The sequence below is a fragment of the Vagococcus martis genome (assembly GCF_002026305.1).
Taxonomy (GTDB): domain Bacteria; phylum Bacillota; class Bacilli; order Lactobacillales; family Vagococcaceae; genus Vagococcus; species Vagococcus martis.
On record NZ_MVAB01000001.1, the window covers coordinates 865,071 to 922,741 of the forward strand.

A 57,671-nucleotide genomic window follows, 5' to 3' on the forward strand; every position below is an offset into this window, starting at 1 on the left:
ATTTTGTCAGTATTTGTCTGCTCAGTTTTAGCAGTTGAGCATGCTGCAAGTAACCCTCCCATCATTATCAAAGACATACCTAATATTATTTTTTTCTTCATCCAAAAACCCCTACCTAACTCTTTGTTTTTTGAAATCGTAATTATTACGCTTTATGTTTTTGAATAATAACAGAGTATTTTAGGCTTGTCAACAATAAAAAAATAACTACTCATTTGATTAGTTAATCTATCAAACAAGTAGTTAGTCATTTATTTCAATTAATTTTCCATTTTGAAGAACCAATACAGTATCATATAAACTTTTTAAGTCTTTTCATTTGTCAAATTAAGCTAGACAAAATATCGTTGTCTACATAACTCAAAAATACTTCCAATGGTGTTTTATAGTTTAATGATTTTCTAGGAATATTATTTCTTTTAGAAGCGATAGATTGGATAAAAGATTCCTCAACTTTGTTGAAATCCATTTGTTTAGGTAATCCATCTTTACGTAATAACCCATTAGAGTTTTCATTTAAGCCACGTTGTGATGGTGTTCCTGGATCGGCAAAATAAATATCAATATCATTTAGATTGCTGATTGATTTCCAATTAGAAAATTCTTTACCACAATCGAATGTGATTGATTTAAATAGATGGCATGGAAACTTTTTAAACCAATTATTTAAACTATTTTCGATATCTATTGCTCGTCTGCCTATTGGTTTTAACGTAATAATCACTTTCGATAGTCTTTCAACGAGTGTGATAACAGCACTTTTATGATCTTTTCCAACAATTGTGTCACCTTCAAGGTGACCAAATTCATTATTAAAGAGTTGATAGTCCTTATTACGTTGATGGATGGTTCTTTTAAAGGCTTGTTTACCTCTTTTTTCTTTATAACCATTCGCTTTCCTTTTACCTTTCATAGGTAATGCGGTCAAATCAAACAGTCCTTGCTTAAATAATCTATAAAGAGTACTGATAGAACATGAGATAGGAAACTCAGCACGACCAATAATGACATCTGGAGTCCATCCTTGAACAACCTTCTTTTGAATGTATTCTGTTTCATTATCAGATAAAGAAATAGGACGCCTGCCACAATTCTTTTTATTATTTTTGTATCTTTTATAGTAATCTAGTGCAGATAATCCCTCATCAAAAGCTTTGTAAACATTATAGATAGTCTGTTTTGCTCGTTTCAATTGTTTCGCAACGTATGTTCCTTTTTTATTTTGATGGTAATAAGCTTCTATCAAAACTAGCTCGTCTGTAGTAAGATGTGTATAGGTCATTTGTGATCACTCTCCTTGTTTTCTTTGGTTGGAAATACAATTTGAGTGTATCACAAATGATTTTTTAGTTGTCTAGCTTAATTTTACAATCGGCGTCTTCTGTTAATCTGTGAGATACAGCAATTAACGTTCCTTCATAATGTGTTAATATATTTTTTTCCACAAATTGGTAATTGATTTCGTCTAAACTTGACGTAGCTTCATCGAGTATCAAACAATCAGGTTGACTTTGTAAGGCTTGTACCAAACTTATTTTTTGTACCTCACCACCTTCACAAAAAATTATACCATTAATGGACAAAAAAAAGACACAGATTTAAATCCGTGTCGGTAAATAATATTTAGTCAAATTTCGCTGCAAATTCGCTAAATTGTTTTCCAGCATTTGCTAAAAATTCTTTTGTATCATCATTTGTTGGTTCTAAGTTTTCATCAAACAACTGATCTGAATGACCAATGTACAATTCAGGTTGTTGCATAGTTGGCATATCTAAAAATACTAATGACTGTCTTAACACATGATGAGCTAAGACACCTGAAATACCTGAAATAGATTGTGAAGCAACAAGTGCTGGTTTTTTAGCCCATACATTTTGTCCCCATGGTCTTGAAGCGACATCTAATGCATTTTTTAAAGCAGCTGGTATACTTCTGTTGTGCTCTGGTGTGACAAAAATAATTGCATCTTGTGCTGCGACTTCTTCTCTAAAACGTGTGTATTCAGCAGGTGAGTCGGCATCTAAATCTTGGTTGTATAAAGGTAAATCACTAATGTTTATGAATGTTACCTCTGCATCATTTGGTAACCCTTTTACTATTGCCTTTGCTACCGCTTCTGAATAAGAATTTTTTCTTGTTGAACCTACAATAACGCCATATTTTCTCATAATTATTATCTCCTTATTTTCACTTACATTTTGTAAGCTTTGTTTATATTATTATATTAACACCGTCTTTTTATTAGTGCAATTTATTTGTCTCGGACTATTTTAAAAATTTATTGTGTTAAGTCCTAGATAAAATGATTAACTATTATAATATTAATGCTATGATGTTCCTCTCCAAGCCATGCTTTTATTTATTTCTATGTTACTTTTGAAAAGATAATGAACCTAATTAATAACTATAACTCACCAAATTCATCATTTTTTAAACGTGCATTTATTTAGTCTTTTTCTTATTAATAGTGTACTCTTAAATAAATCGTGATTTTCAACATCATTAAAGGAGAGATAATATGACTTATTGGTTAACAAACGTGCGTATAGAAACTGGATTTCTCAGAGAAAATGACTGGATTAAAGCAACTGAGACACAATTAGTGGCGATCCATATCCACAATGGAAAGATTGCAACGATTATTCCTACAGAAGATTTTTCTGCTACTGATAAAAAATTTATAGATTGTAATGAACAGTTACTACTACCAGGTATCGTAGAAAAACACTGCCACTTAGACAAAAGTAAATTAGGAACACCCTATACTCCTATCACTCCTGCTAAAAATTTAGTGGAACGTTTCGAAACAGAAATTCCTATATTAGATAGTCTAGATGAACCGATTGAGGTGCGTGCTAAAGCACTGTATGACTTAGAAGTTTCTCATGGCGTCACTTCGTTTAGGTCTCATATAGATATTGAACCAGCAACGGGCCTTAGATACCTAAACGCCATTACATCATTGCGAAAAGATGTGTGCACACCTATCGAACTAGTTGCTTTTCCACAACATGGATTATTACGTTCAAAAAGCAGCCAATTAATGGAAAAAGCTTTGCAAAATGGTGCTAATTTTGTTGGCGGTGTGGATCCTTACTCGCTAGATGGCGACTATAAAGCATCTCTTCATGAAACATTTCGACTAGCGACAACTTATAATGTGGGGATTGATATCCATGTTCATGATAGGAAAGAAGCTGGAACAACAACCATAAAAGAAATCATTCGTTTAACTAAAAAACATGGATGGCAAGATAAAGTGTTTATCAGTCATGCATTTGGCTTAAATGATTTTGTTGGTGACGAAAGAAAACAAGTGTTTTCCGATTTAGCTAAGCAGGGTATCCATATTGTAACGAGTGTTCCTATTACACCAAATACGATCCCTCCGATTATGGAGCTTATCGATTACGGTGTATCTGTTCATCTAGGTTGTGATAATATTTACGACTGTTGGTCTCCTTATGGTGATGGCTCACTTCAAGAAAAATTGGTGCGTTTAGGTGAATTATTTAATGTAAAAGACCAAAGTGATTTGACTCAGCTTTTAGGATTAATGACTGATGGCGTGACTACTTTAGATAAAAACGGAAACCATATATGGCCTAGTGTTGGTGATGAAGCTACTTATTTACTTACTCCGGCAATGTCATCAGCTGAATTTGTTGCTAGAAAATCGCCTATTACATCAAGCTATTATCAAGGAAAACAAGTAAAATAAATAAGCTGACTAGAAAGTCTTAAAATAGATGTATTGGCCACGTCCCAAAACAGGTCATGATTTCCGCGACTTCTAGCCAAATAACTCATGTGTTTTCTCGCATCATTTATAGTCATCTCTTAATCTTTGTCGATATCTATCAACATCACGCCAGAATTATAATAATCGCGATCTGTATTAAGTCTTATATTATTAATATCTGAACTAATTTTGTAATACCTTTATGAGTCGAGGCCGCTAATAAACTTCCTTGTAAATTAATTCACCATAATTCTTCTAACGAATTTAGTACTAAGATATCTGGATCAAGGTAAAGTACACGTTTTATTGTTTTAGGTAGAATATCCCCACAAAGTAAACGATAATACATCTCTTTAGGGGATTTACTGACAACTTTAAGTCGATTCTAAGTTTACTCATTTTTATTAGCAGTATTTTTCGCAAACAAACTGCATAAGATAAAAAATCCACATGTCATCACTTTTAGACATGTGGATTTTAGTTAAATTGTAAATAAATAGAGTATAGAAATCACTGTGATAAAATGCATTACATTTGGAATTTCTTTTAATCGTCCGGCAAAAATCATGCATAACTCATAAGATAAAAATCCTAATACAAGTCCTAAAGCAATTGAACCGGTTAATGGCATCATGACAATCGTTAGAAAAGCTGGAATAACTTCTTCAAATCCACCATCCCAATCAATCCCTGTGATGTTTTGCATCATAAAAATACCAATTACCACCATCGCTGGCGTGGTCACAGCTGTTGTGACAAGAGATAACACTGGATAAAAGAAGGCTGATAATAAAAACAATCCCGCCACAATGACACTCATCAAACCAGTTCTAGCACCAGCAATAATTCCTGATACAGATTCAATATAAGTTGATAAACTTGATGTTCCTAAGATTGAACCAAAGAATGTTCCCAACGCATCGGCACTGTAAATACGTTTGTTGTCTTCAAAGTTTTCTTGTTTAATATCAGATACTTGTGTAGCTGCCGCAGACAATGTCGTCGCTGTTCCAAAGAAATCTAAAAATAAAAAGGTCAAAATAATAACAATAGAATCTAACGATAACATCTTATCTAAATTTTTCACCGCAACCATAAATGTATCGTTCATCATGGCATTCATTGGCTCAGTCGGAATGACAACTGGTGAGCCTTTTGGTAATTGCGGTAATGTCGCGATGACATCTGCACTCAGGTTAAACCAATTCATTGATGCACCGAATCGAATAAACAACCCACATACGGCAGCACCAATCATTCCTAAAAACACAGCATATTGATTTTTTCTCACTAAGAAAAATGCAGCTGTGATGATACCAAAGAATGCGATAATCACATTAGGGTTAGAAAAACCGCCAAATGTAATAAACATTCCCTCATCTGGCACGATGATTCCTGAATTTTTAAAACTAACAAAAGCGATAAAAATCCCCAAACCTACTGTTCCTGCTTGTTTCACATTAGCTGGTATAGCTTTAATTATTTTAGAGCGAGCACCTGAAAAAGCAAGCATTAAAAACAACACTGAGGCAACTAAAACTGATGCCAATGCTTCTTGCCAAGATTTCCCCATTTGCAAAACAACTGAATAAGCAAAAAAGGCATTCATTGACATACACGGCGCAAGGCCTAGTGGAAATTTTGCCCATAACCCCATAATGAGCATGGCGATGGCTGAAGACAAGATAGTCGACATAAAAACGGCATCTTGTGGCATCCCTGCTTGCCCTAAAATAATCGGATTAACAAAAATAACATAGGACATCGCAAAAAATGCCGTTAACCCTCCTGTAAATTCTCGTTTAAAAGTAGAACCTGATGCTGTGATACCAAAATACTGATCAATCTTTTCCTTCATTACTATTCCTCCTATTGGTTTAAAAAACACATCATGGCAGAATAATAAGATTCATTTGCCAAAGTAAGTTACTTTACGGGTAACTTGTAGAAACTTCTAGACCGTATTACTAGAATTATATGGTTTTTTATTACCTCGATATCATAACAACTTTCTTTTACTTTTTCAACAGTAAAACGAACAAATATAATTGATTTTATAATAATAGTTAATTTTTATCGCTATTTTTTGACTATCTATTTTAACTTAATCACGATTAATCATATAAAAAAGACAGACGTTTTTTCAAACGACTGTCTTTAATTAATTATTCTGATTCTTTTGGTAAGACTATACTACCATATATCACAACAGTTATCACATAATAAATAGCATATAAGAAAATAAATAGTGAGAATGGAATCCAAATACCGTGATAAGGATCACTCATTAATTCTTTGAACATTTGTAACCCGAACAATACATGAATGATACCTAAAATACCTGGTAATAAAAATAGCACGCCGATTTCTTTTCTAATAGCTCCTTTAAGTAATGATGGTCGTGTACCAATTTTTCGTAGCATTTGGAATCTTGCCTTATCTGTGTTGGCTGATGATAAGATTTTAAACATCAAACAACTTGCTAGCATAGTCAGAAATGCTAATCCTAAAAAGAATCCCATAAATTGGAAACCAGAATAGAGAGAATTGGATATTTGATACATCACATATTTTTGTGCGGTTTGATTAAATCCATCACCTGTAGCTAAGCTTGGATTATTTGTTGTGTTTTCTTCTACCAACTTTTTAATTTGAGGCAGACTCTCTTTGAAATTAGAGACACTGATTAATTCCATATTAGTTGTTGGCAACGCTAATTGGTTAAACTCTTCTGTGGACACAAATTTTATTTCTTTGTTTTGTTGTTCTGGTGTACCATACCATCTTAGCTTTTCAGCTAGTTGTTGGTTTTCCAGCATATCTTTTCCACTATAATTTATCACTTTTTGTGATTGAAAATCTTTATCTTGGAAAGGCTGTTCGTTAAATTCATCTGCATTATAATAAAGTGTTGTCTCATCTTCTTTTTGGCTATAGGTATCATTTACAGTTGGATTTAAAGCACTCACTTTACTTGTATCGACTTTTTGTGAGTTATTTAAAATTAAATCATAAGTGGCTGATTTATTAGTTGATTCTAGTGTTTGAGTTCTAAAACCTAATCCAACAGTAATGGCACCCATTGCCATGGCAAACAAAATCGCAACCATTGTCAAAATTTGAGTGTATTCACGAATACGGAATGTTAATTGAGATAATGTAAAATTATTAAGTTTCCTCATAGAAATAGCATCGATACGTTTCAAAATACTTAACACAAAAATCGCGATCGCATGGAACAATAAATAGCTTCCTAATACAATTGTCACAAGTGCTATGGCAATACCAAACAACTGATATTGATTAATGTGAGCCAGCATATAGTATCCAATGCCCAAACTTATCACACCAACAATCGTTTCTAAAACTAATAAAACAGGATGAATTTTTAATGCTTTTGGCATGGCTTGTTCTTTCAATAATTGTAGAATGGGCTTTTTCATAATAGAACCTGCATTAATAAAAGCTGTCACTATAAATAAAATACCAAAGAAAACAAACGTCCAAATCATCGCTGATAAATTAAATGGTGAAAAGTTTTTTACGGTAATCTCAAGTTGATTAACCAACAAATAGTTGACGACCGAAGTTAACCCAATACCTACTAAATTACCAATAATAGTTGCTGCAAATCCAATGATAAATGTTTCTAAAAAGATGATTTGCGCAATTTTACTTGTTTTAGCACCCAACATCATGAGCATTGCATATGTTTTTTGCCGCAACATCATTAAAAATGAATTAGCATATAAAATATAAACAACTGTAATAATACCTAACAATACTGTCCCAAATTGAAAAATGACCGCCGCCATTTTGACTGTATTACTACTTTCTAGAAAGGCTTTGTTTGTTGCAATACTTTGGAACATATAAAAAATAGCAGATGCTATTGCTAAACCTGAAAAGAGAATCATATAATCTCGTAAACGACTTTTTATACCTGTCATGGATAACTTCCAAATCATTGATGTATTCTCCTTTCTATTGTTCTAAATTACCTAAAGAAACAAGGATTTCTCGGTAGAATTCATCACGAGATTTACCGTCACGTTTTAACTCTTGATGGATAACTCCATCTTTGATAAATAAAATACGTCTACAATAACTAGCAGAAAATGGATCGTGCGTTACCATTAATACAGATACATTGTCCTCATAATTCAACTCATCCATCATATCTAGTAAATCTTTAGCACTTTTTGAATCAAGTGCTCCTGTCGGCTCGTCTGCTAATAAAATACTAGGTTCAGTAACGAGTGCTCTAGCAGCTGCCACACGTTGTTTTTGTCCACCTGATAAAGCAGTTGGGTAATTATCTAAAATTTCTGTGATTCCTAAGCGATTGGCTACATGTTTCGTTTTCTTCTTAATCGTTTTAGGTTTCGCACTTTGTAATGACAAGGGAATCGCGATATTTTCTGATGCTGTCATTGTTTCTAGTAAATTAAAATCTTGGAAAATAAACCCAATTTTTTTTGCACGAAAATCAGCTAGCTTATTTCCTTTTAGAGTAGTAATATCTTCTCCTGCAATACTGACTGAACCATTTGTTGGTTTATCTAATGTTGACAAAATATTTAAAAGTGTTGATTTACCTGATCCAGAAGCTCCCATAATCCCAATAAATTCACCTTCTTTAACCTCAAATGTCACACCATTGAGTGCAGTTGTTTGCTTTTCATTTGGTTTACCATATACCTTTTTTAAATCTGTTACACTTACCACAGATACCATATAAATCCTCCTTAAAATACCTTTATTCATGTTCTTCATCATCGATACCAATAGATTAAACCAAAAATCTGATGATAACTATTGAACTAGAGAGCGATTTTCACCCCGACCTTAGACCGATTAAAAAACATTCACTAATAGACTTATTATATCATATTGTGTTTTTGTATAAATATAAAATAAAAAGCAACCCTTGGCTGCTTATAAAATACAAAAATATTTATTTGACATACATCACATGATAATGACCATATTTTTCTAGCATCGCTTTATTTAATGTCACACCTAAACCATTTTCCTTAGGTACACTTAGCCTTCCATTTTCTAGTTCAAACGTTTCATTAATGATATCTTCTTTAAAATATCGAGTTGAAGCGGAAATATCACCGGGAAAATTAAACCCTTCTTGAGAAGCAAAAGCCAAGTTAAGTGCTCGTCCAACACCTGACTCAAACATGCCACCACACCATAGTCCTAAGCCATTATTTTTACAATACTCAACAATTTTTTGTGCTTGTGTCACACCACCTACACGCGAAATTTTTAGATTAACAGCTCCCAAACTACCTAAACGATGACCTAACATCACATCTTCTACACTACGAATATTTTCATCTAGACAAATCGGTGTTTCAATATTCTTTTGAAGTTCAGCATGTTCTAAAAAATCTGAATAGCCAAAAGGTTGCTCAATCATCGATAGTTGATACGTGTCTAGTTCCTTGAAAATAGCTAGACTGTCTAAATCATAAGCAGAATTTGCATCCACCATTAAAAGCATCTCTGGAAAATGACTTCTTACAGCTTTCACAAAACTCACATCCTGATTGGGTGCTATTTTTAATTTTATCCGAGTATATCCTTCAGCCACATAACGTGATACCACTTCAATCAAATCCTGTACGCTTTTTTGAATGCCAATACTCACCCCAACAGATAATTTGTCAGTCTGACTACTAAATAGTTCTGCCAAACTTTTTTTATGCCTTTTTGCATACAAATCCCAAATTGCTGTTTCTAAAGAAGATTTAGCCATCCAGTTTCCACGTATGACGGAAAATAATCGTGTGACATCATCGGGATGAGTAATCTGTGACTGAACTAACAACGGAATTAAATGATTAGCTAGAATCAATCGAGCTGTTTCTAATGTTTCTTCTGTATAATCAGGTTGTTCAAACGCTACTAATTCCCCGTATCCTTGGTTACCAAGTTCATCTGTCACAACAAGAATATCCATTGCTTTATGCGATAAAAAGCCATAACTTGTTTTAAATGGTGCCACTAGAGGTAGTTTCACATGATAACTCTCTATTTTTGTTATATTCATAACCTATCCCTCACTCTAAAAGTTGTGTCACTGTTGCTAAAAACTCTGCTGGTTTTTCAACATGAATGCAATGACCACTATCTTCAAACTCAATCATCGTTGATTCTGTCATAAGCTGATTCATTTGCTTAGCCAGGGATACAAACTTAAAGTCTTTCTGTCCAACCAAAAAATAAGGATGAAAAGGATACTCTTTTTCTAATTTCCCCCACAGTGATGGTTGAGTTCCTGTACCAAAATAGTGCAAGCTCATAGCAAGTCCTACTTCTTGTTGCGACAGTCGTTCCTGTCTGATAGTCTCACGAACTGTTTGTGGCAAAGTCTTTTGTGTATCAAACAAAGGGATAGTCTCCCAGTAATCAACAAATTTTTCAATCCCCTTATCTAGCAATAAACAAGCTAAACGATTATCTGATTGGCGACGATTCCACCTTGAATCAGCATCAGCTAACCCTGGGGAAGAACTTTCCAAAATCAGTGAATTGACTCGTGTCGGATATTCAAATGCGTAAGCCAATGCAAGACGTCCTCCCATTGAGTAACCTAACAGATCTATTTTATCTAGATTAAAAAACTCACGTATCTCTTCCAAATCTTTTACCTGTTGTTCACTTGTATAGCGATAAGGATGAACAAAGACACTTGTCTTTCCATGCCCTATCAGATCAATCGCGATAACATTATGGGTTTTGATATCATGTAAAAAACGAAACGTTTGTGATGTTCCAGTAAACCCATGCAAACACACTAATGTTGGCTTCATACAGTCGAACTCGGTTACATAATTGATATAATAGTCTAAATCTCTGACGCTTATTAGCATGTCATATCACGTTCTATTGTCTGACGTACTTGTTGTTGAAACACTCTTCTTAACTCTGCGTTTTCTTCTCGATTAGTACGAACTTCAATCAATTTTGGATAATTCGGACGGTCGTTAAGTAAGCTTTCTAACTCATTTAAGGATTCAGCAGATGAATAATCTAGCGATACCATGTTAGCCATAGCTTCAAAATTAACATTAATTGAGGTAGCAAATAAGTCATCAAACAAAGATGTCGGTAAGTCCTTTTGAGATAACATTGAAAATATCCCCCCACCATCGTTGTTGATTACAATAATTGTAATAGGTAATTGATATTTTGTCACCATCGCCAAGCCTGTCGTGTCATGAAAACAAGATAAATCCCCTATCAATAGTCGTGTATGACGCGTTGTATCATTTGCTGCCACACCTAAAGCAGTTGAGGTTACCCCGTCTATTCCGTTTACGCCACGATTACCATAAATAGTCACTCTTTTTTTCGTCACAGGAAGATATGTATCTAAATCTCTAATAGGCATACTATTTGAGACAAACAACTGATCATTTTCTTGCATCGTGCGATAAACGACTTGGGTGATATTACCGTCACTAAACAATGTTGTATCTTGGCTTTTTATGCTGTTTACAACGATTTGGTCTAATTTATTAAATAATTCTAGCCAACTTTCATCAGCCCTTTGTAACTGGGTTTCTAATATGTTGGATAAAAAGTCGACTTCATCTGACACGATTAATGTTGTCATCATTTTTGATGCATCTAACCATTCTGTTGCAGATTCTACTAGATAATAATCACCTGTAAATGTCGCGAGCCACTGATTTAACGGTTTTGACACAGGTAGTTTTCCAAATCGCACAATGATATCAGGTGTCATATTTTCTTTGACATAACGTAAATACGTATCATAGTATGGTGAAATTGTTGGACTATCTATGCCAAAAGTTCGAATATTCGCTAACGGATCAGCTAGAATAACCCAACCTAATTGTTCTGCCAAGTCAACTAATTGTCTCACTGCTTCCTCATCAAATGATGGCCCTACAACAAAAATGCCTTTTTTCCCCGACCAGTTTTGGCTTATCGTTTCAATCTCAGCTTTTGATAGACACCTTTTTCCAGTCATTGTATGAACTGACTTAACGTTTGGAACAGCTAAGTCTAAATCAGGTAATAGTGGCTCTCTTAACGGTAAATTCAGATGAACAGGTCCTTGTGGCAATGAATAAGATAGATTTGATAATTTTGCTCCTTGAACGTAAGCATATTGATACATCTCTTCTGTTCCTTCAGGTAACGCCATTTCAACAAACTGTTTAACTTGTGAACCATACATATTAAGTTGATTCATCGTTTGTGGTGCACCGTTATCTCTTAATTCATGTGGGCGATCTGTTGTCACCACAACAAGCGGTACATTCGATTGCTTCGCCTCAGACACGGCAGGTAAATAATTTGCCGCCGCTGTTCCTGATGTACACACTAAAGCCACTGGTTTTTGACTTGCTTTACTCAACCCCAAAGCAAAAAATCCAGCTGAACGTTCATCGACATCAATATAGGTTTTTATTTCTGAACGTTGGTGCAATAAAATGGACACGGGCGTAGACCTAGACCCTGGACTAATCACTGCTTGAGTTACTCCACCATCAATCAACCCTTGGATGAATGAATTGATATAGTTTGTCATACTACTTTGATGTGACATTTTCTTCTCCTCCTATCGCACGTAACATTGGCTGAAATTTCACACGTGTTTCTTTTAATTCTTCTTGAGGAATAGAGTCTGCTACAACCCCACAGCCTGCATATAGCGTTGCTGATTTTCCTGATAAAAGTGCCGAACGAATGCCTACCGCAAATTCACCTTCCTCAAGTATCACCGAACTCCAACCAATTGGGGCTCCGTACAAGCCACGATTGATTGGTTCATGCTCTCTAATCCATTTTGTTGTCAACTCTTTGGGTTGCCCACCTAATGCTGGCGTTGGATGTAACTGCTCGATAGCTGAAAAAAATGATATATCAGCTTTTTTTTCGCCACTAAATGGGTAAAATAAATGTTGTATGTCTCTGTTTTTTAATAATGATGGCTGACCTTTTTCCGATAACGTTTCAGTAATCTGGCTCATATCACGCTCGATTGCCTCTACAACGATTTGGTGCTCCACTTGATTTTTCATGTCATTTAATAATTGACTCCCAAGTTGATTATCTTCTTCTACTGTTTTTCCACGTGGGATAGATCCTGCTACACACGCTGTTGAAATATTATTTTCTTGTAGTAACAACAACCTTTCTGGTGTTGCACCTATAAAAGCATTCTCGTTATGCTCTAAAACAAAAACATACGTATTTTCTTGTTGCTCTAGACAATTTTTTAAAATATCATTCACTGAAAATACCTCTGCTGCCTCTATAAACAACTCTCGTGCTAAAACAATTTTTCTAATATCATTATCAGAGGTTATCTCATCAATCGCCAGTTCAACCGTCTCTAACCACTCTGGAACATGAATTTCATTAGCTTGTATCTGTTGACGAGTTGGTGACTCAGATTGTTTATTTTGACTAACCGTGTTCCACAATGTCACGATGTTTTCCCACTGTGTATTTAAGTCATTACTTGATTCTACAATCATATTGAACGTTAAAAAGCGATTATCATTTGTTTGGGTTACCATGATTTTAGGTATAAAAAGATACCCATCCCCTAGCTCTTGCCATGTTTTTTGACTATCGACAGTTTTATCAAAAGGAAATCCACCTAAAAAAACAGGTCCAATTCCACTATGTTTAGCATTCGTTATCGTGTTTTTAGACAATTTTTCACGACTAATAGCCATATCACTGTAATCTTTTGCCACATATTCTTTACATGTACCTAACCCCACAATAGAAAACGACGCATCTGGTGTTTGCCAAACATAACGAGTGGTAAATACTTTTTTGCTTGATAAAAATAATGCACAACAGCCTCTGAAGTGTCGGGTAAATTGACTACCCAACTAACCAACGTTGGCTGTTTTATCTCTAATTTTCTAACATCATTTGGTATATTAAACATGAATTAAAACTCCTTTAATACAATGAAAAGAAGCCAACCATACCTATCAAGATGGCTGGCGCTTCTTTTACTCATTTACTAATAATCGTTTTGCCACTTTACCACTAGCTGTACGTGGTAAGGCATCAACAACATAATATTTTTTGGGGCATTTATATTTTGCTAAAAAGTTAAGGCAAGTTTCACTTATCTTCTCTATATCTATCGTTTCGTCCATCACAATATACGCTACAGGAACTTCACCCCATGTATCGTCATGCTCTCCTACAACAGCGACTTCCTTTATACCGGATAAACTTGCTATGCATTGTTCAACTTCAGCTGGATAGATATTTTCCCCACCTGAAATAATGAGTTCACTCAAGCGACTGACAACATATAAGTATCCGCCCTCATCAAGATAACCTAAATCACCGGTTTTAAAGTAACCATCTGTTGTCCATGACGATGATTTATTTAGATAACCTGGGGAAATATTGGGACCAGATAATAGTATTTCACCAATTTCCATTGGTTCACAGGTTTCATCATTTTTTCTAATGACAAGACTTATCCCATCTAATGGTAAGCCAGATGACCCAATTTTTTGAAGGGCATCATCATATCCTAATGCCACTACCTGTGAACACGTTTCAGTCATACCAAAGGACTGAATCACGGGAATGTCTTTGCTAAAACAATCTTGTAGCATCTCTTTAGAAACAGGTCCGCCACCAACAAGTAAACATTTAAACTTATCAGAGTAGCCTTGCTTTGGATAGGCTTGTAATAATTGTTTGAGCATCACATTAACAACTGATGAAACGGTTATGTCTCCTGTTTTAAACAAACGAGACATAAGAGGTGCATCAAATTTTTCAAAGAGATACACTCCACACCCTATCACTAACTGACGAACAACAATGGATAAACCACTAATATGAAACATTGGAACAGCACATCCCCAAACATCTTGAGCCGTGATGTTCATATTTTTTTGTGTCCCCATGCTACTTGCTAAATGATTACGAAACGTTTGGATCACACCTTTAGGCTTACCAGTTGTGCCTGAAGTATACATAATAGAAGCTGTTGCATCGACTGAAAACGTTGGATAACTAATTGAATCACGCAGTGGTTGACAATGGATATCCGAAAAAGAAATCAACTGAACGTGATTGAACCTTTTTTCTTTTAAATCATCTGCGACAAATATCGCTTTCACCCCAGAATCTTCCAGTTGATAGGACAATTCTTGAGTCGTTAGATGCGTATTTAAAAAGACAATTTCTTTTCCTAAGGACCACAAAGCCAAGATTAAAAAATACATGTCACTTGAATTGTGACTCAAAATAGCGACGCGTTTATCATTTTCTGATAAAAACACCGGCACTCTTTTGGTCCATTCATCTACTTCACTAGCAATCTCTGCTAGTGTCCAAGTCTGATTAATAGTATATAACCCAATTTTTTCTGGATGTGTTTCTAGTTGTGCTGTTAACCATGGTAACATTGTCTTCACTCTTTTATGGGAATTTTGGAAATTGATCAAAGTCAGGATCACGTTTTTCCTTAAACGAATCGCGGCCTTCTTTGGCTTCGTCCATTGTGTAATATAAAAGTGTCGCATCTCCTGCTAATTGCTGGATACCAGCTAAGCCATCTGTATCTGCATTCATCGCCGCTTTAATCATACGTAGCGCAATTGGACTTTTAGTTAGTAATTCTTCAGCCCATTCCATCGTCACGTCTTCTACTTTATCTAGAGGTGCAACTGTGTTAATCCAACCCATTTCAAGAGCTTCTTCAGCTGTGTATTGTTTTGTCATAAACCAAACTTCTTTGGCTTTCTTATGACCAACCACACGTGCTAAATAACCTGAACCATAACCACCATCAAAACTTCCAACGTTAGGCCCTGTTTGACCAAACATGGCATTATCAGCAGCGATTGTTAAATCACACACTAATTGCAACACATTTCCGCCACCAATGGACCAACCTTTAACCATTGCAATAACCGGTTTTGGAATGACGCGAATTAATCGTTGTAAATCTAAAACATTTAAACGAGGGATTTGGTCTTCTCCAACATATCCACCATGTCCACGTACTTTTTGATCACCACCAGAACAAAAGGCTAACTCACCTTCTCCCGTTAAAATAATCACCCCAATATCTGTCATATCACGGCTAATTGTAAACGCATCTATTAATTCAAATACTGTTTTAGGTGTAAATGCATTATGTACATGCGGACGGTTAATACTAATTTTCGCTATTTTCCCATGTTGTGTGAATAAAATTTCATCATATTCTTTAATTGTTTTCCAATCATACATTTTATAAAGTTCCCCCTTAATTTTCTACTCACCAATTATACACAATCTTATCTGAAATAGTAGAATTGATGCTTATTACTAATAAACTTTTATAAAATACTTTGCAATGTTATAATCTAGCTACTAAAATCAAAGGACTGATAACAAATGAATGCTTTAGATTATTTAGACATTAAAATCAAAGACGTTTCAAAAGAAAAGGTCACCTTAACTATGGTAGTTGATGGGAAACACCTACAACCTTTTGGCTTAATGCACGGTGGGATGAATGCTGTTTTGATTGAAACAGCAACAAGTATTGGAGCAAATGAGTCAATAGATACGACCAAGCAAGTTGCTGTGGGACTTGATATTCAAGTCAATCACCTTAAGAGTGCCGTCAAAGGTGATACGTTAACGGTTGTAGCCATCCCTGATCATATCGGAAAAACAACACAAGTTTGGCAAGCTGAAATCACCAATCAAAAACAACAAAAAATCAGCGTGGGAAGATGCACGCTGATGGTAAAAAGGATAAATTAAGAATCAAATAATTGATGAAAAAAGTGGTTCTTTCTGTTAAATACCATGTCCCATTGTTCGATTATTTGCGATTCTTCTAGTGATATGTTTTTGGCGCCCTCTTCTGTCATCTCTATAATGTTTGCTTCGGGAAACATCAATAGTATGGGAGAATGCGTACATATAATAAATTGAGAGTCAGCTTTCACTAAATCGTTTATCATCACCATTAACTCTAATTGTGATTGTAGTGACAGTCCTGTCTCGGGCTCATCAAACAAATAAATGCCATGACCAAAGAAACGTTCTTGAACAAGTGCCTTAATCGATTGCCCTCGAGAAAAAGAGTGCAACGACCTGTCAAACAAATTACTTGATACTCCTAAATCATCTAAATCAGTGGTTAAATTATAAAACGATTCGGCCCGATAAAAATAATAATCTTTAGCATAAGAAGCATAGCGTATCAATCGACAACTTTTTGCCAAATCAGAATGTGTTTCTCGAGTAATAAAGTGATTATTTTTTGAGCCTCCTTCTAAATTTAATCCTAGTAACTCAGCGATAGCTTCAAGAAAAGTTGATTTTCCAACGCCATTTTCTCCTGTAATAAACGTGATTGGTTTAGTAAATAATAAATTATTTATATCTTTAATAAATGGTAAGTTGTAAGGAAAATCTCCTTCTTCTATTCCCTCATAGTATAATTGTTTAATGTACATTTCTTCACCCACCTTTATGTAATGAACGATAGCCTGTTTTCCTTATAGGAAAACAGGCTATCTAACTAATCAATATTTAATTTGTAAAGTTGTGAGATACTATTTACTACATTTAGATTTACTTCTCATTTAAACGACGCAATCCCGAACCTCTATTGCATCCTTGTAGCCCTATAGCTACGCCAGTTTGAATAAATTTCTTTAAAATACTCCAAATTTCGCTTAATAAATATTTTTCATATTACATACATTATAACATACTATACTCATTTTACCAAAAATATAACTATTATTAAAACCTATATATCATTCTCAATGATTGGCATAAGCTTATTGGCTAAGTCATCTGAAACATCTTTAATGTTAATAACTGACGCATCTGAAATTACCTTATTGGCAAGCTCTTTCCCTTTTACAGGATCGTCCCACTCTTTATCTTGATAATGACTAGGAACAGGATACGAAGTCACAGTTCCATCTCCATTATTGTGGTACGTAAACATCCCAGCCGCTAGAGGGTTTCCTGAAATAACAATTACATCTTCCGGTAAATAAACACCCGTTTCCCAGATTTATAAAGATTTATTTGGATATAAACTGTAAGTTGTGGTTGAATTTAATAATTCATTCACTCTAGATTCACTTAAACTAGCCGTTTTTATCAATACTTTTGCTGCTAATAATTTATTGTTTTCATAACTTGTTGATGTTGATTTAGTTGACTTTGCTACATCTCCTCCTACAATCTGACTAAAACCAGCCTTAATATCAGGGTTTTGTGTTTCACTAAAATGTAGATAGTTTTCATTGTTACCTTGATTTTGTTGTGTTACATATACTTTTGGCTGACCGTTTTCTATGATAAAGAAGTATACATGTTTTTGTAAATAAGGTTGTGTATCAGCATCTGAATAAACAGCTACTAGCTGATAAGGTGCACTTCCCTCACCTGTTTCTGACCACTCTACTTGTACTGGTTGATTATTGATTGCCATTGTCCATGTCCCGTTGAAAATATCACCAGGAACCTTTAAACCATATAAGTCAACACTATTTGATTGGTTATATTCTTTGTAGTTTTGCCCCATTTTATTACTAAATTGCGACATAAATCCTCGCAAACTATCTTTTTTGGCATCATTCCATAAAGAATTGTCAGTTTCTTCTTTCTTATTAGAACTTTCTTCTTTTTTATCTGTTTCTTTTGATTCAGATGTCTTTGTTGCTTCTATTTCTTCTTTCTCTTTTTTAGCATATTCAACTAATTTATTTGATCCTTTTTTAATTTTAATAACTGAGTCTAGTTCAGATAGTGCCTTTTCCTTATCTTTTGCTTCCTTGTATTCTAAAGCTTTATTGTAGTGCTTTAGCTGTGTTTGATAATTTTTAGCTTCATCATCTTTTGGTTTACTTTCTAAAGCCATCTCAACAAACCCTTCAGCTTGTTCAAATTTTTTCTCTATAATGGCTTCTTTGGTTTTTTGCATTGATTGATCAAACGTGTCACTATTCCCACATGCTGTCATCACGACCAAAGCCAAACCTAATACTATAAAACTTCTTAATCGTTTAGTCATTTCTGTCTCCTTTTTGTTTTTATTTATGATATTAATTATACACTATAAACTCTCTATATCTAATTAAAATACACCTTATTTTTTGTCATTATGTTGTTCATAAATCGTTAGCATATCTTGTAATAGTTCAGTTAAATATCGTTGTTGCTTTTTACTCATCGTGTCTTTTGTAGCATCATGATCATCCAACGTTCCCACATGATGCTGCGTAAATCCGTCATCACTAATAAAAATAATCATCGGAACTACCACTCCATCATATGAGGGACTATCAACGATGTATTGCTTTAAATCATCTTTATTTTTATCAGTAAAATTTTTTCCATGTGTGTCTACTTGCCAAGCTTAAGGACAATTGTAGGATATACCTAATAAAACAATTCTTTAACTTAACTCTTAATTTTGGAAATTAATACGGATTAGGTGTATCATTAGTTATAGGAGGGTGATATTTATGACATTAGAAGAAACTAAACGTACATTGAATCAGTTAGTAGCAGATTTAAGTCAGTTTTCAGTTGTGATCCACCAGACACATTGGTGCATGAGAGGTCCTGAATTTTTATCTTTGCATCCTTTAATGGATGAGTATATGGATGAAATCAACGATCAATTAGATGTAATTTCCGAGCGTCTCATCACTTTAGGTGGTTCTCCATACTCTACATTACAAGAATTTATTGATAACACTGGTATTAAAGATGAAAAAGGAACTTATGACAAACCTATTCCAGAAAGACTTAAAACACTAGTTGCAGGATACAACTATTTAATTGGTGTTTACGAAAAAGGTATTGAAGTAAGTGAAAAAGAAGGCGATTTAGGAACACAAGATATTTTCATCTCTTTCAAAACAGACCTTGAGAAAAAAGTTTGGATGCTACAAGCGACACTTAATAAAGCTCCTGGACTTTAATAGTTGAAACAAAGACAGACCATACATCGTTTGGTCTGTCTTTGTTTTGCTATAAATTATTAATTCCTGTATTATTTTTTTAAAAGGAGACTTTAACATGAAAAAATACTATCTAGTTAGTTTAACAATCGGACTATTATTATTGTTTACTTTACAATTATTAAGCTATATTAATTATCTATTGATTGACCAGGGCATTATGAATGGCATCATTGATAAAAATCTGTTACTTAAAACACCATTAATTATTATCCCACTTCTCTTTATTGCCTTTTCTATTATTGGGTTCGTAATGGATTATCTGAATCAACAAAAATAAGCACTCATAAAGGATGATGTTTGTGCAATCTTTACCCTATCTTAATCACCATTTTCACTCTCCTTCCTTAATCAATGAAAAACAAAATGCTGAATATGAAGGAGTCTGTTTCTATCATGATACGAAGTTTTACAGAAGTCGTTTAGCTAATAAAACACCGAAAAAAGCTGGTTACTTTGTCGCTTTTTGGGAAAAAGATGACCAATTGAAAAATCAAGCTTTCTCATATGAAGATGCCCCAGATATAACACTAGTTTGGATTATCGACGCCGATAAAAAAGGTATTTTTATGTTTCCAAAAGAGATGTTGTTACAAAAAACATTTTACAAACAAAATCTCAAAAAGGAAAAATAGGGATCAGAGTTTATCCTACATGGGAGTCTAACTTAAACCAAACAGCACTAAAAACACAAGAGTGGCAATCACATTACTTTAAAAGTTTGAGTACATAAAAAAGCAGATAAGAGTGTAATATACTCCTATCTGCTTTTATTGCTATTTATCCAAGTAACTCTTCTCTTAAAATTCCATACTTAATTGAATCGTAGTATACTCCGTTTAAGTACCTGACTTTTCTTATTACTGCTTCTTTTTCCATATTACACTTTTCGCCAATCTTTTGCATCCCTTCATTTCCAGACCAAGTAGTAAAACCTATATGTGGTAAATAAGAGAATAAATTAAATAAATGGACTATCCATTGGTATAGAGCGACACTACCTATCCCTTTCCCCCATAAAGATGAATCATATATTAAAATCCCTATATCCAACCATTGCTTCAACTCTCCATCTTCCCAATAAGCAGTCACTAATCCAACAATCTTATTGTTAAAAAGTATCGCTTTACTTAAAGGATCATTAATCAAACTTTTTCCAAATCCAGAAGAAAATTCTTCCCAATTCATAATAGGGTCATTAAAATATGGACCATTATACTTCATCCATTCTAAATCTGCTTTTGGCCCATAACTTATTTCCCAAATATCAAGTAAATCTTCTTCATTAATCATAGCTAATTCAATTTTTGTCATTCTAATCCCCTAAATATATAATTTAGTCGTTTACTTCACTCATAAGTCTTAAATTCATTACGACCAAGATGCCTTTAAGTCTTCTTTTTTTATTTTCCATATGAATCACTTCCTTTAATATTTTTAAATATCAAAATCTGTATTAAACTGCTTTATCTAAAGCTTGCTCTAAATCTTTAATTAAATCATCCGCGTTTTCAATTCCTATGGCTAATCTAAGTAGGCCTTCTGATATACCGATTTTTGCACGTAATTCTGAACTATAATAATCATGAGTCATACTAGCTGGGTGACAAATTAAACTCTCTACTCCACCTAAACTAACTGCTAAATTAATAATATCCAATGCATCAACGAATTTTTCTGGACTTGCTTCTGGCACTAGTTCGATTGAAAATACCGCTCCTATACCTGAAGCTTGTTTTTTCTGAATCTGGGCTTCAACGGCTGATGATGAACCAGGATAATAGACGTTTGCTATTCTAGGATGTTTTTCAAGAAACTCAATGATTTTCTTTGTGTTTTCCTCTTGTTTATCCATGCGGACTGTTAATGTTTTAATCCCTTGAATCAAATGATATGAATCAGTTGGGCTTAAAATATTTCCTAATGTACTCTGTAACAACTTTATCTCAGCTGCCAAATCATCATCATCTACTGTCACAAGCCCTGCAATAATGTCTGAATGCCCACTTAAATATTTTGTTGCTGAATACACGACAATATCAGCCCCTAACTCAAATAATCGTTGAAGATACGGTGTCATAAACGTGTTATCAATGATAACCAAACAATCATATCTATGAGCCAAATCACTCAATTTTTGAATATCAATAACTCGAAGTAGTGGATTTGATGGTGTTTCGATAAATATCGCTTTCACATTAGGCGTTAAATCTGCATCCGTTAAGTCATTAACATCATCTACTAACTCAAAATCTATTCCTTGTTGAGTAAATAATTTATCTGCATAACGATAAGTTCCACCATATAAATCACAATTTAATAATACTTTATCTCCTTGTTTAAATAAATTAAACACAGTTGTCGTTGCTGCCATACCTGATGAAAAAGCAAAACCATGTTTCACTCCTTCTAGTTGGCTCACTAAAGCTTCTAAATTAAATCGAGTGGGATTTTCCCCTCGCCCGTATCCAAATTCTTGGAAACTTGATAATGACTCTTGTACATACGTTGTTGCCAAATGAATTGGTGGGACAACGGATCCTTTTTCATTTTCAACTGCTGGTATACCTTGAACAACCAATGAATCAAATTCCATCCTTATTCACTCCTTTTATCAATATAATCTCTGATTTCCTCTCATTTAATTCTAATAATACTAACGCACCTTTTTTATAATGTCAATTAGCATGATACTAATTTTAGTAATACCAATAATTAACTTACTAGAATTCAAAGATATGATATTATAAAACCATTAAAAATATTAATTTAGTTAAGGAGGTTATTTTCATTAAATCAATTGATATAAAAAAATCCACCACTTATTTACGCACGACACTCCTGATTATCATATTAGTAGGTTTTATCACCTTTATAATTCATCCTGATTTAAAAAGTATCATAGAATCTACCCCTACGTTAACAAGTACGCCAAATAAATTAGTTAAAGTAATGCAATACATCATCAATAACGGATTAAAAGTGCCCTTCTCTATGCTTGTACTTGCTCTAATCCCTGTTCCATATCTTTATTTCTTTAATACCTTTTTATCAGCGATGTTAGGTGGCATTGTTGTTGGTGCTGTTTTGTCATACTCAATCAGTACAGGATTAAATCTAATCATTGCTTCAATCCCTCATATTATTATAGAGCTAGCTGCCTTTTGTATTTGGGCATCAAGCTTGTATTACCTAAACCTCTGGATAAGAAATAAATTACACAAAAGGGCAATTAATACGACTTTCTGGTTTGAACTAAAACGTTGTGTCCTGCACTATATCAGATATGTCCTACCTTTAATTATTATAGCAGCCTGTTTAGAAACCTTTTTAACTGATAAAATATTGACTTTACTTAACTAGACTAATAAAACCTATGTTATGAGGCGAATAGGTGCTCATTTCATAGGTTTTTTACTATGGCCAAAATACTAGTATTGATGATAATAACTCCAAAATTACGTCAATAAAGCTTAGTTTTGTTTTAGATTTGTTCCTGTTCCTCCTACTTCTCATTATACCATCCCTTTACTGTTCACATTTTTAAGTTGCATTTGCTCAATTATACCACGATATAAAACATACCGCATTATTCATATAAATTTTGTTTCTGATAAAAAGATGACATAATCTTTTCATCGACTTTATCTATTAACGTTTTTTTGACAAGTTCTGCACTTACCATAAATCTACCTTCACCAGTTTCATCGCATGTGATAAGTGTTAGTTCTGCCTTTTTGGGATGGTCGTCAATGACGTGTACATCTGTCGCTTGGATGTATGACATGTCGTTGATTGTATATTCATACACATATTCTAAATCAGTCAAATAAATTGGCATCTCTTTTTTTGCATTGATTATCGGACCAAACAACACTTCTTTGTTCAACATATGATGACTAGTCAATGAATAATTTCCAACACCCATCTCTTGATTTTTTTTCATCGTTCCTGCTCCCATTAAAATAGCATAATCAGACACACCTCTTAATATTGGTAAGTTAATATGTAAATCAGGTATCGTAATGCCACCTAAAACAGGGACTTTATCATCTTTAAAAGTTGATTTTAAAGCTGAAGTAACATCAGCTCTACTCGCTTTCGAAAAATTAAAATCATCTTTTTTTGACTCTTTTTGATTCTTTTTTATATCATGTGTTGATGTCTGATGTATACTTGGTGAACCATTCATTTTTAAAACTATTTGTGTTAATTCTTGATCAAACAACAATACTAACGATACAGAAACAATAATAAAAGATATTAAAAACATCAATCTCCTTTTTTTGTTTAGTTTTTGTTTATTCTTTCTTATTTCGGTTCTTTTTTTCATTATTTTATACTTTATTCCTTTTTTTGTGTTATTATAATAATGTATTATATCATATTATTGGAGGTTTTATAATTGAAAAAGAATGTTTATGTTGGATTATTCTCAGCAATGTTGTTGGTAGGAGGAACTGCTGTCACAACTTTGGCAGAAGAAACAGGGGAAGTTATTAAAACAGAAGAAGTTGTTCAAGAACAAACAAATGATGTGAAACCTGATTTAGGAAAAGTAACATTGATTGGCTATGGTACGAATCATTATGATGATTTATTTGGAGATTATCATTTTTCAGTTGCTAAACCGGCAGAACTACAAGGTTTTAAATTAGGTGAACTAACACTAAAAGGTTATCATTACGATGCATCAAATCCTACTTATATTGGTTGGGTTTCTTTAAACCATACAGTAAAAGATGGAAAATATGATTCAGAAATATATTTTGAAGTACATGATGAAGGTGACTCTATTGCTTTCAAACCAACTAAAGGAAATATGAACGTTGCTAGAGAAAACTACCCTGGAGAATACGGCCCTTCACCTTTCTTAGGTGGAGAAATTAGTAATGGTGCGCCATTATTCGAAACACCAAATGGTACTTACTCTGCTTTTATTCGTTTAATTTTCACTAACGTTGCTCAACCAGGAGAAGATGGTCAAGAAAACATTAATAATGATGCTGTTGATGAATCAAGTAATCAACCAGACACTCCTGAAAACCCAACTGAACCCCTTGGATCTGAAAACAATCCTACTGGAAATAAAGTAGATAAACAAAACGAAAAAGAATTTGTTGAAAACATCAAAAAAGATGGTGATACAAGCGAAAAATACGCTGACAACAAAAAATTACCTCAAACAAGCCAATCAAATACTGCATTGTCAGGATTAATGTTACTTCTTATTGGTAGTGCTACTGCTGTCTTTGCTAAACTCAAATTCTCTACAAAATAACTACTAAAAAAACTTCCAACTTAATTGCTGGAAGTTTTTCTTTTTGTTAATCTATTGCCTTGTATTCTGCTGCCATACCTTTTTTCACACCAGGTCGTTGTGCAATTCGATGAGTCCATTCAACCAAATGTGTGTAGCTTTGAATATCTAAAAATTCAGCCGACCCTTCATATAAATCACCTAATACAAGTTGACCATACCAAGACCAAATAGCTATGTCGGCAATACTATATGTGTCTCCGGCGATAAATTCACGCGTTGCCAATACTTTATCTAGTAAATCAAGTTGTCTTTTAGTTTCCATTGTATATCTGTCGATTGGGTATTTCAATTTCTCTGGTGCATAATGGAAAAAGTGACCAAATCCACCACCGACAAATGGACCAGAGCCAACTTGCCAAAATAACCAATTTAATACTTCTGTCTTACCTTGAATATCTTTTGGTAAAAACTCACCAAACTTTTCAGCTAAATAAACTAAGATTGAACCTGATTCAAATACATCAATATTAGGGGTTTGACTTTGATCAACCATTGCTGGAATTTTAGAATTCGGATTGATAGAAACAAAATCCGAACCAAACTGATCGCCTTCACCTATATTAATTTTATATAAATCATACTCTACATCTTTTATTCCTAATTCTTTTAATTCTTCTAACAGAATCGTTACTTTGACACCATTTGGAGTTCCTAGTGAATAGACTTGAAATGGTGCACTCCCCACAGGAAGTTTTTGTTCAAAACGACTGCCGGCTGTTGGGCGGTTTCCACCTTTATTGTTATTTTCATCTTCCCATGTCCATACATCTGGTAATTTATAATCTGTCATATTATCACTCCTTACTTTTATACTACGGTAATGATATCACTCATTAAAAATATCTGTCCAACATAACGGGTTCTACTTAGGTGACTAAACTGACAATCCCCATCGCATTTTTATCAAATATGGTTGTTGATAACGATTGCTTAATTCTTTTAAAAAAGCTTCTAACTCACTACTTTTTAATGGCGACGTTTCAATTAGTTCTTTATAAATTTCTTTTTCTTTAGGTGTTGCAACTTTTTTGAAATAACCCCAAATGTGTTGGAATGCTACTCGTAGTGTTTTATCAGTAGGAGACATTTGTTCTAAATCTGATATCATGTACTCGTAAATTCTTTGTTTTTCTTCTGTCCACTGATTTCCTTTAGCCATCAAGCGAATGTCATTATATGCTTGCTGTGACCGAGACATTACCCAGTATTTATTCTTAGCCCATGATGACTGAAACTGGCTTAATAGCTGTTTGTTGTTTTTTTCCATTTAGTTCACCTCACATTTGCATTGGTTTTACACTAGTATTAAGGTATATTATATAAGCAAAGGTCAATTAATTAAAGAGGTGAATACTGTGGGAAAATATCAATTAGACAAAAAAGGTAAAGAAGCTGTCTCAAAATATCATGAAAAACAAACACCAAATAAAATCGACAAAAAAGCTCATCTTGCCAAATTACGTGAGAGTTATATGAAAAAGAAGAAATAAGAAAATCAAAAAGCTACTCGACTATTGAGTGGCTTTTTAAGTTATTCTATTTTTCCAGTTAAAAATTCATACATATCAGGTTCTACACGATGTTTAAGTGTAAAGTCCATTTCAACGACATTCTTTAATTTATTATCAGATGTTGGCTTTTCCTTTTGTTCAATAGTATCAATAATTGGCTCCATTTCTCCTAAATAGTAGAAATCTGTTTCTTTATCATTTTGATTATATTTTCGCTTAATAAATAAATGAATAGTCCAATTTTTAAAGTCTTTCAATATTTGGACTTCAGGAGATTTAATTGTTCTAGGTGATTTAGTAAACCAACGAAACGTTTCTTCATCGATAAATTCATCTTCATAAGCCATTAGAGAGGCTTTAAAATCTTTCCCTTTGTCTAAAGTAACAAAAATAGCAAATTGGTTATTACTGTATGTGTAGCCACCAATTCCTTGTTCATTTTGTTTGAACTCCATATTTAATACTCGTAAAACATCTTTTCGACGATACTTAGAATAAAGACATAAAGTAGATGGCATACCTTGTTTTTCTAATTTTTTCAAACCTGTCGTCACAACATCCATCACATACTTCATAAATAATGTATTTTTACGTGAGCTGTTGAAAAAATCAGTCATCGCGATTCCGTTGTTCTTTTGGTCAAACAACTGTGCTGGGCGATAATTTCTTTGTAACCCTGCTTCATAAAAAGATAAATCCAAAACTGATAAGACAGATGCTAGTATGTCCCTATCATAATCAATCGATTCTTCATCCCACAGTTTATAAATGTCTTCTGACAATAAATAAGTCTTATTTTCCATAACCATTTTCTTTATCACAAGTAACTCATGTGGTCGTCCACCGAATAATAACTCAACAGATAAAAACTTAAGCGCTAATCGCTCTTGCTCAGTAAGTAATGGGCAATCTTCTTTCATTTTCAGTAAAAATTGATCATATGTTTTTTCTCTTTGAATAATTACTAATGGATCTAACTCACCCATCTCTTCAAAATCATATAACATTGGTATTTTATTCAGCCTATTTTTTAAACGTTGATAACTTTTCCTTAGCTCGGCAAAAGAGTTTAATTTAGCCGCATCAATTGATTTAAATATCCTCTCTTTAGCAACTCGCTCAAAGTTAATCACTGAAAGACCTGTCATATAATTAACATCTATCGTATCTCGTCTTAAATTATTCTTGTTACGTGACGAATCTCCTGATAACGCCATAGGAATCATGTAGTTATTTTGATAGTTTCCAATAAAATCAATCACCGTTACAAATTCTTTCGACTCATCTTTTCTTAAGCCACGTCCTAATTGTTGAATAAAAATAATATTAGATTCTGTATTTCTAAGCATAATCACTTGATTTATTTTTGGAATGTCTATTCCCTCATTAAAAATATCGACTGTAAAAATATAATGAATCCTGCCCGACTCAAGTTCTTCAATCACCTGTTCTCTTTCTTCAATGGAGTTTTCACCAGATAAGTAGCTACTCGCTATTCCTCTTTGATTGAATAGGCGTGATAACTCTTTTGCCTCATCTTTTCGACTACAAAAAACTAACCCTTTAGGATTACTACCAGAACAGCCGTAATAATTGATTTTATCTATTAAAAATTCGACTCTCTCAAAATAAGTTAAATAAGTTAAGTCACTTGTCTCACTAATAACTTGACCGTCTTTTTCATAATCTGTGACACCGAAATAGTGAAATGGACACAATAAGTTTTCTTCAAGTGCATCTTTCAAACGAATTTCATAAGCGATATTATAATCAAATAGTTCAAAAATATTAAATCCATCAGTTCTCTCAGGTGTCGCTGTCATACCTAACAGAAAATTTGGTTTAAAATAGTTTAGGGTTTTAATATAGGATGAGGCACCTGCCTTATGAACTTCATCTATTAATATATAGTCAAACGCATCCGGACCTAATAATTCTTGATAGCCATCCTTTGATATGGTTTGAATTGTCGAAAATAAATATTTCGCATCTAAATCTTTTTTCTGTCCTGATAAAACACCATAGTCAGTATCTTTTCCACCTATAACTTTTTTAAATGATTCTATTGCTTTATGTAATATTTGCTCTCTGTGAACGATGAATAGAAATCGTTTTGGTTGATAAGAAGCAACATCAAAAGCTGCTAGATAAGTTTTTCCTGTTCCTGTTGCAGATACAACCAACCCTTTTCTTTCTCCAGACTGCCTTAGCTCTTTCAAACTATTTAGGGCTTCTTTTTGCATTCTGTTAGGGACGATATATTCACTTACTTCTTCAGTGATGATATCTTCACTTCGAGTCATTCTTTTAGGTAATGGTTGATATGTTTTCGAAAACTCAGCAATCCATTCTCGACTTAATATTGTGGCACTTTCCCATTCTTTTTCTAAATGGTCATGTATCGTTGAAATCATCTCACCATTATCATAAGAGGTAAGCTTTACGTTCCACTCATAATTCAGTTTTAAAGCTGACATCGTCAAATTAGAACTACCTATTATAAACGTTTGATGTGTCTGATGTGTAAATAAATAGCCTTTAGAATGGAAACCAGATTTATTTGATATTCTAACCTCAACATTCGGAATATTTAGTAATGAGTGAAAGACATCTGGATGATTAAAACCTAAGTATGTTGAGGTCAGTATTCTTCCTTTGATACCTTTATCAGCTAAATCTGATAATTGGGTTTTAATAGTATTTAATCCATCTTGCGTGATAAACGCAACAGATAGAATAAACGACTGACAAGATAATAATTCCTGCTGTAACACCGAGAGTAAGAATTCTTTTTTGTCTGTATCATTAATGATAAATTTAGGATTTAAATATTGGCTTTCAACATTTTTATCAATAAATGCTTTTTTTAACGCTTTATTTAGTAATAAATCACTCATCCACACCAGCCTCCATTAGTTTTTCGACAATTGGTATATCAGCTGGCGCCCAATCTAGCTGAGTTAACTTATCGAAAGATACCCACTTAGATTGCAAATGCTCTGTCAATTGTGGCTCTCCAGATTCTAAATGACAAATAAACGTACTTAAATTCACTCTACCAAAATCATAATCAAACGACACACTTGCGAATTCCTTTTCTTCTAGTTGAACTGAAATTAATAGTTCTTCTTTTATCTCTCGTACCAATGCTTGTTCTTTAGTCTCTCCAGATTCAATCTTCCCACCTGGAAATTCCCACTTTCCAGGTAGACTTTTTTCTAACCCTCTTTGACAGCAAAAGACTTTTCCCTCTTTTATAATAATTGCTCCAACAACATTTATATTCTTTTTCATTAATTCATTCCTCATTTACATCATTTATATACTCACAGGATCGCACAAAACAAATAAAGACGCAATCCTTTACTAATTATTAGACTTACTAGTTACCATCAATTCATAATACGTGGTATAATTATTTAAAAGGAATGGAGAGGTTTTTATGTCAGATAAAAAACTTTTAAAGTCAGAAAAACTCCGATTGAAGAACGACCAATTACGTGCACAAGGAGTTAACTTAGAGAAAAAATGGGGCAAAAAACTAGTAAATAACGGGTTGAATTCAAGTGCAATGGCAGGCTCTCCAGGAACAAATCCCACAAATTTAGAAATAAAAGGATCAAAATCTTTAGAAAATGGGCATGAAAAATAAATAAAAAAATAGACTATTTAAAGCAAATTGCTTTAAGTAGTCTATTTTTTATGATTATACTCATCTAACTCTTTGAGCTTTTGAACAAACTCTTGATACAAAGAAGTCGTCCATTCTGTTTCAAAATCATCAATGTAGCCTTGTTCTTTTTCGTGTAGCATTTTATCCACTTCACTAGTGTAATAGGTGATTAACCCTTTAATATCCATTATATGCCATCCCCTATAGTCATTGCTCTCTTTTTAGATTATCTTATTTTGAACTAAAAAACAGACCAATTTTTGGATAATCAAGATGACTTTTTTGACCTTTAAATATTTTTCTATTAGAAATTAAATCGGTACCCACTACCCCAAATAGTTTCGATTGGAAATGACGTAACACCATTTTGTTTCAACTTTTCTCTGATACGTTTGATATGCACTGTTACAGTCGATACATCACTATAAAATACTTCTTGTTCCCAGATTAATTCAAATAATTTTTCCTTACTCCACACAGTATTAGGATGAGTGACTAGGAATAATAATAATGAAAACTCTTTAGTCGTAAAAATAACCTCCACATCCTTCACGTATACTTTTCTGGCAGAAGGTTCGATTCTGACATCATCAATTGTGATAAACTCCTTTTCAACTGGTACTTGTTGTTGCGTCAATTTCGTAAATCGTGACAAATGGGCTTTAACACGTGCGACTAGTTCGTTGGGACTAAATGGTTTGATCATATAATCATCAGCACCTAATCCTAACCCTCTAATTTTATCTATGTCTTCCGTTTTGGCTGATACAATAATAATCGGTATGTGTTTTTCTAACCTAATTTGTTTGCATATTTCAAATCCGTCCATATTAGGTAACATCACATCTAATATAACTAAATCGTAGTCACCATTTAATGCTTCTTCTAACCCTTTTTTACCATCATGCTCAACATGAACGTTGTAGTCATTTATTTCCAGATAATCTTTTTGCAAATTTGCAATGCTTTCATCATCCTCAACTATCAATATCTGATTCATGATTATCCTCTCCTTTTACTTTTGGCAAAGTCATACGCATATTGGTCCACTGACCTTCCTCACTTGTTACTGATAGATGACCACCATGCTGTAAAACAATGTATTCTGTAATATTCAGACCTAAACCTGATCCTTTGGTTGATGGTGTCCGTGATTTATCCCCTCGATAAAAGCGATAAAATGCTTTGTCTGCTTGTTCTTTAGACATACCTATGCCGTTATCGAGTAAGTCTATGATGACGTCATCATCTCTTTCTATCAGAGATAAACTAATCTGATTTATTTCTTTGCTTTTATCTAAAAATTTAATACTATTTTGTACGATATTCGTTAATGCTCTATGAAATTGTGTCGTGTCAGCTTTAACGTAAACAGCTGTCTGCGGTAATTGAACGCTCCATTCGATAGATTCCTCAACTGAATAATCATCCATAAAATCTGCCAAAAATATTGTCAAATCAATTGTATCATAGTGAAACGTGACAGCATCCATATCAAATTTTGAATATAAAAATAATTCTTCTATCAATTCATTTAAACTTTGAGATTTTTTATAAATAGTTTGCAAGTACCTCTGTTTTTTCTCATCAGTATTAGCCACACCATCCATCATGCCCTCAACATATCCCATGATTGATGTGATAGGTGTCTTTAAGTCATGGGAAATATTAGCAATCAACTCTTTTCTATTATCTTCATATTGCTTACTAAGTTTTTCAGCTTGAGCTAATTCAGTCCACATGTTTTTAAAGCTAATTTGAAGACGTTCTACCTCTTTGACAATATGTTCTTCTGGGAATCGCTCAATCTCTGTTAAAACGTCCTCATGTTCTTTAACAGAATAGGTAGCTTCCTCCAAATGTTCAATCGGTTGTATGATAGTTTTTTTTAGGCGTTGAACGATTAATGACGCTAATAATATGGCAAGTAAGATGATGATTAATATGAGCCAAATCCCCCATTTTGTAAAGAATTCTAATAAATTACTCTCACGCTTCAGTACAATAATACTACCAAGCTTTCCATCGTCATATAAAAAATCTGATTTAATATAATGATACATTTTCCCCGCATTATCTAATGTTCCAATCGGTTCAAAATTATTTAATTCATAGTTTGGAGCATGTACTTGTAACGATTTTTCAACTAACCCATTAGAGTAGTATGAAAAATTCTGTTCTTTTCGGATCACGACATATAAATTTTTTTCTTCTATTGTTTTAATCAATTTTGTAACACGATCATTTAAAGGTAGCTTTAGCTGTTCTGGATTTTCTTGAACAATATTATATAATCCCAAATAACTATTTTTTTCATCTGCTGTAAGTGAACGTTGTGTCGTAATCATTTTATAGATGGTGGTAATATTAGGAACTTTCCCCAATGCTACGTAAAACGTCAAAGAAACAATCAGAAAAAAAGACGCAATTGTGATTGCTATCGCACTGATGTATGAATAAATAAATCGTTTTTTTATCGTCACTGGCACCACTCTCCTCATCTATTAGTTTAGCGTAATCACCCATTTTTATAAACTATTTCTGTTACTAGTTCATAGTTGTTCATTTTTATTTTATAATCGTTCATCATGAGTTTATTTAACGTTAATTTTTACCTTATATACTAAAAGTATCAGATAACACAAGGAGGAAACAATGATAAAGAAAAAAGTATACACATTATTATTTACAACAGCTTTAACAGGAGCAATATTAACAGGATGTTCTACTGCAAATCAAACATCGAATTCAAGTGATAGCTCAACTGCTAAATCTAGTACAGTTGAATCATCTTCAACATCTGAACAAGCAAAAGAAAACTCAATCGGGGCAGAATATACCTCAATTTTATCTTCTACTAACTGGCAAGGAACAGTCGTAAAAGATGCGAAAGGAAATGATTTAACAAAAGAAAATGCCGAATTCATTGGACTAGCTAAATATGATGCCAAAACAGGGTATTACGAGTTCTTCGATAAAGAAACTGGTGAAACACGCGGTGATGAAGGAACATTTTTTGTGACGAATGATGGCACCAAACGTATTTTAATTTCCACAACTAAAAACTATCAAGCTGTGGTAGAACTAACGGAAGTAAGTGATGAGCTATTTACTTATAAACGTATGGGAAAAGATAAAGAGGGTAATGACATTGAAGTGTTTGTTCAACACGTTCCTTATGATAAAGAACTATCTTTCACTAAAGGGCGCGAAGATTTAACAGCCAAGACTGGAACAATCGAGACAAAGACACCTGGAGATACTATCCTTGGTAACACTCTATGGAATGGTACAAAAGTCTACGACGAAGATGGCAATGATTTAACGGAAGAAAACAACATGTTCATCAGCTTAGCTAAATTTGATGACACTGATAATAAATACGAATTCTTCGATATTGAATCAGGTGAATCTAGAGGTGATTTTGGATACTTTAAAGTCATTGATAACAATAAAATACGTGCACATGTGTCGATTGGTGAAAACAAATATGGTGTTGCTTTAGAAATGACTGAATTAAATGATAAAAAATTTACGTATAAACGATTAGGAAAAGACAAAGATGGTAACGAAGTAACGGTTTTTGTAGAGCATGAGCCTTATTCAGGTGATCATTCACCAGCGTTTACGTTTTAGTAAAAAAACTTAGAAGTTGATCGAAACATAATTTTTAAAATGAGAATCACTAAACTACACAAACAAAAAACCCATGAAGTCAGTATTTAACCAGCTGATTTCATGGGTTTTTCTATTTTAAGACGTTAGGAATAGTCTTTTTAATTTTTACCACAACTTATCAAATAAGATCTTTTTCAATAAAATTAGATAATATTCGTCAAATTTAGTTAACTCATTAAAATACTTAGCATAGATTAACAACCGATTATCACTTTTACAAGAAATCACCTATTAACAGATCTTGCAAAACGTGAAACAGTATGACGCTCCCCACGAATAGTATCAGATAACTCTTTTATATTCTTTATACCCACTAATCCCATATTAGCATCCCCAATATGTTGGATATCAATACCTAATATTTTATTTCTCAAACCAATTTCTCTGATAGTTTGCGGATTAGCACTCTCTTGAGAAGTACCAATAGCACTCATCACTAAACGATTATTATTATGAGCCGTATCAACTGCTTCTTTAACCATTTCTTCTGTAATTCCCCAAACTGTTCCCACAGCTGGAACAAGAATAATATCCGCCCCTGCATCAATAAATACTTGTGTAGAATCCTTACTTACTACAGGCTCATCTACCCCAGCACTATGCATTTTACCAGCAATTATAACACCATTAAAATAGTTTTTGGCCAGTTTAATATTTTGTGCAATCAACTCATTTGTTACACCTGTCCCTGGATTTCCTGTTAACAATATAAAATCAAAGCCTAATTGATTAGCTAATTCAAAAGTATCTTTAGAAGCCTGTCTCCCCAAAGAAATATTTAATTTATTAGAAAACATTTCTGCGGAAGGATCTACAGGTTCAATATTAACACCGATTGGTAAACCTATCAATTTCTTTAAATCGTGAATTATATCTGACGGTTGATGATTTTCTGTATGATGATACAACCCTTTAATTTCTGGAGACAACAAATCAAAACAATTCAATAAAATCATATCTGCTCCATAAGATCTTGCAATTTCACTAGTCGTGATATCTTTAATCAAAGGCTCTTCTACAACCACATTTTCACTTAAAATAACTCGACCTTCACTTGCTTTGATACTTTGAATTAAATCTTCTTTACTAAATGCTTCAATGTCACTTACATTAGCACTTATTAGTCTTTTAACCATCATCTACCTCCAATTACTTAGTCTCTGCGTAACAAACACTATAAAGGTCAATTATTTCTTTTGCTAAATCAATAAATGATATGCTTGTCATTAAATGATCTTGTGCATGGACAAGTAATAATGTTACTTCCACATTATTCCCTGAGGCCTCTTGTGTTAATAAAGCGGTTTGTGCCCCGTGAGCATCTACAATATGTTTTTCTGCCGATTCAATTTTTTGTCTTGCCTCATCAAAATGTTTCTGTTTAGCTTCTTGTATTGCCTCCATTGCATCACTTTTTGCATTACCTGATTTAACAATCAAACTCATAATGGTTGTTAATAATTCTTCTTTTGTTTCTCCCAAAATATCCCATCCTTCTCTTATAATTTACAGAGCATCAAAATCGAAATCTTCAAAGTTAATGTCATCTTCTAATTCTTCCGCATAATTTTTTTCTTCCTCAAGGTATTGGCGGTCCATCATTTTAACAAATGGATAATAAATGACCATGCCTAGGAATAATAGTAAAACTTGTAATACTGCTCCTTGCCAACCACTTACTAAGAAACCTGAAAACACTATTGGTGTTGTCCAAGGTAATTGAATGCCATTAGTAAAAGGAACTAATCCCCAGCTCATCGCAAAGTAAGCAATAATTATATTAATTGTTGGAACTAACACAAATGGAACCAAAATAATAGGATTTAATACAATAGGTAAACCAAAAATAATCGGCTCATTAATTCCAAAGAAACTTGGAACTATTGATAATTGTGATAATTTTTTGATACGTTGACTCTTACAAAATAAAACCATGACAATAACTAGAGATAATGTGGATCCAGCTCCACCAAATGTCGCAAACATATCTTGAAATTGTCCTGTGATAATATTTGGAATTTCCGTATGTGCCTTATAAGCTTCTAAATTTTCCATTGATAACGCTCTTAATACTGGGTTAAAAACCGCTCCAACTACGCTACTTCCATTAATTCCAAAGAACCAAAAGAAATGTAAGAAAATATACGCAACTATCATTGCACCTAGTGTGTTTCCTAAAGATAATAATGGCATTTGTAATAGATTAAAAATGATATCTTGTAAGCTCCCATAAGATGTTAACGTTACCAACCAATCAATGACAAAAAACACAAAAATAATCACAAAGCTTGGTATCAATGCTTCAAAGGATTTAGACACGGTTGGTGGTACACTATCTGGCATTTTAATTTTCCAACCTTTTCTAACGACCCAAACAAATAATCTAGTTGCAACTAATGCTGTAATCATTCCTAAGAATAAACCACTGGAACCCATCCATTTTAGCGGTAAACTAGTAACTTCATAAACAGTTTCTGTGTTTTCAGGAGTAAAAAATGTGGTATAAGGCGTCACGATAAAGAATGCTACTAACGAAATAATTGCCGCTTGCATCGCATCCTCATCAAACTGTCTAGCTAAACTATACGCAATCCCCGCTACTGCTAAAATAGTCATAATATCAAAACTAGCACTAGCAGGGACCATCATATGACTCGCCCATTCTTTCCCTAGTAGCGCACTCATCCATGTATCCCATTGATTCAGTGGAAAATTAGCAATTAATAAAAAGAACGACCCTACAATTAATACAGGAGTAGATAATAAAAAACCATCTCGTATAGCAATTAAATATTTATTCTCACCAATTTTTTTTGCCATTGGTGACAATACTCTCTCTAGACTATTTAGAAACTTTTTCATCCCTCTCACCTATTTCTTTTTATTATTTTTTGCTAATTTTAACGCTTCTTTTAAAGCTTTTTCTCCGTCCATTGCTCCATATATCTCTGAATCAATGACCATAACCGGAATACCTTGTGGCTCATATTCTTCTTTTGTTTTATTAAATAAAAAACGTACTTGTGGTCCTAAAAGAACTGCAATTGGTCTTTCTTTTTCAACAATTTCTTTAATTCTAGCAACTGGATAAGCTGTAATATCTAAAGGTAGGTTATGCTTTTTCACTACTTCCATCATTTTATTAACCATAATACTAGTAGACATCCCTGCATCACAAAATAAATATATTTTTTTTGTACTCATTGTTTATTCTCCATTCTATTTTATTGGCGCCTTAATTCTGTTTTCATATGCATCTAGCCATTCTTGTGTAATTGGCTCGATCATTGTTGTATGGTTTTCACCCATATTTGCTATGTAGATAGCTGCTTTGTTTTGATCATTTCCAACTGAAAAGGTAAACTCCACATTAGTAGCAACTCCCCAATCGCCTTTATTATTCATTGCAACTAAAGACATCGCTCCACATTTTCCGTATTTTTTGGTTAATTTATCATGAAATGAATACACTGCTTCATCACATGCTTCTTGTGGTGTCATTCCTCCCTCCATTTTACGAACAATTTCGTATGAAAGAATTCCTTTCATTAAATCTTCACCTAATCCTGTTGCAGCAGCTCCACCAATATCACTGTCCACGTAAAATCCAGAACCTGATAATGGAGAGTCTCCAACGCGTCCAGGTTTTTTCATAAAAAGGCCAGAGCTTGATGTACCAGCACTCATACTCCCTGTTTTGTCGAGACTGATTGCCCCAATCGTATCATGACCATCATAGGGACTAAGCGAGTGTTTCGCCATATCATCTAAGCGTTTTTCCCATAGTTTTCTCGCCCGTTCGGTCAACATATTTTTTCGTTCAAATCCATTTGTCATGGCGTACTTTGTTGCACCTTGACCAACTAAGAAGCTATTAAATTTTTCATGACTTAACTTTCTCGCCACAGAAATTGGATGACACACATCTGTAATCCCTGCCACTGCTCCAATTTGGAACGTATCGCCATCCATAAAGGCGGCATCCATTTCCAGAATCCCTTCAATATTTGGTAAACCACCATAACCAACAGACTTGTAATAAGGATAGTCCTCGACATGTTTAATAATCATTTCAATGGCATCATTAGATGTTCCATTATTCTTTAATAGCTCTAAGGAATCTTCAATGCCTTCGTGTGACATCCGCCAAGTCGCTATGCTACCAAATTTCATTTAATCACCTCTTTATAATATTATAACGCTTTCATTATACAATAGTATATACCATAATGTCTATACTGATTACGACGTTATTTTTAATCACATGCTAAAGATAAAATTGCTTCCATATATATTTCCATGTTCAATAATAAATCTTTCTCATCCATATATTCATCACTATTATGAGCTATCCCTTTTTGACCTGGAAGTGAAGGCCCAAAAGCAACAGTATTCGGGAAAAAACGTGCATATGTTGCACCAGTTGTTGTCACTGGAGTACCGTCTAAACCGGTTATTTTTTCATAGACCTCACTTAATTTTTTTACATTTGTATCATCTTTTGGGAAACTTGTACTCTTTAATTGTCGAATAATGTTAATTTCACTTTCTTTAGGCACAACTTTATGCAATTGTTCTGTTACCTCTTCTTCTTTCGTTGAAACTGGATATCGAATAGCTATGCTCAACTGAATCGTATTTTGCTCAACCTTCAATTCATAGGGGGTTAAAATTAATTTCCCACTATCCTCGTCCTCAAAATCTAAACCAATCCCTTCACCATAATGTTTCTTTGAAAAACTCTCTTCGACCCATGAAAAATAACGGCGCAATTGATCTGACATTTCTTTGTTACTAGACAGTTTTGTAGCTAGTATTGTAATGGCATTTTCACCTAATTCTGGTGCATTTGATGGCGAACGTTTACCTAAAACGTGATATGACTCTTCTTGAAATATTGCTGTTAATTCATCCGGCACATGCGCACTAGACTGATCTCCCTGAATCGTTAAATGTTGTAGTTCATTTGCATCAAAATGCGTAGAGATAGTATAATTTACAATTCCTCTTTCTCCATAAACAACTGGGTATTTACAATCTGGTGTAAATGCAAAGATAGGAGCTATTTCTTCTGCTAAATACAAAGGCAAGTCTGAACTGCCACTTTCCTCATCTGTTCCAAAAATTATTCTAATGGGTGTGATTGGCTTAATCCCCATATCTTTCAATAATTTCAATCCAAACAAACATGACATAATCGGTCCCTTATTATCTAAGACTCCTCTTCCATAGAACTTTTCATCTTTTTTACTCAATTTAAACGGTGGAAATGACCATCCATCACCTGCTGGAACAACATCTAGATGTCCCACTATCCCAATATAATCATCACCTTCTCCAAATTGAGCATAGCCTACAGCATCATTCACAATATTTGTTTTAAAGCCATAGTCTGAAGCTATCTTCATCACTTGTTCCAACGCTTGTTTTGGACCTATTCCAAAAGGGGCATTATCCAAAGGGGCTCCCTTTACACTCTCAATTTGCATCACTTTATCTAAATCTTTATAAAATTCTTCTTTATTTTTCTCTATTAAATGTTTTATATTTACTGTCATCGGTCTTCTCCTTAATTATGTCCTCTTACTAAAGTATTTTTGAAAGTATATCTATCCGCTCTATAATATGAAATATCGTATAATATCGGAGTCGCATTAATAGCAAACGTTATTGAATTTACTAAAAGTAATGGATCTCCCACTGGAACATTTAACAACTCGGACATCTCTTCATTAACCAAAATCGCTTCTACTTCTTGATGAGAATAGGCAATTTCTACTTTCGATTCAATCCATTTAAACAATGATTGATTAAAGTCTTCTTTTGATAACCCATCTACATATTTTTCACTTAAATAAATTTTTTCAACCGTCATCGGTTCATTATCTAAGCTTCTACATCTTACTAATTCATACACTGTATCAGATTCGCTTAACTCCAATTGAGTCATTATTTTATCATCTAACTGTTTAAGTTTTTCAAAAGAAATAACTTTAGTATCACTCGTTTTTCCATACGCTTTTGCAGCTTCAGTAAATCCTTGCAATCCATCACGACCACTTTGGATTTTTTGTTGTGACATGACATAGCTACCTTTACCACGTTTTTTTACGATAATATTTTTTTTAATCAACAAATCGATCGCTTTTCGAATTGTTAATCTACTACACTCAAATTCTGTTGATAAATCATACTCAGATGGCAATTTTTGAGAGCTTACATAGATACCTTCTTTAATCCGTCTTTCTATTTCTTGTGCAACACTCACATATACTGTCTCCGTATTTTTTTTCTCTTTCATAACAATCAAACTCCTACTTTTTTATTTTTCCATTATTTATTGATTTACTGATAAACGAAGAAATTGGCTTTTGGCTGCTTATGGAATTGAGGCAGTTTCTTAATTAGCTAAAGAGACTCTAACAGGCTATTATTCATCACTACCAATATCATTTACTTTAATTTTTTACATTTTATTAAGCTACTTAATACATTAGCAATTGTCTATTTAACACACAAATATGTTAAACAACTTTACTTTTCGGTTTAACTAGGTGTAACCTATACAATCATCTTTCATTACTTTTTAGTATATACTAAACAAAATATACTATTTTTAAGAACGTTTTACAAATGATGTTAAGAAAAATAAAAACACCTCTGTTAGATTCGTATAAAAACGACATAATCAGAGGTGTTTGAGGATGTTAATCATACCTTACCAAATATAAATAATTAATAACTTAATGTTTCTAGTCTTGGTATGTTTGATCTAATATTTCTTTAGTCTTTAAATATTTTTCTTCCAGTGAATTATAATCATCTACATCCTTTTCATCAAGTTTCTTGTTTTGTATATTTACATCATCTAGGTCTGTGTTAGATAGCGTATCGAGTTTGGGCAGAAGTGGATTAGATTCTTTATCCCCTATAAACACTTCATTTCCAAACTTAAATGATTTTGCTTCTCTGCCACTCATCATGACCTTAAAGGCACTATTCATTAAGTATACTCTCCCTTGATTTGCTGTTTCGTGTGGAAAGGTCGTTGGTGCATACGTTGCATCAACATAAGTTGGGCTACCTAACCAAGTAGCAATAGAAATCTCAGGCGAAGCCATTACAAGAAGTGAATCTGGTGACTTATTTTGACTATTTGGTACAGAGCTCTCAAAATTACTTGATCCTGACTTCATGACATAGGTATCTTGACTAAAACCTGTGTATTTAGGTCCTGCATAAGGTTCTGAGCCGTTTGCTCCAGTGGCTTCTTTTAACATATTCACCACGGTTTTTGCCGTACTGGAACTCATCGTTCGTTTGCTTTCAGCATCAGAAAGATTAATTTTGACAGAGTCTGTTTCAATACTTTCAATAGTTGTTGGTTCAACTCGAACCCCATCGTTACCAAATACACTAAATGCTGAAGATAGTGCCAAAACATTTGTAGGGTAATTAATTGCTTGCTCAGCTGTGTAATTTGAGCCTTTTGGGTTATATGATGCTAGGCCGAGTGGTTCCATCATAGTATTTTTTTGCTGATCATTGGTCATCTGAAATGCCTCAACAGCAGCTGTATTTAGCGACAGCCCTAAGGCAAATGATGCACTAACTTTACCAAAATTCTGATTGCCATAATTATTAACTTTCCAATCTCCTACTGTAAAAGAACTTCCATTTTGAATCGTATTTGGTGTCAATCCTGCATACTCAACAGCTGTAGCATAATCAAGAAGTGGTTTTATTGTAGAGCCTGAAGATCGTGTTGCTGTATATGGAATCATCGGATTATCTGAATTAGTTGCAAGACCTATAATATGTCCTGTTTTCGTATCTACAACGGAAATAGCAGTCAAACTTTCTTTATGTTCAATATATCCATTAGGTAATCGGTCGTCCTGAGGATAAGTCCCTTCTACTATGCTATGTAACTCTTTTAATTGATTACTATCTGCATAAGTTTTAACCGTAATCGTGGTATTTTGCGGTAAATTTAAGCTACTCAATTCATCTTTCACTTTTGCAACATAAGGTTGGTATTCCTTTGGTGTCCCTTGCTGCTTATATCTTTTTAATGCAAACTCTTCCTTTTCACTTTGGACTAGTTCGACGGTTTGTTTATATATTTTATCACCAATCAGCTCATTTTCTTTCATAATTGCTAATACAGTAAGCGTCCGTTGCTTACCACTTTTTTCAAAGTCTTGAACATAAACTGATGGTGATTGACCTAACCCAGCCATGTAAGCAATCTGAGCTACCTGTTTGGGGTCATTTGTATCCATATCTGACATATCATTATCAAACAACTCAATTGAGGCTGCTCTAACTCCTACAGTATTGGGTGTTAGACGTAGTTCATTTAGATAAGCTTTTAAAATATCATCACGATTATATTTTTGTGATAGCTTTCTAGCATCAATTAATTGAATAATCTTATCTGACAATGTATTTTTATTGTTTGTTCCAAAAACCATAATCTTAACCAACTGCTGCTCAATTGTTGAGGCACCTCTTGTAACAACTTTTTGACCTAGTTTTTTTCTGACTTGCGACACTACTGCCCCCATTGTATCTTTAATGGAGAAACCATTTGTTTTTCTCGTATAAAAAGACGCATCCTCTACAGCAAGAAGTGTGTCTATATATAATTTATCGACATTCCATGTTGGCTGATATTTAACGGGATCAAATTTAACGACGACATTGTTTTTATCTAACGGTTCATCATTTTTATCTAAAATAATGAAAGACTGTGTGATCTTCTCATCAATGTTTTGAATTTCAAGTAAGGAGCTGTAAGGACTGTAACGTTTACTTATTATATAAGCTCCTATCGACATAGATAGTATTACAATCGTAGCAATCATACCGAGAATAATGGCTGTTAAGTGACGACGGTTAAGAAATCTAGAGCGTTTCTTTTTATTGTTTTTTGAAAACATCGATAACCTCCTCTCCTTATTTGTTCAATCTAGTATTCTTAAAATAAAAAATTTTAATCATCCGAACTTGTTGTTTCTTCTGTGCTTGATGAAGTCGTCTCACTTGTTGTTGAAGAATTAGAGTTAGACGTAGATGAGCTACTTGATTCTGAAGATTGCGTTCTTTTTTCAACTGGTTGATTTTCAACCACTATTGTAACAGTAGAGCCTTTAACGATATATTTATAACTTTGAGATGAAGGATCCTGTTTTAAAATGAGATCTTTTTCATTCCTATCCCAACTCTCCGTACCGCGGATGTTCTCAGGAACTGATTCTCCACTTTTATACATCGTATTTGTATACCCTTGTATACTCAAATTTAAATCCAATTGATTTATCTCTTCTTTAGCTTCTTTAACAGTCATGCCAACTATATCCGGCATATTCACTGACCGTTTAATTAATCGTTCATTAGTTTCTAAATCAGATTGAAGTTCGCTATACTTTTTTTTAAACTCTTCTACCATAGTTTTTGACTGAATATAGCTATTTGTTCTATCTATATAATCACCTAGCTCCATACCAAACTTAGTATTTGGTTCAGGAATAGTTTCTATGAGACTGGCATAGGAAAAAACTTGATCTGTTATTTTATTTGCTTCAATTATATTATCATTTATATCATCCAATAAGCTAACAGATTTTTTAAAGCTCTGTTCATTTGTAACTGTCAACATGCCTTCTTGATTATATATTTTATGCAATAAGTCAAGCAAATCTTGTGCCTCTTTGCTCATTTTTTCAGAGTCTGCAATCGTTGCGTTTTGAAAAACAGCCATTAATTCATTATACTTTTTAGGTAATATGCTTTTATAGTACAACACATATAATTCTTCAATATCTATATCTTCTACAATATCAATACGTCTCTTTATGTCCGACATAGCATTATCAATATCTGAAACGTCCGTGTTACCTTCCATTACTTCTAATAATAACTCTTTATTTTTAGCTAATTTCTTAACCTTTTCATCATTTGCTTCATACAACCAAGACTCAAAGGCATCATTTTTTAAAGATCTTATTAGCCTAGTATCTGTTTCTTCAATCCTAGTTAGACGATATATTTCTTCTTGTGTTATATTTTGTGCTTCAGGAATATCGTTAATATAATGATATGCTTTAAAAAATAAATAAGCACTGACTAAACTGACCATTACAAAAAATGAATAAAAAAACATTTTCCAAGATTTACTTATTTTTCTATATTTTTTATTTTTGGTTTTTGATAACCTCACACGTTTTTTCTTTTTCATTTCATATAACCTCATGTGTTTCTTATTATTAATATAGTTAGGTGATTTTTAATAAATCTATATTTTATTATACACTAAAAAGAATAAAAAAGTTCTAAGATAAAGTTTTCAATTGTCTGTATGGAAAACGATTCTTTATCCCATAATGTTGATATTATCTAACAAACATCTCTTTTCCTCCTTCTAAAAAAAACCTCTTAAAAAACTGCTGAACACAATTCCCTCACCAACTTAAACTCCTGCAGTTTCCTGAAGTTTTAAAGATAGATGAATTTAAATTGCATGCTACTAGTGAAGATAAAATGAGCTTTATATATGCCGATGGAAAAACAGGAGAATTAGTAGATATACTGCCTAGTCGGACATTAAACGAACTCACTGTTTATTTTAATCGTACGCTCTTAGAGGAACGACAGAAAGTAAAATTTCTAGTCACTGATATGAACGCTGCCTATTTTCAATTGACTAAAGAAGACTTTCCATCGGCTGACCCAAAAGTCTTAAAAATAGAAAAATCCCATGAAATCAGCTTATTAAAACACTGACTTCATGGGATTTATATTTTGTTAGTTTAGTTATTTTCATTTAAAAAGTTACTTTTGGGTCAGCCTCTCATCATCTTATAATTTTAACTCATAGTTATAATATATATTAAAAAAACATTTGGTACTCCACTGTATAACCTAAAATGGAAACCTACTTTATTAAGTCAAAATTATTCTACAAGTAATTAGTAAAAAAAGATACTAATTTTCCAAAAGGAATCATTTCTACCTTGTCATACAAATCAACATGATTTGCCTCAGCAACCACAAATAATTCTTTCGGTTCATTTGCTAAATCGTATGCTGTTTCACTAAATGCGCATGAATGTGCTTTACTTCCCATTATAAACAAGATTGGACGTGGTGAAATAGATTTAATGTAAGATAATAAAGGAAAATTCATAAAAGAAAAGCTACTCGTTATACTAAATTGAGTAGTCGCATTAGGATGGTACCCTCTAGGTGTTGAATAAAACTCACCAAACTCTTTGCTTATTGGATCCGTTTCATCTGTAAAGCCAATTGCAGCTCCTCTAGGGCCTAATGTTTGATATCCTTGTTCAAAATCTATGTACCGTTGTTCCGCCATATCATCTAAACGACTATTTCTTTCTTCTTCTAACATCTCTGAGCCTCGTTGTGCTGTTGAAATGTCGTACATACTAACTGTTGCAACAGCTTTAATTCGTCTGTCTACTTGTGCAGCACTTAATGCAAATCCACCACTACCACAAATACCGATAGCACCTATTTTATTTCGGTCCACAAATGATCGTGTCCCTAAAAAATCAACACACGCACTAAAATCCTCTACAAATAAATCTGGAGATGATATATGCCTAATTTCACCGCCACTGTAGCCATTAAATGATGGGTCAAACGTTAAGATGATAAATCCACGTTTAGCTAACTCATTAGCATAAATACCAGGTCCTTGCTCCTTTACCCCGCCATAGGGTGATCCAATGACAATTGCAGCATGTTCTTTAGATAGGTCTAGTTTTTTATCATAATATAAATCTGCTGAAAGCCTTATGCCAAACCTATTTTTAAAGGATACATGTTCTCTTGAAACTTTTTTATCCAATATAAAAATATAATTTCCATCTGTTGCCATATTTTTTCTTCCTTCCTTTCTATCCGTGACTTGCCATAAATTCTTCAAATAAATCGTACTCTTTTTTCTGATCAATTTCTTCTTCATAAACGGCTATTTTTTTATCTAATAAATCTAAGTTTTGTTGATAATTCAGAATTTGCTCATTAATTTTATTTCGATGCGTTACCAAAATAGACATTAATTCTTTTAGTGAAGGATTATCTTGCTTTCTAAGCACAACATACTGTTTCATATCTTGCAAAGACATTCCTGTATCTTTCATATGCATTAGAAATTCAACCCATAATCTATCTTCTTCAGAATAAACTCGATTTTTCCCTTTTCTTTTAGGTGAAATTAATCCTTCTTTTTCATAAAATCTTAGCCCGTGACTTGTCATTCCAACTAATTCTGCTAATTCACCAATACTATATTCCATTTAATCTTCCTTTCTTTTTTTTAAACTAACTAATTTAATACTGGTTATCACTAGAATTAAGCAAATTAAAATATAAAATTCAACTAAAAATAATGTACTCTCATCCTTAATACTTAAACTACTTTCAAGTACTGATAAACTAATCGGCGCTAAAGCTACTGCGATATTAAATCCTATTAACAACAATGATGTGCTTTTTTCGGATTCGTCATGACCTATTTGATTAAATAAATTAAACAAATAGGGAATAAATAATCGAAATGAAAAACCACATAATATTGAATATATTCCCATAAATAATAGTTGACTTGATTCATAAAAACCAAGCATCGAAATAGCTAATCCGGTAAACGATAAAATCACTACCCATTCTCTGAATTTTTCTAGTAATCCTCCAAAACAGATGCCCGCTAACATAGCTCCTAATCCGACAAGTGCGATCATATTACTACCATCAGTTGCATTACCAATACCTTTTTCTATCAGTAAACGAGTTATTTTAATAGTGATGGACATATAGATTGTGACAACAACGACAAGTAAAAGAATTGATAAAAGAATGTTCTTCGACTGTTTAATTGATTTATCTAGAGACTTTTGTTGAATAATTTCTTCTTTTTTTATATCAGGCACATATTTATTGAACAATATTAAAACTAGAAAAGCTAAAGCATAAGCTAAAAATGATACTTGCCAATCAATTTTTAATAATTGTCCTACTAGAAAAGTCAATAACATTCCACCTATACCTTCAAATGTACTTTGTAACCCAATCATTGTTGACAATTGATTATTAGAATATATTTCACTTGAAAATCGGTATAATAATGGGTTAAACAAACCTATCCCTATACCAAATACCATTCGGCTAATAAAAAATAATGTGAATGAATTGGTTAATAACGGGGCTAGGCTTGATAACCCTACAAATAACAAACCTAAACTTACAGTTTGTTTATATCCTATTTTTTTGGCTATCTTATAACTAAATGCAACCGTCAAAACAATAAATAGTGAAGGAATCGTGGTAATTAATTCTATTAGCACCTTATTTACCTCGGGATAAGATGTTGCAATTGTTGGTATATTCCCAGCTATCGCCCCTCCCGATACAACAAATAATGAGGCTGATAGCAAAGACCCCTTTGTTAGCCCGTTTTTTGTTACATGATTAGTTGCCATAAATATCTTTCACTAAATCAAATGCACTCCAGGCTTTAGGCCATCCTGTATAAAATGCTAAATGTGTGATAACTTCTACTATTTCTTCTTTCGTCACACCATTTTCTTTCGCTTTTTGTAAATGTGCTTCTAACTGCGGCACCCCTTGTGTCATTAAACTTGCAACCGTAATCAAACTTCTATCACGAGCCGATAGTTCTTGTTCTCTGCTCCATACTTCGCCAAATAAAATATCATCATTTAATTCAGCAAATTGTGGAGAAATATCTCCCAGTATGTCTCTCCCTGCTGTTTATTTTTTCATCTTATTATCCCCTTTACTTTTTAAGCGTTAAATAAATATCATCTGAAACAGGCTCTAGCCATTCTGGTGTTCCTGCCGTAATAGCAATATGTTCAAACCAACTATCTATTGTTGCACCATGCCAATGTTTCACACCATCATGAGTCACAATAACATCACCAGCTTTTAAAAATTGTGCTTCTTTTCCATCTTCTTGATACCAACCTTCTCCACCAGTCACTAGTAATAATTGAAATCCATCATGATGAATATGCCAATTATTTCGACAACCTGGTTCAAATGTAACATTACCAACTCCCACACTAACTTCTGGATCTGCAATCAACGTATTAAGATAACTTTGACCGATAAAGTATTGACTGTAAGCGTCATTTTTCTCCCCTGCTGGAAATATAATTCCTTCTCTTACTTCTTCATTTTTTACCATTATTAATTCCTCCTACTATAATGTTTGTAATGAACTAACCAATTTGATACTGATTTTTGTGATGTTTTTACACGGGAACCTTGGATGGCTAGTCCAGGCATAACGCTAGATAATGGACATACTTTGTTTAATTCATATAAACTGCGTCCAAATCCACTTCCTTCGTGTGTACAAAATGGGTAAATAATTTTCTTCGATACGTTTTCCTGTTCTAAAAAGTGTTTCATGATTCTTGGCATTGATCCACACCATGTTGGAAAACCAATGAATAAATGATTGCCATACAATGGATTTTTTACAGAATAATATGCTGGCTTACTATTTTCCCTAAGTTCTTTTTCAACAATATCAATTGTTTCTAAATACGATATTGGGTAATCTTTAACTGGTTTAATTTCAACCATGTCACAGTCTAACTGTGATGCGATGATTTTAGCTAATTGTTTCGTATTTCCTTGATTGATTATATTGATTTGACCATTAACTAAATTCTCACCTTCTCTTGAAAAATAAATTACTTTTACCAACGTCTCACCTCACAAAAAAATGTACCATTAACTTATTGAACAAGTTAATGGTACAGCTTTTTATTCGGAATAACGAATGCCTATTGATATATGTACTATGCTTCAAAAGCATGTTGGAATGTTTCTATAAACCTTTCAACAGTAGGCGAAAACATATGATTCTTTTTCCACACTAAGACACAATTTGTTGTAATTTCTGGTTCCAATGGTAAAAAGGTTATCTCAGTGTCTTGACGATTATATACAGCTCCTTCAATAGTCAAAGCAGATCCAACCCTATTAGCAACTAAAGAAAAGACGTTGAAAATTAAATTGAATGTCCCAACGATATTTAAATCTTCCTCGTCTATCCCTTTCCAAGAATAAATCATTTGTTGAATATCATTTCGGGATGAGATAAGTAGGGGTACACCTATCAACTCTTCAAGGTGAATACTTTCTTTCTGAGTTAAGTAAGATTGGTTGGATACAAGAAGGCCCCATCTCTCCTTACGTGGTAATGGAAAAATGTGATAATTAGTGATTTTAATCGGCTCCAACAGAATCGCAATGTCTAACAATCCTCGCTCTAATTTTTCAACAATATCATCACTTGTGCCACTAAAAATAGAAAAACTCACCTGTGGATGCTCTTCTGTAAATTCTTCTAACATTAAGGCTAATGTATCTGAATTATCTGCCTCTACACATCCAATATTAATATTTCCTTTAAGTAAAATATCCCCTTTAATCTGAAATTCACGTTCTGTTTCATCTGTTAGATACAATATTTCTTCTGCTCTATTTTTTAAAAATTGACCAGATTCGGTAAGGTACATCTTTTTATCTTTTCGAATAAACAATGTCGTTCCTAAACTTTCTTCAAACTCTTTTAATTGTCGACTTAATGTCGGTTGAGTTATATGTAATACTTCAGCCGCTTGGGAAATGGTTTGTTCTTTTGCAATAGCTAAAAAGTATCGTAATAGTCGAATTTCCATCAGCATCACCTAACCTTTTAATGATTTATATAAATGATGACTCATTTTTTTTATTATTGCAACTAATTAGTTGACATAGAGTACACTCTAAGTCGTATGCTTATCTTATCAACTTATTAAAGGAGTGATTTATATGAATAGACCGTATATTTTTTGCCATATGGCAACATCTTTAGATGGAAAAATCATGGGTAAATATATGGGGGAACCCAAAAGTAAATTAGCGAGTGACTGGTTCTACAATATTGCGTTTGGCGAACAGGCACATTATAAAAACCAAGGGTGGTTATCAGGTAGAACAACGACAGATGATAATTTCACTCATTATAAAAAACCGGATTTAAATGCTGATGCACCTATTGTTCCAGAAGGTGATTTTATTCTTCCTAAGAAAACTGATAAATACTATATTTCCATTGATACGTCAGGAAAGCTTGGCTGGCAAAGTAATACTTTGAAGTATAAAGACACAACTGCTACTGTACTTGAAGTCTTAACGAATAAGGTAAGCAATGCTTATAAAGATTTTCTTAGACGTAAAGAAATTTCTTATATTATCGCTGGAGAGGATTCTTTAGATATTGCTTTACTTCTAGACAAACTTAAAAATGTTTTTCATCTAGACTCTATTATGTTAGGTGGAGGCGCTGTATTAAACTGGTCGTTTATTCAAGAAGGATTTTGTGACGAATTAAGTCTTGTATTATCACCTGTTGCAGACGGTTCTCCTGATACACCGGCTTTATTTGAAGCTAGAAAAAATATTTCAGAAGATACACCAGTATCATTTACATTAAAAAACATTGAAACAAAAGATAACTCGTCTGTATGGCTAACTTACTCTGTAGATAATCGAAAAGACGCTTAAATAGAGAAACTGAGGCTGACCCAAAAGTAACTTTTTAAATGAAAATCACTAAACTAACAAAGTAAATATCCACCCGTGAAAACGGGTGGCTTTTTAATAGCCCTAGAAGAGCTCACTACTCACATATCCTCTAAAAAACCTCTTAAAAGACTGCTAAACACAATTCGAGAAACTTTCTATTTTTTAAATGGATTCATATATTCTCGTTTACTTATACTTTCTCTTACTCTGTCATCTGCTTCTTGTTCTCAAATATATTTTTGCATTGTCTTTTGATTTAAACCTACTGTGCTAACATAATAGCCTTTCGACCAAAAACTTCTATTTCCATATTTATATTTCAAATTTCTTTGTTACTCATAAATTAAGATAATACTCCTTCCTTCAAGAAACCTCATAAAAATTGACACTAATTGTTTTGGTGATATTTTTATCAGCATATGAATATAATCCGTCATTGCGTGTGCTAAACTTTTATCGTCATTAGACATAAAGAAGCTATTTCTTTCACGCATGGTTTTTCTGTTTCGCACGAAATCGTGCGAAACAGAATAAAGTTATTAAACAGAAACCCCATGAAATCAGTGTTTTAATAAACTGATTTCATGGGGTTTTTTCTATTTTAAGACTTTTGAGTTAGCTTCTTACTGTTATAATGTATATTTGAAAATATAGTTTATTCAAAATAACATTTTTTAACTTGTAACTATAATACTAAAGAACGTTACTACTACACTAATTAGTGTAAATATAATCATCAACCATACTTCAGTATAAAAATTTGTCGTTGTTGCAACAATTATAGATAACCCAATAGGCCCTCCAATTTGGTGCATCGTATTTGTTATTCCGCTAGCAATACCTGCCATCTCTTTAGGTGCTTGATACACACCTGCTGATGTAACAGGAGCTAAAATCAATCCTTGACCTAATCCCAGAACTATCATTGGAATGAATATGGCTAGCCAATATCCATTAGTGATGTCCGATAGAACCAGTATAATCAAACCAATTGCTAATATTAATTCTCCAACAAACAAAATATTATTGTTTCCAAATTTTCTAGTTAAGTAAGGTAATTGCAACGCCGCTATAAAGTTAACAATCGTTAAAGGTAAAAATGCCAACCCTGATTCCAATGCTGTAAATCCATACTGACTTTGTAGCATTTGAGGGATAAAAAACCAAAATGGAAGCATCGTCATCATAAATAATAATCGAGCAACATAAGCCCCTAGTCTCACTCTATTTTTAAATAAGTTTAACGGTAGTAATGGATAACTTATTCTATTTTCATAACGGATAAATCCGGCTAAACTAGCCATTCCTAATAGTATGATCCAAACACTTTTTTCACTCAATCCATAGATTAATCCAGCTAAGCCAATTATAGATAAAATACTTCCTAAATAATCTATTTTTTCTTTTTTTAATTGAGATTTTTTTACAAATTTTATGGTTAATAGAAGCAAGATTAATGTAAATGGCACATTAATCAGAAAGCCCGCTCGCCACGAAATAAAACTAGTCAGGCCACCACCTATAATTAAGCCAACACTTGATCCAATACCCGCAGTTGCACCATAATATGAGATAGCTTTCTGACGTGTTTCATTCTCATAAGTATCCATGATTAAAGCTAATGTTGTTGGCGCAATAATTGAACTTCCCACTCCTTGAATTGCCCTCATTATAATCATCATTAACCCACTTTGTGATAATCCAATTACCAATGAACTTAATCCAAAAATACTTAAACCTAAAATAAAGACTCGCTTTCTGCCAAGTAAATCGGATAGTCGTCCACTAAGCAAAAGAAATCCACCAAACGTTATAGTATACGCACTTGATACCCAAGATAATTCTTTATGCGAAAGTGATAAACTATCTGCAATTTGCACAGAGCTCGTAAAAATAATTGAATTATCCATTAAAATTAAAAAATAAGCCAACAGTGTTATGGGCAATATCATACCGAATTTTTCTTTTGTCATTCTAATCCTTCTTTACTATTATTTATTGATTACTATTTTTTAACCACTCATCAATTTCTTTTGATACTTCATCTTTGCTATCTCCTTTTATCGCCAGTAAAATACCATTCTCTTATTCTCCCCCTTTAATAGAAAAGCCTTTTAAACCATTCGCTCTATTTGATTCATCTTCTATCTGCCTAAATGTATATCCAACTCCATCGCGACCATTAGTATTAAAAGGAAGAACCGTTTTACCTGTAAAGTCATATTCATCAAAATTATCTAGTTCTGTCTTTCATTCTGGGAGAACTTCATTTATTTGTTCCTGTTCCTGTTGATTGACTTCTTCTCTACAATCCATTAGTCTTTTTTCTTTTGTTTCGATTTGAAATAGGTCTCTGTCCACTTTATCCCGTATTAACTCCGCAATAACTTGTGTATTTTTTGATCGTGAATAATAAACAATTAAGGGATTCATTTTTATTGCATCCTTATTCTTATTTCGGAACAACTTGTGAACACTATACGAATTAAATTCATTAAAGATATTATCTTATTTTAATTGGTTACTTTTTTCTGTATCTAACATTCGTTTCATAAACCACTCAACTTGTTGAGGAGCATCGTGATCAAAGAAAGCAGATTCTTTTTTATCTAGTTGAGCAATCTTTCCCATATCCTCTTTTGACAATTCAAAATCAAAAATATTAAAATTTTCTGCCATACGTTCAGGATGAACAGATTTTGCTAAAGCAATGATGTTTCTTTGCATTAACCAGCGCAATACCACTTGTCCCACTGTCTTATTATATTTTTTTCCAATTTCCTCTAACTCCCTGTTTGTGAACAACTCATGTCGTCCTTCCGCAAATGGTGCCCATGCTTCTATTTGAACATCATATTTTTCATGCCATTTCTGATCTTCTATCCGTTGATTCCAAGGATTGACCTCTATTTGATTAATTTGAGGTTTTACTTCATTTAATCCAACAAACTCAATCATTTTAGATGATTTAAAATTTGATATGCCAATTGCTCTCAATTTTCCTTCTTTTTGGGCAGTCACTAAGGCTCTCCATGCTCCATAAACATCTCCATATGGTTGATGAATAAGATATAAATCTAAATAATCTAAACCCATGATGGAAAGTGAATGCTCTATTGTTTTCATTGCTTTTTCTTCCGGTGTTTGTAAAATAAACAATTTAGATGTGATGAACAATTCATTACGAGTGACGATACCTTCTTCAATCGCTCGTTTAATCCCTTGTCCTGTTTCTTTTTCATTTCCATAAATGGCAGCAGTATCAATTAACCTATATCCAACTTTTATGGCTTGATACACAGACTCAGCTGTTTCTTCTAATGGTATTTGATAAACACCAAACCCAAGTTGTGGCATTTCGACTCCATTATTTAATTTAATTATATTCATATACTCGTCCTCCTAAACATTTATTAGTACACAATTAATCATAAACCTTAGAGTTCACTCTATAGCAAGTAAAAACTTATTTTTTTCTTTCCCATAATTTTTCAATATTCTCATCTGTCATCTTGCCAGCTTTAAATTTAGCTAGATGATCATCATACGTATCGATTTTATAGACTAATAGTTCTCTTACTTCATTCATTTCTGCCAACTTCTTATCTAGTTCATCCAATTGATCCAGTAATAATTGTTTTTGAGCCTCATCAACATCTTGTAATCCCCTTAATTGAGATAATTGAGCAAATTCAATCATCGACTCAATCGATAGTCCTGCACGACGCAGATTTTTAGCTAAGTAAATCCAATTTAAGTCTCTTATTTGGTAATCTCTATAACCACTCTCATTCCGATTAACTGGAGGAATAACCCCCACTCGTTCGTAATAACGCAATGTATCCGTACTCAAATCAAACATTTCTGCTGCTTTTTTGATATTCATATTCATGTCTCCTCATATTATTAATATAATATGATTATAAACCTTAGACCTTACTTCATAGCAATCCATTATTTTTAGTTTAGTAAAATTAAAATAACCGCATCATTTGTGATACGGTTCTCCATTATTAATTCGAAAAGTTCGATAGATTTGTTCAGTCAACACTAATTTCATCAGTTGATGTGGATAAGTCAAGCGACCAAAAGAGAGTTTTTCATCACTTCGTTGCATCACTTCTGTGGATAAACCTAATGAACCACCTATAATAAACACAAATTGACTTTTCCCACGCGTTGTTAGTTTGTCTAGTTCATTAGCAAATTCTTCTGATGATAATTGTTTTCCTTCAATCGCCAAAGCGAAGACATAATCTTGATCACTCACCTTACTTAAAATACGTTGGCCCTCCTTCACTTTTACTTGCTCCATCTCCACTGGACTCAACGTTTCTGGTGCTTTCTCGTCTGGCACTTCAATCATCTCTAACTTGCAATATCTACTCAAACGTTTACTATATTCATCTATCCCTTGTTTTAAATATTTCTCTTTTAATTTGCCTACTGTAATAATTTTTATTTTCATTTTTTACCATCCATTCTTGTCATTTAGTCATCTAAAAAGTTATCCACACTTATCCACATTGTTACTCACATAATAAAAATAATATTTTGGTCATTTTGTCCACTTATCCACTTAGTTGTGTATAAGTCTTGTTGATAACTGCCTACTTATGCACAAATTCATACTTTTTCCTTAAATTCATCATTTCTTCATAGTTTAAAAAAATATCTTAAGATTTTCAAGTATTGTTCAATTATGGCCATTAAAATTAGACTAATGACTCAATCTTATCTTATAATAAGTTCAAGTTAAACATAAACTAAAAGGAGGATGACATCTATGAGAAAAGACGTCACACCAAACGAAGAACAAAAAAGAGAATCTGTACATAAAAATAATAATCAATCTACTCAAAAACAATCAGTTTTTAAACGATTTGGTATTTCTTTAGCTGCTGGTGCACTAGGAGGATTACTGGTTGTTGGTGGTTACACTTATATTAACGGTCAAAACGATACTAGTTCTACTCCTGCAACTAATAATACAACAACTGTTGAAAAAGGAAAAACAACCGTTAGTAACGTGAATGTCAATGTTGAATCTGAAGTAACAAAAGCAGTTGAAAAAGTTGAAAATGCTGTTGTATCTGTCACAACACTACAAAAAAGTGATGCTCAACTATCTGAAATAGAAAAAATATTTGGTCGCTCATCAAATACTGAGAACACTGAAGGTGAATTACAAGAGTCTGGAGAAGGAAGTGGCGTTATATATCGTAAAGACAATGGTAAAGCTTATATCGTAACCAACAATCACGTTGTTACCGGTGCTGATGCAGTTAGTATCATGTTAAACAGTGGCAAAAAAGTCGATGCTAAAATTGTTGGTACTGACGCATACAGTGACTTAGCTGTGTTGGAAATTTCTGATAAAGATGTGACCACTGTTGCCGAATTTGGTAACTCAAACAACGTCAAAGTCGGAGAAACTGTTTTAGCAATTGGGTCTCCCCTTGGTTCAACTTTTGCAAACTCTGTCTCTCAAGGGATTATTTCAGCTAAAGACCGTATGATTACTAATCAAACATCTGATGGTGCAATTATTAACAGTAAAGCTATTCAAACAGATGCGGCGATTAACCCAGGTAACTCTGGTGGTGCTTTGATCAATACTGCTGGACAAGTTATTGGAATCAATTCAAGTAAAATTGCGCAAGCAGCTTCTGGTGTGAGTGCTGAAGGGATGGGATTTGCTATTCCAAGTAATGAAGTAGTTAATATTATTAATCAACTTGAACAAGGTAAATCTGTCGCTCGTCCGATGTTAGGAATCAAGATGGTTAACTTAAACTTATTAAGTGCTGAAGACAAGAAAAATGTTTTAAAACTAGATGATAAAATCACTAATGGTGTTGTGGTGGCTTCAGTTGAAAAAGATACTCCTGCTGAAAAAGCTGGATTAAAACAATATGACGTTATCACACAAGTTGATGGTAAAGACATTGCAAGTACTGCTGAGTTACAATCCATTTTATACGCTAAAAAAATTGGTGATAAAATGGAACTAACTTATTACCGCAGTGGAAAAGAAACAAAAACAACTGTCAACTTAACAGAAGACTCTAGCAAATTACAAGAACAACAGAAAAAAGAACAAGAGCAACAACAAACTGAACAAAGTACAAACACTAATCCATTTAACTAAAAATAAAGACTCAACTAGAAAAATATTTTCTAATTGAGTCTTTTCATTTATATCGCAAATAACTCACTGGCTTTCTCTGGATCGGTATCCATTATTTTTACTTGGCCACCCGCATCAATATCATGCTGCTGTAAAATTCCTGTGACTGTCATATTAGCTAGTTCTTTCATATTATTCTCTTTACTTAAATGCCCAAGATAGATATGTTTTGTTCTATCGCCAATGATTTCCGTAGCAGTCAACGCACCGTCTTCATTAGACAAATGCCCTTTGTCCCCTAGTATACGTTGCTTAGTGTTCCACGGGTATCGACCCATACGCAACATATTTGGATCATGATTACTTTCTAATAAATATGCGTCTGCGTTTTTTATTATGCCTTTAACTTGTTCACTACAATAGCCAGTATCCGTTAAAATCACAAATGATTTATTATCTTTATAAAAACGGTAAAACTGTGGAGCGATTGCATCATGTGACACTCCAAAACTCTCGATATCCATATCCCCTAAAGTCATGACTTTTCCCATATCAAAAATATTTCGTTGTTCAAATGGTACATTCCCAATATTTTTTTCCATTGCTTGCCAAGTCAATTCATTCGCATAAATATCTAGATTGTATTTTCTAGCTAACACTCCCACCCCATGAATGTGATCTCTATGTTCATGTGTCACTAGTATCGCATCTAAATCTTCTGGTGAACGGTTTATGGAAGCTAATAAACTGGTGATTTTTTTTCCACTAAGACCTGCATCAACTAAAACCTTTCGTTGAGCAGTCTCAATATATAATGAATTTCCGGTACTCCCACTAGCAAGTACACTGATATTAAAACTTGTTTCTGACACGACGACATGCATCCTTCCTACTGACTACTTATTAATCACTTCAGACACAGATGAAGAAATTATCGCATTCGT

Annotated in this window: 63 protein-coding genes, 2 pseudogenes and 1 riboswitch (2 of these 66 cut by a window edge); of the genes and pseudogenes, 13 read left to right on the top strand and 52 right to left on the bottom strand. The window is 33.3% G+C overall.

Going from position 1 to position 57,671, the window contains the following annotated elements; genetic code table 11:
• The 4 genes from BW731_RS04105 to BW731_RS04120 form a co-directional block, all read right to left on the bottom strand.
• A protein-coding gene (locus BW731_RS04105; protein ID WP_079345964.1) for a zinc ABC transporter substrate-binding protein AdcA crosses the window boundary here: on the bottom strand, positions 1 to 101 show its beginning. Its footprint begins 1,420 nt before the window's first position; 101 of the gene's 1,521 nt are visible here — the first part of the coding sequence; its start codon is at positions 99 to 101; its stop codon lies beyond the left edge, outside the window.
• A gap of 221 nt (positions 102 to 322) precedes the next feature.
• Positions 323 to 1,282, bottom strand: a complete 960-nt coding sequence (locus tag BW731_RS04110; RefSeq protein WP_079344899.1) for an IS30 family transposase — start codon at positions 1,280 to 1,282, stop codon at positions 323 to 325.
• A 64-nt stretch (positions 1,283 to 1,346) separates the two neighbouring features.
• A complete protein-coding gene (locus BW731_RS04115; protein ID WP_079345966.1) occupies positions 1,347 to 1,529 on the bottom strand; it encodes a P-loop NTPase family protein in 183 nt (60 codons plus the stop codon).
• Positions 1,530 to 1,623: 94 nt separating this feature from the next.
• On the bottom strand, positions 1,624 to 2,169 hold the full coding sequence (locus BW731_RS04120) for an NADPH-dependent FMN reductase (protein ID WP_079345968.1): 546 nt from the start codon (positions 2,167 to 2,169) through the stop codon (positions 1,624 to 1,626).
• A gap of 350 nt (positions 2,170 to 2,519) precedes the next feature.
• On the opposite strand from BW731_RS04120, the gene BW731_RS04125 reads away from it, so the two are divergent.
• The gene (locus BW731_RS04125; protein ID WP_079345970.1) at positions 2,520 to 3,722 is read left to right on the top strand and encodes an amidohydrolase family protein; all 1,203 of its coding nucleotides are present in this window, start codon (positions 2,520 to 2,522) and stop codon (positions 3,720 to 3,722) included.
• 262 nt (positions 3,723 to 3,984) lie between these two features.
• Here the strand turns inward: BW731_RS04125 and BW731_RS13060 are convergent, their stop codons facing one another.
• From BW731_RS13060 to menB, 10 genes are all read right to left on the bottom strand, one after another.
• On the bottom strand, positions 3,985 to 4,092 hold the full coding sequence (locus BW731_RS13060) for a glycosyltransferase (RefSeq protein ID WP_143592735.1): 108 nt from the start codon (positions 4,090 to 4,092) through the stop codon (positions 3,985 to 3,987).
• Between the two features lie 132 nt (positions 4,093 to 4,224).
• Positions 4,225 to 5,601 (bottom strand): NCS2 family permease, encoded by a 1,377-nt coding sequence (locus BW731_RS04130; protein ID WP_079345971.1) that lies wholly within the window; start codon positions 5,599 to 5,601, stop codon positions 4,225 to 4,227.
• Positions 5,602 to 5,642: 41 nt separating this feature from the next.
• Positions 5,643 to 5,744: riboswitch (purine riboswitch) on the bottom strand.
• 164 nt (positions 5,745 to 5,908) lie between these two features.
• Complete coding sequence (locus BW731_RS04135) at positions 5,909 to 7,711, bottom strand: FtsX-like permease family protein (protein WP_079345973.1); 1,803 nt, start codon at positions 7,709 to 7,711, stop codon at positions 5,909 to 5,911.
• Between the two features lie 16 nt (positions 7,712 to 7,727).
• Positions 7,728 to 8,480 (bottom strand): ABC transporter ATP-binding protein, encoded by a 753-nt coding sequence (locus BW731_RS04140; RefSeq protein ID WP_079345975.1) that lies wholly within the window; start codon positions 8,478 to 8,480, stop codon positions 7,728 to 7,730.
• 220 nt (positions 8,481 to 8,700) lie between these two features.
• Positions 8,701 to 9,810 (bottom strand): o-succinylbenzoate synthase, encoded by a 1,110-nt coding sequence (menC, locus tag BW731_RS04145; RefSeq protein ID WP_079345977.1) that lies wholly within the window; start codon positions 9,808 to 9,810, stop codon positions 8,701 to 8,703.
• Positions 9,811 to 9,820: 10 nt separating this feature from the next.
• Positions 9,821 to 10,573 (bottom strand): 2-succinyl-6-hydroxy-2,4-cyclohexadiene-1-carboxylate synthase, encoded by a 753-nt coding sequence (gene menH, locus BW731_RS04150; protein WP_158080157.1) that lies wholly within the window; start codon positions 10,571 to 10,573, stop codon positions 9,821 to 9,823.
• A 53-nt stretch (positions 10,574 to 10,626) separates the two neighbouring features.
• A complete protein-coding gene (menD, locus tag BW731_RS04155; protein ID WP_079345980.1) occupies positions 10,627 to 12,342 on the bottom strand; it encodes a 2-succinyl-5-enolpyruvyl-6-hydroxy-3-cyclohexene-1-carboxylic-acid synthase in 1,716 nt (571 codons plus the stop codon).
• Positions 12,326 to 13,642, bottom strand: coding sequence for an isochorismate synthase (locus BW731_RS04160; RefSeq protein WP_143592736.1), 1,317 nt, complete (start codon positions 13,640 to 13,642; stop codon positions 12,326 to 12,328). The genes menD and BW731_RS04160 overlap by 17 nt, the downstream gene beginning before the upstream one ends.
• Positions 13,643 to 13,768: 126 nt before the next feature.
• A complete protein-coding gene (locus tag BW731_RS04170) occupies positions 13,769 to 15,193 on the bottom strand; it encodes an o-succinylbenzoate--CoA ligase (protein WP_079345986.1) in 1,425 nt (474 codons plus the stop codon).
• 13 nt (positions 15,194 to 15,206) lie between these two features.
• Positions 15,207 to 16,022 (bottom strand): 1,4-dihydroxy-2-naphthoyl-CoA synthase, encoded by an 816-nt coding sequence (menB, locus tag BW731_RS04175; RefSeq protein ID WP_079345988.1) that lies wholly within the window; start codon positions 16,020 to 16,022, stop codon positions 15,207 to 15,209.
• 147 nt (positions 16,023 to 16,169) lie between these two features.
• Here menB and BW731_RS04180 point away from each other — a divergent pair, with 147 nt between their 5' ends.
• Complete coding sequence (locus BW731_RS04180) at positions 16,170 to 16,544, top strand: PaaI family thioesterase (protein ID WP_079345990.1); 375 nt, start codon at positions 16,170 to 16,172, stop codon at positions 16,542 to 16,544.
• Here BW731_RS04180 and BW731_RS04185 read toward each other — a convergent pair.
• The 4 genes from BW731_RS04185 to BW731_RS12590 form a co-directional block, all read right to left on the bottom strand.
• Entirely contained in the window at positions 16,541 to 17,245 is a 705-nt protein-coding gene (locus BW731_RS04185) for an AAA family ATPase (RefSeq protein WP_079345992.1), read from the bottom strand. The two genes, BW731_RS04180 and BW731_RS04185, sit on opposite strands and share 4 nt — an antisense overlap.
• Positions 17,246 to 17,544: 299 nt before the next feature.
• Positions 17,545 to 17,715, bottom strand: a complete 171-nt coding sequence (locus BW731_RS12585) for a hypothetical protein (RefSeq protein WP_158080158.1) — start codon at positions 17,713 to 17,715, stop codon at positions 17,545 to 17,547.
• 102 nt (positions 17,716 to 17,817) lie between these two features.
• Positions 17,818 to 18,822, bottom strand: a complete 1,005-nt coding sequence (locus BW731_RS04190; RefSeq protein ID WP_079345994.1) for a DUF4767 domain-containing protein — start codon at positions 18,820 to 18,822, stop codon at positions 17,818 to 17,820.
• Positions 18,823 to 18,897: 75 nt separating this feature from the next.
• Positions 18,898 to 19,062, bottom strand: a complete 165-nt coding sequence (locus BW731_RS12590; RefSeq protein WP_158080159.1) for a hypothetical protein — start codon at positions 19,060 to 19,062, stop codon at positions 18,898 to 18,900.
• A gap of 214 nt (positions 19,063 to 19,276) precedes the next feature.
• On the opposite strand from BW731_RS12590, the gene BW731_RS04195 reads away from it, so the two are divergent.
• From BW731_RS04195 to BW731_RS04205, 3 genes and pseudogenes are all read left to right on the top strand, one after another.
• Positions 19,277 to 19,738, top strand: a complete 462-nt coding sequence (locus BW731_RS04195; RefSeq protein ID WP_079345996.1) for a Dps family protein — start codon at positions 19,277 to 19,279, stop codon at positions 19,736 to 19,738.
• 97 nt (positions 19,739 to 19,835) lie between these two features.
• Positions 19,836 to 20,057, top strand: coding sequence for a hypothetical protein (locus tag BW731_RS04200; protein ID WP_079345998.1), 222 nt, complete (start codon positions 19,836 to 19,838; stop codon positions 20,055 to 20,057).
• Positions 20,058 to 20,073: 16 nt separating this feature from the next.
• Positions 20,074 to 20,510 (top strand): annotated as a pseudogene (locus BW731_RS04205) (MepB family protein).
• A 47-nt stretch (positions 20,511 to 20,557) separates the two neighbouring features.
• On the opposite strand, the gene BW731_RS04210 reads toward BW731_RS04205, so the two are convergent.
• Both BW731_RS04210 and BW731_RS04215 read right to left on the bottom strand, forming a co-directional pair.
• Positions 20,558 to 21,091 carry a GNAT family N-acetyltransferase gene (locus BW731_RS04210; protein WP_079346000.1) on the bottom strand — a complete coding sequence of 178 codons (534 nt, stop codon included), beginning with the start codon at positions 21,089 to 21,091 and terminating at the stop codon, positions 20,558 to 20,560.
• Positions 21,092 to 21,233: 142 nt separating this feature from the next.
• Entirely contained in the window at positions 21,234 to 22,373 is a 1,140-nt protein-coding gene (locus BW731_RS04215; RefSeq protein WP_079346002.1) for a trans-sulfuration enzyme family protein, read from the bottom strand.
• A gap of 305 nt (positions 22,374 to 22,678) precedes the next feature.
• Here BW731_RS04215 and BW731_RS13065 point away from each other — a divergent pair, with 305 nt between their 5' ends.
• Positions 22,679 to 23,140 (top strand): stage II sporulation protein M, encoded by a 462-nt coding sequence (locus BW731_RS13065; RefSeq protein ID WP_408645961.1) that lies wholly within the window; start codon positions 22,679 to 22,681, stop codon positions 23,138 to 23,140.
• A gap of 226 nt (positions 23,141 to 23,366) precedes the next feature.
• Here the strand turns inward: BW731_RS13065 and BW731_RS04225 are convergent, their stop codons facing one another.
• Entirely contained in the window at positions 23,367 to 24,050 is a 684-nt protein-coding gene (locus tag BW731_RS04225; RefSeq protein WP_158080160.1) for a class A sortase, read from the bottom strand.
• Between the two features lie 132 nt (positions 24,051 to 24,182).
• Between BW731_RS04225 and BW731_RS04230 the strand changes: the two genes are divergently transcribed.
• Positions 24,183 to 25,058 carry an LPXTG cell wall anchor domain-containing protein gene (locus BW731_RS04230; protein WP_079346008.1) on the top strand — a complete coding sequence of 292 codons (876 nt, stop codon included), beginning with the start codon at positions 24,183 to 24,185 and terminating at the stop codon, positions 25,056 to 25,058.
• 46 nt (positions 25,059 to 25,104) lie between these two features.
• On the opposite strand, the gene yghU is transcribed toward BW731_RS04230, so the two are convergent.
• On the bottom strand, positions 25,105 to 25,890 hold the full coding sequence (yghU, locus tag BW731_RS04235) for a glutathione-dependent disulfide-bond oxidoreductase (protein ID WP_079346010.1): 786 nt from the start codon (positions 25,888 to 25,890) through the stop codon (positions 25,105 to 25,107).
• Positions 25,891 to 25,974: 84 nt separating this feature from the next.
• Positions 25,975 to 26,367 (bottom strand): DUF1722 domain-containing protein, encoded by a 393-nt coding sequence (locus BW731_RS04240; protein ID WP_079346012.1) that lies wholly within the window; start codon positions 26,365 to 26,367, stop codon positions 25,975 to 25,977.
• Positions 26,368 to 26,455: 88 nt separating this feature from the next.
• Between BW731_RS04240 and BW731_RS12980 the strand changes: the two genes are divergently transcribed.
• Positions 26,456 to 26,590 carry a hypothetical protein gene (locus BW731_RS12980; RefSeq protein WP_269844050.1) on the top strand — a complete coding sequence of 45 codons (135 nt, stop codon included), beginning with the start codon at positions 26,456 to 26,458 and terminating at the stop codon, positions 26,588 to 26,590.
• 41 nt (positions 26,591 to 26,631) lie between these two features.
• On the opposite strand, the gene BW731_RS04245 is transcribed toward BW731_RS12980, so the two are convergent.
• Together BW731_RS04245 and BW731_RS04250 are read right to left on the bottom strand one after the other, a co-directional pair.
• Entirely contained in the window at positions 26,632 to 29,508 is a 2,877-nt protein-coding gene (locus tag BW731_RS04245) for a DEAD/DEAH box helicase (protein ID WP_079346014.1), read from the bottom strand.
• A complete protein-coding gene (locus BW731_RS04250; protein WP_079346016.1) occupies positions 29,501 to 29,905 on the bottom strand; it encodes a (deoxy)nucleoside triphosphate pyrophosphohydrolase in 405 nt (134 codons plus the stop codon). The genes BW731_RS04245 and BW731_RS04250 overlap by 8 nt, the downstream gene beginning before the upstream one ends.
• 148 nt (positions 29,906 to 30,053) lie before the next feature.
• Here BW731_RS04250 and BW731_RS04255 point away from each other — a divergent pair, with 148 nt between their 5' ends.
• Positions 30,054 to 30,263, top strand: coding sequence for a hypothetical protein (locus BW731_RS04255; protein WP_079346018.1), 210 nt, complete (start codon positions 30,054 to 30,056; stop codon positions 30,261 to 30,263).
• 41 nt (positions 30,264 to 30,304) lie between these two features.
• Here the strand turns inward: BW731_RS04255 and BW731_RS12595 are convergent, their stop codons facing one another.
• The 3 genes from BW731_RS12595 to BW731_RS04265 all read right to left on the bottom strand — a co-directional run bounded on the left by BW731_RS12595 (position 30,305) and on the right by BW731_RS04265 (position 32,767).
• Complete coding sequence (locus tag BW731_RS12595) at positions 30,305 to 30,472, bottom strand: hypothetical protein (protein WP_158080161.1); 168 nt, start codon at positions 30,470 to 30,472, stop codon at positions 30,305 to 30,307.
• Between the two features lie 116 nt (positions 30,473 to 30,588).
• Positions 30,589 to 31,284, bottom strand: coding sequence for a response regulator transcription factor (locus BW731_RS04260; protein ID WP_079346020.1), 696 nt, complete (start codon positions 31,282 to 31,284; stop codon positions 30,589 to 30,591).
• Positions 31,262 to 32,767: a sensor histidine kinase gene (locus tag BW731_RS04265; protein ID WP_233120432.1), complete on the bottom strand. Its 1,506-nt coding sequence runs from the start codon at positions 32,765 to 32,767 to the stop codon at positions 31,262 to 31,264. Before BW731_RS04265 ends, BW731_RS04260 begins: the two co-directional genes overlap by 23 nt.
• A gap of 172 nt (positions 32,768 to 32,939) precedes the next feature.
• Here BW731_RS04265 and BW731_RS04270 point away from each other — a divergent pair, with 172 nt between their 5' ends.
• Positions 32,940 to 33,920: a DUF4822 domain-containing protein gene (locus tag BW731_RS04270; RefSeq protein WP_079346022.1), complete on the top strand. Its 981-nt coding sequence runs from the start codon at positions 32,940 to 32,942 to the stop codon at positions 33,918 to 33,920.
• Between the two features lie 266 nt (positions 33,921 to 34,186).
• Here BW731_RS04270 and BW731_RS04275 read toward each other — a convergent pair whose 3' ends face one another.
• From BW731_RS04275 to BW731_RS04315, 9 genes are all read right to left on the bottom strand, one after another.
• A complete protein-coding gene (locus tag BW731_RS04275; RefSeq protein ID WP_079346024.1) occupies positions 34,187 to 35,098 on the bottom strand; it encodes a DUF7916 family protein in 912 nt (303 codons plus the stop codon).
• Between the two features lie 13 nt (positions 35,099 to 35,111).
• Complete coding sequence (locus tag BW731_RS04280) at positions 35,112 to 35,408, bottom strand: PTS lactose/cellobiose transporter subunit IIA (RefSeq protein ID WP_079348552.1); 297 nt, start codon at positions 35,406 to 35,408, stop codon at positions 35,112 to 35,114.
• 60 nt (positions 35,409 to 35,468) lie between these two features.
• Positions 35,469 to 36,824 (bottom strand): PTS cellobiose transporter subunit IIC, encoded by a 1,356-nt coding sequence (celB, locus tag BW731_RS04285; RefSeq protein ID WP_079346026.1) that lies wholly within the window; start codon positions 36,822 to 36,824, stop codon positions 35,469 to 35,471.
• 9 nt (positions 36,825 to 36,833) lie between these two features.
• Positions 36,834 to 37,166 carry a PTS sugar transporter subunit IIB gene (locus BW731_RS04290; protein WP_071456226.1) on the bottom strand — a complete coding sequence of 111 codons (333 nt, stop codon included), beginning with the start codon at positions 37,164 to 37,166 and terminating at the stop codon, positions 36,834 to 36,836.
• 15 nt (positions 37,167 to 37,181) lie between these two features.
• A complete protein-coding gene (locus BW731_RS04295; RefSeq protein ID WP_079346028.1) occupies positions 37,182 to 38,135 on the bottom strand; it encodes a N(4)-(beta-N-acetylglucosaminyl)-L-asparaginase in 954 nt (317 codons plus the stop codon).
• Positions 38,136 to 38,218: 83 nt separating this feature from the next.
• Entirely contained in the window at positions 38,219 to 39,520 is a 1,302-nt protein-coding gene (locus BW731_RS04300) for a Sapep family Mn(2+)-dependent dipeptidase (protein WP_079346030.1), read from the bottom strand.
• An 11-nt stretch (positions 39,521 to 39,531) separates the two neighbouring features.
• Positions 39,532 to 40,263: a GntR family transcriptional regulator, LSA1692 subfamily gene (locus BW731_RS04305; RefSeq protein WP_079346032.1), complete on the bottom strand. Its 732-nt coding sequence runs from the start codon at positions 40,261 to 40,263 to the stop codon at positions 39,532 to 39,534.
• A gap of 451 nt (positions 40,264 to 40,714) precedes the next feature.
• Positions 40,715 to 42,907, bottom strand: a complete 2,193-nt coding sequence (locus BW731_RS04310) for a transglycosylase domain-containing protein (RefSeq protein WP_079346034.1) — start codon at positions 42,905 to 42,907, stop codon at positions 40,715 to 40,717.
• 53 nt (positions 42,908 to 42,960) lie between these two features.
• A complete protein-coding gene (locus BW731_RS04315) occupies positions 42,961 to 44,205 on the bottom strand; it encodes a PASTA domain-containing protein (protein ID WP_079346036.1) in 1,245 nt (414 codons plus the stop codon).
• A gap of 263 nt (positions 44,206 to 44,468) precedes the next feature.
• On the opposite strand from BW731_RS04315, the gene BW731_RS04320 reads away from it, so the two are divergent.
• Complete coding sequence (locus BW731_RS04320) at positions 44,469 to 44,750, top strand: transposase (RefSeq protein WP_408645962.1); 282 nt, start codon at positions 44,469 to 44,471, stop codon at positions 44,748 to 44,750.
• A gap of 175 nt (positions 44,751 to 44,925) precedes the next feature.
• Here BW731_RS04320 and BW731_RS04325 read toward each other — a convergent pair whose 3' ends face one another.
• The 7 genes from BW731_RS04325 to BW731_RS04355 all read right to left on the bottom strand — a co-directional run bounded on the left by BW731_RS04325 (position 44,926) and on the right by BW731_RS04355 (position 49,708).
• Positions 44,926 to 45,915, bottom strand: a complete 990-nt coding sequence (locus BW731_RS04325; protein WP_233120434.1) for an alpha/beta hydrolase — start codon at positions 45,913 to 45,915, stop codon at positions 44,926 to 44,928.
• Positions 45,887 to 46,288: a MerR family transcriptional regulator gene (locus BW731_RS04330; protein WP_079346041.1), complete on the bottom strand. Its 402-nt coding sequence runs from the start codon at positions 46,286 to 46,288 to the stop codon at positions 45,887 to 45,889. The genes BW731_RS04325 and BW731_RS04330 overlap by 29 nt, the downstream gene beginning before the upstream one ends.
• Positions 46,289 to 47,470, bottom strand: a complete 1,182-nt coding sequence (locus BW731_RS04335) for an MFS transporter (RefSeq protein ID WP_079346043.1) — start codon at positions 47,468 to 47,470, stop codon at positions 46,289 to 46,291. It abuts the gene before it with no gap.
• Entirely contained in the window at positions 47,460 to 47,747 is a 288-nt protein-coding gene (locus BW731_RS04340; protein ID WP_233120536.1) for a carboxymuconolactone decarboxylase family protein, read from the bottom strand. The genes BW731_RS04335 and BW731_RS04340 overlap by 11 nt, the downstream gene beginning before the upstream one ends.
• Before the next feature lie 40 nt (positions 47,748 to 47,787).
• On the bottom strand, positions 47,788 to 48,201 hold the full coding sequence (locus BW731_RS04345; protein WP_079346045.1) for a cupin domain-containing protein: 414 nt from the start codon (positions 48,199 to 48,201) through the stop codon (positions 47,788 to 47,790).
• Between the two features lie 2 nt (positions 48,202 to 48,203).
• Entirely contained in the window at positions 48,204 to 48,728 is a 525-nt protein-coding gene (locus BW731_RS04350; protein ID WP_079346047.1) for a flavodoxin, read from the bottom strand.
• A 95-nt stretch (positions 48,729 to 48,823) separates the two neighbouring features.
• Complete coding sequence (locus tag BW731_RS04355; RefSeq protein WP_079346049.1) at positions 48,824 to 49,708, bottom strand: LysR family transcriptional regulator; 885 nt, start codon at positions 49,706 to 49,708, stop codon at positions 48,824 to 48,826.
• A 133-nt stretch (positions 49,709 to 49,841) separates the two neighbouring features.
• Here BW731_RS04355 and BW731_RS04360 point away from each other — a divergent pair, with 133 nt between their 5' ends.
• Complete coding sequence (locus BW731_RS04360; RefSeq protein ID WP_079346051.1) at positions 49,842 to 50,576, top strand: RibD family protein; 735 nt, start codon at positions 49,842 to 49,844, stop codon at positions 50,574 to 50,576.
• A gap of 176 nt (positions 50,577 to 50,752) precedes the next feature.
• Here BW731_RS04360 and tnpA read toward each other — a convergent pair.
• The 6 genes and pseudogenes from tnpA to rlmH form a co-directional block, all read right to left on the bottom strand.
• Positions 50,753 to 51,043 (bottom strand): annotated as a pseudogene (gene tnpA / locus BW731_RS04365) (IS200/IS605 family transposase); the annotation flags it as partial.
• 228 nt (positions 51,044 to 51,271) lie between these two features.
• A complete protein-coding gene (locus BW731_RS04370) occupies positions 51,272 to 52,570 on the bottom strand; it encodes an MFS transporter (protein WP_079346053.1) in 1,299 nt (432 codons plus the stop codon).
• Positions 52,571 to 52,847: 277 nt separating this feature from the next.
• Positions 52,848 to 53,030 (bottom strand): hypothetical protein, encoded by a 183-nt coding sequence (locus BW731_RS12840; RefSeq protein WP_233120435.1) that lies wholly within the window; start codon positions 53,028 to 53,030, stop codon positions 52,848 to 52,850.
• 75 nt (positions 53,031 to 53,105) lie between these two features.
• The gene (locus tag BW731_RS04380) at positions 53,106 to 53,987 is read right to left on the bottom strand and encodes an aldo/keto reductase (protein WP_079346055.1); all 882 of its coding nucleotides are present in this window, start codon (positions 53,985 to 53,987) and stop codon (positions 53,106 to 53,108) included.
• Positions 53,988 to 54,063: 76 nt separating this feature from the next.
• Positions 54,064 to 54,483: a MerR family transcriptional regulator gene (locus BW731_RS04385; RefSeq protein WP_079346057.1), complete on the bottom strand. Its 420-nt coding sequence runs from the start codon at positions 54,481 to 54,483 to the stop codon at positions 54,064 to 54,066.
• A gap of 102 nt (positions 54,484 to 54,585) precedes the next feature.
• Positions 54,586 to 55,065, bottom strand: coding sequence for a 23S rRNA (pseudouridine(1915)-N(3))-methyltransferase RlmH (gene rlmH / locus BW731_RS04390; RefSeq protein WP_079346059.1), 480 nt, complete (start codon positions 55,063 to 55,065; stop codon positions 54,586 to 54,588).
• Between the two features lie 318 nt (positions 55,066 to 55,383).
• Here rlmH and BW731_RS04395 point away from each other — a divergent pair, with 318 nt between their 5' ends.
• Positions 55,384 to 56,748 (top strand): S1C family serine protease, encoded by a 1,365-nt coding sequence (locus BW731_RS04395; protein WP_079346061.1) that lies wholly within the window; start codon positions 55,384 to 55,386, stop codon positions 56,746 to 56,748.
• A gap of 47 nt (positions 56,749 to 56,795) precedes the next feature.
• Here BW731_RS04395 and BW731_RS04400 read toward each other — a convergent pair whose 3' ends face one another.
• Both BW731_RS04400 and BW731_RS04405 read right to left on the bottom strand, forming a co-directional pair.
• Complete coding sequence (locus BW731_RS04400) at positions 56,796 to 57,611, bottom strand: MBL fold metallo-hydrolase (protein ID WP_079346063.1); 816 nt, start codon at positions 57,609 to 57,611, stop codon at positions 56,796 to 56,798.
• A 12-nt stretch (positions 57,612 to 57,623) separates the two neighbouring features.
• Positions 57,624 to 57,671 carry the final stretch of a two-component system regulatory protein YycI gene (locus BW731_RS04405; RefSeq protein ID WP_079346065.1) on the bottom strand. It continues 786 nt past the right edge of the window, so the window shows 48 of its 834 coding nt (coding positions 787-834); its start codon lies beyond the right edge, outside the window; it ends in the stop codon at positions 57,624 to 57,626.

Excerpts from the sequence above, each read along its gene's own strand:
- BW731_RS04110 (WP_079344899.1), bottom strand. The coding sequence starts at position 1,282 with ATGACCTATACACATCTTACTACAGACGAGCTAGTTTTGATAGAAGCT.
- BW731_RS04120 (WP_079345968.1), bottom strand. The coding sequence starts at position 2,169 with ATGAGAAAATATGGCGTTATTGTAGGTTCAACAAGAAAAAATTCTTAT.
- BW731_RS04125 (WP_079345970.1), top strand. The coding sequence starts at position 2,520 with ATGACTTATTGGTTAACAAACGTGCGTATAGAAACTGGATTTCTCAGA.
- BW731_RS13060 (WP_143592735.1), bottom strand. The coding sequence starts at position 4,092 with ATGTATTATCGTTTACTTTGTGGGGATATTCTACCTAAAACAATAAAA.
- BW731_RS04130 (WP_079345971.1), bottom strand. The coding sequence starts at position 5,601 with ATGAAGGAAAAGATTGATCAGTATTTTGGTATCACAGCATCAGGTTCT.
- BW731_RS04135 (WP_079345973.1), bottom strand. The coding sequence starts at position 7,711 with ATGATTTGGAAGTTATCCATGACAGGTATAAAAAGTCGTTTACGAGAT.
- BW731_RS04140 (WP_079345975.1), bottom strand. The coding sequence starts at position 8,480 with ATGGTATCTGTGGTAAGTGTAACAGATTTAAAAAAGGTATATGGTAAA.
- menC (WP_079345977.1), bottom strand. The coding sequence starts at position 9,810 with ATGAATATAACAAAAATAGAGAGTTATCATGTGAAACTACCTCTAGTG.
- menH (WP_158080157.1), bottom strand. The coding sequence starts at position 10,573 with ATGAAGCCAACATTAGTGTGTTTGCATGGGTTTACTGGAACATCACAA.
- menD (WP_079345980.1), bottom strand. The coding sequence starts at position 12,342 with ATGTCACATCAAAGTAGTATGACAAACTATATCAATTCATTCATCCAA.
- BW731_RS04170 (WP_079345986.1), bottom strand. The coding sequence starts at position 15,193 with ATGTTACCATGGTTAACAGCACAACTAGAAACACATCCAGAAAAAATT.
- menB (WP_079345988.1), bottom strand. The coding sequence starts at position 16,022 with ATGTATGATTGGAAAACAATTAAAGAATATGATGAAATTTTATTCACA.
- BW731_RS04180 (WP_079345990.1), top strand. The coding sequence starts at position 16,170 with ATGAATGCTTTAGATTATTTAGACATTAAAATCAAAGACGTTTCAAAA.
- BW731_RS04185 (WP_079345992.1), bottom strand. The coding sequence starts at position 17,245 with ATGTACATTAAACAATTATACTATGAGGGAATAGAAGAAGGAGATTTT.
- BW731_RS04190 (WP_079345994.1), bottom strand. The coding sequence starts at position 18,822 with ATGACTAAACGATTAAGAAGTTTTATAGTATTAGGTTTGGCTTTGGTC.
- BW731_RS12590 (WP_158080159.1), bottom strand. The coding sequence starts at position 19,062 with ATGATTATTTTTATTAGTGATGACGGATTTACGCAGCATCATGTGGGA.
- BW731_RS04195 (WP_079345996.1), top strand. The coding sequence starts at position 19,277 with ATGACATTAGAAGAAACTAAACGTACATTGAATCAGTTAGTAGCAGAT.
- BW731_RS04200 (WP_079345998.1), top strand. The coding sequence starts at position 19,836 with ATGAAAAAATACTATCTAGTTAGTTTAACAATCGGACTATTATTATTG.
- BW731_RS04210 (WP_079346000.1), bottom strand. The coding sequence starts at position 21,091 with ATGACAAAAATTGAATTAGCTATGATTAATGAAGAAGATTTACTTGAT.
- BW731_RS04215 (WP_079346002.1), bottom strand. The coding sequence starts at position 22,373 with ATGGAATTTGATTCATTGGTTGTTCAAGGTATACCAGCAGTTGAAAAT.
- BW731_RS04225 (WP_158080160.1), bottom strand. The coding sequence starts at position 24,050 with ATGTTTTTAATATCTTTTATTATTGTTTCTGTATCGTTAGTATTGTTG.
- yghU (WP_079346010.1), bottom strand. The coding sequence starts at position 25,890 with ATGACAGATTATAAATTACCAGATGTATGGACATGGGAAGATGAAAAT.
- BW731_RS04240 (WP_079346012.1), bottom strand. The coding sequence starts at position 26,367 with ATGGAAAAAAACAACAAACAGCTATTAAGCCAGTTTCAGTCATCATGG.
- BW731_RS04245 (WP_079346014.1), bottom strand. The coding sequence starts at position 29,508 with ATGAGTGATTTATTACTAAATAAAGCGTTAAAAAAAGCATTTATTGAT.
- BW731_RS04250 (WP_079346016.1), bottom strand. The coding sequence starts at position 29,905 with ATGAAAAAGAATATAAATGTTGTTGGAGCAATTATTATAAAAGAGGGA.
- BW731_RS04255 (WP_079346018.1), top strand. The coding sequence starts at position 30,054 with ATGTCAGATAAAAAACTTTTAAAGTCAGAAAAACTCCGATTGAAGAAC.
- BW731_RS12595 (WP_158080161.1), bottom strand. The coding sequence starts at position 30,472 with ATGGATATTAAAGGGTTAATCACCTATTACACTAGTGAAGTGGATAAA.
- BW731_RS04260 (WP_079346020.1), bottom strand. The coding sequence starts at position 31,284 with ATGAATCAGATATTGATAGTTGAGGATGATGAAAGCATTGCAAATTTG.
- BW731_RS04270 (WP_079346022.1), top strand. The coding sequence starts at position 32,940 with ATGATAAAGAAAAAAGTATACACATTATTATTTACAACAGCTTTAACA.
- BW731_RS04275 (WP_079346024.1), bottom strand. The coding sequence starts at position 35,098 with ATGGTTAAAAGACTAATAAGTGCTAATGTAAGTGACATTGAAGCATTT.
- BW731_RS04280 (WP_079348552.1), bottom strand. The coding sequence starts at position 35,408 with ATGAGTTTGATTGTTAAATCAGGTAATGCAAAAAGTGATGCAATGGAG.
- celB (WP_079346026.1), bottom strand. The coding sequence starts at position 36,824 with ATGAAAAAGTTTCTAAATAGTCTAGAGAGAGTATTGTCACCAATGGCA.
- BW731_RS04290 (WP_071456226.1), bottom strand. The coding sequence starts at position 37,166 with ATGAGTACAAAAAAAATATATTTATTTTGTGATGCAGGGATGTCTACT.
- BW731_RS04295 (WP_079346028.1), bottom strand. The coding sequence starts at position 38,135 with ATGAAATTTGGTAGCATAGCGACTTGGCGGATGTCACACGAAGGCATT.
- BW731_RS04300 (WP_079346030.1), bottom strand. The coding sequence starts at position 39,520 with ATGACAGTAAATATAAAACATTTAATAGAGAAAAATAAAGAAGAATTT.
- BW731_RS04305 (WP_079346032.1), bottom strand. The coding sequence starts at position 40,263 with ATGAAAGAGAAAAAAAATACGGAGACAGTATATGTGAGTGTTGCACAA.
- BW731_RS04310 (WP_079346034.1), bottom strand. The coding sequence starts at position 42,907 with ATGTTTTCAAAAAACAATAAAAAGAAACGCTCTAGATTTCTTAACCGT.
- BW731_RS04315 (WP_079346036.1), bottom strand. The coding sequence starts at position 44,205 with ATGAAAAAGAAAAAACGTGTGAGGTTATCAAAAACCAAAAATAAAAAA.
- BW731_RS04330 (WP_079346041.1), bottom strand. The coding sequence starts at position 46,288 with ATGGAATATAGTATTGGTGAATTAGCAGAATTAGTTGGAATGACAAGT.
- BW731_RS04335 (WP_079346043.1), bottom strand. The coding sequence starts at position 47,470 with ATGGCAACTAATCATGTAACAAAAAACGGGCTAACAAAGGGGTCTTTG.
- BW731_RS04345 (WP_079346045.1), bottom strand. The coding sequence starts at position 48,201 with ATGGTAAAAAATGAAGAAGTAAGAGAAGGAATTATATTTCCAGCAGGG.
- BW731_RS04355 (WP_079346049.1), bottom strand. The coding sequence starts at position 49,708 with ATGGAAATTCGACTATTACGATACTTTTTAGCTATTGCAAAAGAACAA.
- BW731_RS04360 (WP_079346051.1), top strand. The coding sequence starts at position 49,842 with ATGAATAGACCGTATATTTTTTGCCATATGGCAACATCTTTAGATGGA.
- BW731_RS04370 (WP_079346053.1), bottom strand. The coding sequence starts at position 52,570 with ATGACAAAAGAAAAATTCGGTATGATATTGCCCATAACACTGTTGGCT.
- BW731_RS12840 (WP_233120435.1), bottom strand. The coding sequence starts at position 53,030 with ATGAATCCCTTAATTGTTTATTATTCACGATCAAAAAATACACAAGTT.
- BW731_RS04380 (WP_079346055.1), bottom strand. The coding sequence starts at position 53,987 with ATGAATATAATTAAATTAAATAATGGAGTCGAAATGCCACAACTTGGG.
- BW731_RS04385 (WP_079346057.1), bottom strand. The coding sequence starts at position 54,483 with ATGAATATCAAAAAAGCAGCAGAAATGTTTGATTTGAGTACGGATACA.
- rlmH (WP_079346059.1), bottom strand. The coding sequence starts at position 55,065 with ATGAAAATAAAAATTATTACAGTAGGCAAATTAAAAGAGAAATATTTA.
- BW731_RS04395 (WP_079346061.1), top strand. The coding sequence starts at position 55,384 with ATGAGAAAAGACGTCACACCAAACGAAGAACAAAAAAGAGAATCTGTA.
- BW731_RS04400 (WP_079346063.1), bottom strand. The coding sequence starts at position 57,611 with ATGCATGTCGTCGTGTCAGAAACAAGTTTTAATATCAGTGTACTTGCT.